Source organism: Caballeronia glathei, from assembly GCF_000698595.1.
In the GTDB taxonomy this organism is placed as follows: Bacteria; Pseudomonadota; Gammaproteobacteria; order Burkholderiales; family Burkholderiaceae; genus Caballeronia; species Caballeronia glathei.
In genome coordinates, this window is sequence record NZ_JFHC01000027.1 from 57304 (window position 1) to 98524 (window position 41221).

The window sequence follows — 41221 nt, forward strand, 5'->3', positions numbered from 1 at the left end:
CGGCGCGACGCGCACCGGCTGCCGCAGCCTCATCCACGGATACCGCCAATGGCTTCGATCGAATACCTGACCCGCGCTGAAGACAAGCCCGTGCGTCACCGGCGCGTGAGTGCATGGCTGCAGGCCACGCCGCTCACGCTGACCTTCGCGCTGTTCTTTATCGTGCCGCTCGTGATCACGCTCGTCGTGAGCTTCTGGGACTTCAACGAATACCAGATCATTCCCGCGTTCACGCTGAAGAACTACGCAGCGATCTTCGACGGCTGCTCGTCGATGACGGACATGTGCGTCACCTTCAAGACGTACCTGTCGACCATCAGGTTCTGCGCGATCGTCTGGGCAGTGACGCTCGTGCTCGGATTCGCGATCGCCTATTTCCTCGCGTTCCATGTGCGCTCGACGGCGATGCAGACCGTACTGTTCCTTGTCTGCACGATCCCGTTCTGGACCTCGAACGTGATTCGCATGATCTCGTGGATCCCGCTGCTCGGCCGCAACGGGCTGGTGAATCAGGCGCTCATCGGCGCGCACCTGATCGACCAGCCGCTCGAATGGCTCCTGTACTCGAACTTCTCCGTGACGCTCGCCTTCGTGCATCTATACACGTTCTTCATGATCGTGCCCATCTTCAACGCGATGATGCGCATCGACCGGTCGCTGCTCGAAGCGGCGCGCGATGCGGGCGCAAGCGGCTGGCAGGTGGTACGCGAAGTGGTCGTGCCGCTTTCGAAAACGGGCATCGTGATCGGCTCGATCTTCGTGATCACGATCGTGATGGGCGATTTCCTCACGGTCGGCGTGATGGGCGGTCAGCAGATCGCGTCTGTCGGAAAGATCATCCAGGTGCAGACGGGCTACCTGCAGTTTCCGGCCGCGGCGGCCAACGCTGTCGTCCTGCTCGCCGTCGTGCTGATGATCGTCTGGGGCCTGACCCGCGTGGTCGACATCAGGAAGGAGCTTTGACATGGCGGCGCGTTCACTCAAGGTGCGCGAGCACCGGCCAGCGAGTTTCTACTGGCTCGCGTTGCTGTTCGGCCTGTTCGTGCTGTTCCTGTACGGCCCGGTCATCACCATCTTCATCCTGTCGTTCCAGGGCCCCGAAGGCGGCCTGACGTTCCCGATGCGAGGCGTTTCGCTGCACTGGTTCGCCGCGCTTCGCGACGGCGCAGGCGACATCGACATCTGGTCCGCGTTCTGGCGGTCCGTGCGTCTCGCGCTGGCGGTCACGGTGCTGACGGTGCTGTTCTCCGTGGCCGCGGGCCTTGCGTTCAGGCGGCGCTTTCGCGGCGACACGGCGGTGTTCTACGTGTCGGTGGCGAGCCTCATCATGCCTTCGATCATCGTGTCGCTCGGCATCGGGCTCACGTTTCGGCTGCTCGACAGCGGTGTCAAATATCTGGCCGCTGCGTGGGGCTTCGAATCGTTCGCCGACAGCTATACCACCTCGATGGGACTGTTCACCTCGGCACTCGGCGCCCATCTGACGTGGACCTTGCCGTTCGGTCTTCTCGTGATGTTCGCGGTGTTCAACCGCTTCAACCCGGCCTACGAAGAGGCATCGCGCGATCTGGGCGCGACGCCGTGGCAGAGCTTCAGCCATGTCGTGCTGCCGATCATCGGCCCCTCCGTGATCGGGGTCGCGATGTTCGGCTTTACGCTGTCGTGGGATGAAATCGCGCGGACCTCGCAGGCCATCGGGGATCATAACACGTTGCCGCTGGAATTGCAGGGCCTGACCACGTCGGTCACGACGCCCGTGATCTACGCGCTCGGCACGATGACGACGCTGCTGTCGCTCACGGTGATGGTGGGCTGCCTGCTCGCGGTGCGCTGGCTCACGCGCAGGCGGCTCGCCGCCGGATTGCAGTGAGCGTGGAGAACCTTTCAGGACAGGGAGTTCAGCACGTCCGGATGCCAGTTACGCAACTGGTCGATGCGCCCTTCGCGGACCTTGTTGGCCCAGTCCGGATCGACCAGCATGCCGCGGCCTACGGCGACGAGATCGAAGTCGCCGCGCTCCACCAGTCCGAGCAGGTGATCGAGAGAAGCCGCGTTGCTGCCTTCGCCCATGAGGGTGTCGATATGCTCGCCCGTCATGCCGATAGACCCGACCGTGGGTTTGAGTCTCCTGCATCTGAATCCACCTTCGGGTTGGAGGGCACCAGCAGGCGCAGCGGGGCCGCGCCGCATTGGGGCGAGCGGTTGCCAGTTGCGCCGGCGGGCGCCGATCGAGCGAAGACCTAGGCCGCGAGCTTCTGCTTGTGAAGCGCGACCATGTCGGCTTCGTCCTTCAGTGCCTTCTGCACGGAAGGACGTGCTTCGATACGCGCGATATACGCCGCGAGGTTCTTCAGATGATCGAGGTTGACGCCCGAGCGCTCGTGCCACATCGTGGCCCAGACGTACGCATCGGCGACCGTGAACTGCTCGCCCGTGAGATACGCGCGGCCGTCGGCAAGACGTGCGTCGAGCACGCCATAGGCGCTCAGCAGTTTGCCGGTATTGAACGCCACGCCTTCCTCGGTCATCAGCTTGCGCATCAGGGGAATGTGCTTCTGCGCAATCTCCGTCGCGATGAAGGTGAGGAGCTGGTCCATCCGGACACGTTCCATCGTGCCGTGCCGGGGAATGAGACCCGACTCGGGATGCTGGTCGGCGAGGTACGACGTGATGGTGATGGTTTCCGTCAAACGGTCCTTCTGCTCGTTGTCGAGTTCGAGGGCCGGCACATAGAGAAGCGGGTTGACATCGGCAAAAGGCCCGCCTTCCGTCGTGGACTTGCCGAATACGTCGAAGTGAACCAGTCGGGGAGACAGGCCCAGCTCGTTCGCGATTGCCTGAACGGCGAGGGAGCAGGTTGCCTGCGCAATATAGAGCTTCATTTGATCAACCTTCCATTGAAGAGTGTGAGCATGGAACCGGAGCCGGTTGGGTGCCTGCGTGGTGCACCGTTGGAATGAAGTATGGCGAGACTCGTACATGCGATAAACAGCCGTTCGGGAGTCACTCTGTCGTTGCCTGCGCGACAATCGAGGAAGTGCAGCGCGCGACGTACCGGACGACTGTCGCTTCGGGAGCGACGCTCTGAACACCGGGGCGCCGTTTATCCGGAAGGAGACGCGCTGCAAAATGGCGCGCGTGCTTCACGCGTTGGCCGGATATCCGGCTTTTCACTCCGGGGCGACCTCGCCAGAGGCGCCAGTGTCCGCCGCCTGGAAAGTCCCGCCCGGGACCGGTAAAGTCGCGGCTGTACAGGGGCAGCATCATGCCGGTCGGGCACCTGATACAGTTTGCTGGCTTACAAACTCCTTAGAAGAACGAGCCGAGAAATGAATGAGCGCGCAGATGCCCCTATCAACGAAATTGCGGTCTTCGTCGCGGTCGCGCAAAGCGGGAGCTTTACGCGTGCCGCGGAAGAGATCGGCAGCAGCAAGTCCAATGTGGGCAAGGCGGTACAGCGGCTCGAAGCAAGACTTGGCACACGTCTCTTTCAGCGCACGACGCGCGCAGTCCGCCTGACCGAGGATGGCGAGACCTACCTGCTTGCCGCCCAGGGAGCGCTGGACGCCCTGCGGGAAGCGGAGCAGCAACTGGCATCGCGCCGCTCCGAGCCTGTCGGCAGGGTGAAAATCGACCTTCCCGCCGGGTTTGGCCGATTGCTTCTCCCAAGCTTCATCGCGCTGCGCGAGAAGCATCCGAAAATCACGCTGGAGGTGGCACTCACCGATCGCATGTCGGACCCGGTCGGCGAGGGCTGGGATGTCGTCGTGCGAATCGGCGCGCTTCCCGAAGACAGTGAACTGACCGTGCGCAAGCTCTGCGACCTGCGGCTCGGACTTTACGCTTCGCCCGCCTATCTGGAGCGCAGGGGCGCGGTGAAGGAAATCGCCGATCTCGCGGCTCACGACGCCATCGTCTTTCGCGGGCCGGCCGGGCGGCTGCGAGCCTGGACGCTGCGTGACGGCAATTCGTTTCGCGACTTCTCGCCCCAGCCGATTCTCGTCCTTGCCGACGGTCAGGCGATCGTCGAGGCGGCGGTCGAAGGCTTCGGCATCACGCAGATTCTCGATCGCGTCGCGTTGCCCTACGTGCAGGCGGGCCGGCTCGTGCATGTGCTGCCGGATGCGGACGTAGACGGGCCGCCCGTGCACGCCATCATTTCGCTCGGGCAGAAGATGGCCGCGAAGACGCGCGCGGTCGTGAACCATCTCGCTGAAACGTTGCGCGACCCGGGCGCGTAGCGCAAGCCGCCGCCGTCGCAGGGCTCGCCACAAGGAAGCGCGAAGCAACTGACACACGCTGACGCGAAGGGAACAAGCCTGTCCGTGGGGCCTGATTCAGCGCCCGCGCTTCGATCACACGGGCGGCACCGCGTATGTCGGCGCGAGCGAACAGCCGGCAAGAACCAGCAGTGCGCTCAACAGCACGGAGGCGGCGTGACCTTTCTTCATCGAAAGGATTCCCTCCATGCTGATCTCCTCAATCCTGCAACGCGGGTTCAGGAGCCTTCGTACCCGAAGCGGCGGGCGCAACGCGGGAATTGTCATGGCCCGCGTTTGCACCGGGCCCGGAGTCGTCGTCCGGGCCGTGGATGTGCGCATGCCTCCCGTGCCTGTCCCTCAACTGCTTGCCGCCCGCCAGCTTGCGCAGGATCACGTAGAACACCGGCGTGAGAAGCAGACCGAAGAAGGTCACGCCCAGCATCCCGAAGAAGACCGCGATGCCCATTGCACGGCGCATTTCCGAACCGGCCCCGGTCGACACCACGAGGGGAATCACGCCCATGATGAAGGCGATCGAGGTCATCAGAATCGGGCGCAGACGCAGACGGGAGGCTTCGATCGCAGCCTGAACAATCGAGCGCCCCTGGATTTCCAGCTCACGCGCGAACTCCACGATCAGGATCGCGTTCTTCGCCGACAGCCCGACCAGTACCATCAGGCCGATCTGCGTGAAGATGTTGTTGTCGCCCCGCGTGAGCCATACCCCGAAGAGCGCGGAGAGGATGCTCATCGGAACGATCAGCAGAATCGCGAGCGGCAGCGTGAGACTTTCGTACATCGCGGCGAGCACGAGGAACACGAGCAGCACGCTGATCGGGAAGACCCACAGGGCAGCGTTGCCGGCCAGAATCTGCTGGTACGTCAGGTCCGTCCATTCGAACTTGATGCCGCGCGGCAGGGTCTCGGCCGCGATACGCTCGACCGCGGCCATCGCCTGACCCGACGAGTAACCCGGTGCCGGACCGCCGTTGATGTCGGCAGCAAGGAAGCCGTTATAGCGAACGACCATTTCCGGACCGTAGGTCGGCGTGACCTTCACCAGCGATGACAAGGGCACCATCTCGCCAGCGGCGTTGCGCGTTTTCAGTGCCAGGATGCTTTCCCCCGACGCGCGGAACGGCGCATCCGCCTGGGCGCGAACCTGATACACGCGGCCGAACTTGTTGAAGTCGTTCACGTAGAGCGAACCCAGGTAGATCTGCATCGTGTCGAATACGTCGGTTACGGAGACACCGAGTTGCTTGGCCTTCTCGCGGTCCAGTTCGACATTCAGTTGCGGAACGTTGATCTGGTAGCTCGAGAACGACGGCCCCAGCTCGGGTGCCTTGGCCGCCGCCGCGAGGAAAGCCTGCGTGGCCTTGTTCAATGCCTCGTAGCCCAGCGCGCCACGGTCCTCGATCTGCAGCTTGAAGCCGCCGATCGTGCCCAGGCCGGAGACCGGCGGGGGCGGGAACGTTGCGATCGCTGCGTCCTTGATGCCGCCATATTCCCTGTTCAGGTTGCCGACGATCGTCGCGGCAGATGCGTCCGTGCCGCGTTCTTTCGACGGGCTCATGACGGAGAACACGAGACCCGCGCTGGAAGAGTTCATGAGACCCGTCACGGCGAGACCCGGAAACTCGGTCGTATGAATCACGCCTGGCTGCTTGCGCGCGATGTCGCCCATCTCGTCGACCACTTTCTGCGTGCGATCGAGCGACGCGCCGCTCGGCAGCTGCAGGATGCTGACGAGGTAGTCCTTGTCCTGCGCGGGAACGAAGCCGCCCGGGACCAGCTTGCCGAGCAGCACGGTGCCGCCGAGCAGAACGCCGTACACCGCCATCATCGCCAGCTTGCGGTTGATGATGCCGCCCACGCCCTTGCCGTAAGCTTCCGAGCCCCGGCTGAAGACCTTGTTGAACACGTTGAAGAACGGACCGAGGATGCGGTCCATGACGCGGGTCAGCCAGTCCCTGGGCGCGTGATGGCTCTTGAGGAGCAGCGCGGAGAGCGCCGGCGACAGGGTCAGCGAGTTGAACGCGGAGATGACCGTCGAGATCGCAATGGTCATCGCGAACTGCTTGTAGAACTGGCCGGTCAACCCGGACATGAACGCGAGCGGCACGAACACGGCGACGAGCGTCAGCGCAATGGCGATGATCGGTCCGCTCACTTCGCGCATGGCCTCATACGACGCTTCGAGAGGTGAGAGGCCCGCCGCGATGTTGCGCTCGACGTTCTCGACCACCACGATCGCATCGTCGACCACGATTCCGATGGCGAGTACCATGCCGAAGAGCGACAGGGCGTTGATGGTGAAGCCGAACGCCAGCATCAGCGAGAACGTCCCGACAATCGATACCGGAACGGCCAGCAGCGGAATCAGCGAGGCACGCCACGTCTGAAGGAACACCACGACGACGATGACCACGAGCACGATCGCTTCGAAAAGCGTGTGCACCACGGCGTCGATGCTTTCGCGAACGAACTGCGTCGGGTCATAGACGATTTCAGCCTTCACGCCTTCGGGCATGTCCTTTCGCAACTCGGCCGTGATGCGGCGGATGTCGTCGGAGATTTGCAGCGAGTTGGCGTTCGGCTGCTGGAAGATGATGATCTGCACCGCCTTCTTGCCGTCGATCCCAGCACGCAGCGCGTATTCCGCCGCACCCATTTCGACGCGCGCAACATCGCCCAGGTGCGTGACCGCGCCCTCCGGTGACGTCTTGAGGATGATGTTGCGGAATTCCTCTTCGGTCTTGAGCCGGCCTCGCGCATTCACGCTCAGTTGCAACGGCACGTTGGTGGCCATCGGCGAGCCTCCGACGATGCCGGCCGCCACCTGAACGTTCTGCTCGCGGATCGCCTTGACGACGTCGGTCGCCGTCATGTTCCGGCTGGCAACCTTCGTCGGGTCGAGCCAGACGCGCATTGCGTAGTCGCCCGCTCCCCACAGAACGACTTCGCCCACCCCCGGAACCTGCGCGAACCGGTCCTTGACGTTGATGAGCGCGTAGTTGCGCAGGTACGTGAGGTCATAGCGGCCGTTCGGCGAGACGAGATTCACGCCCATCGTGAGCGTCGGGGACGACTTGACGGTGGTGACGCCGAGCCGCTGCACGTCTTCGGGCAGACGCGGCATGGCCTGCGACACGCGGTTCTGCACGAGTTGCTGCGCCTTGTCCGGATCGGTGCCGAGCTTGAATGTCACGGTCGTCGTCATGTTGCCGTCGCTGTTGGCCTGCGACTGCATGTACAGCATGTTTTCGACGCCGTTGATCTGCTCCTCGACAGCGAGGCGACTGTTTCGGCAATCACCTTGGGGTTCGCGCCGGGATATTGGGCACGTACCACCACCGACGGAGGCACGACCTCCGGATATTCGGCGGTCGGCAGCTTGGTCAGCGCGATGATGCCCGCGAGCAGAATCACCACCGACAGCACGGCCGCGAAGATGGGCCGGTCGATGAAGAACTTTGAGATGTTCATGATGAGCTTCTCGCTTGATTACGCGGTGGACTTCGCCGCGCCGGTCATGTTGACCATGTGCGGGCGCGCGGTGTCGTTCGGACGCGCGCGCATCATGGCGGTCGTGACGATGCGCGTACCGGGCGCAAGGCCCGCGTCGATGACGCGCACATACGGGTTCGTCTGGTCCGTGCCAACTGGCGCGTCGTCAATGAGGATCGCGGGATGCGGCGCATCCGCCGCTCGAGCCGCAGCAACGGGTCCCGAGCCGCGTTCGCGGGTGAAGCCGATGCCTGCAACGGTGCCGACCATGGCGGTCGCACCGAGCGCCATGGATATCCGTTTGCGAGTGGTGTTCACGGATAGTCATCCTTATAGATGAAGAGTCATTTGCAAGGAACGTTGTGATTTCTGCACTGGTTCATGGTCGTCTTGCTGCACACCCGCGAAAGGTGTGCAGCGTTGGCGGAAGTATGGGCGCCGCGTTATCGCTCATAAAGTAGCGAACAGTGGTTTCTTTGTATCCGTCGGGGCGACAATGCGCGCGTGTCAACGGGCGTCATCGCGACCGTGCGGCAGGCAGGGCACCTGGACAGGACATTCGGGAGACGGATTAGCGCCGGGCATGCAGGATCAGCTTGCTGCGGAGATGAGTGCTCTCGCAGGAGTCTCGCCTTCAACGCGGACAGCGTCTTGTTCCGCGCTCGCTACGGGCGCGGCTGGTGACGCGATGCGAGCGTTGCGTATTAAGGGTGACGCGGCGGGCTTGCGCAGCTCACGCGAGACAAGTCACGCCGCCGCCAGATCGCCGTCAACGCGATGCACGTGGCGCGCGACGTGCGCCGCCATCGGTCATTCAGACGTGGCGGCGCCTTCGCAAGGAGCGGGCGGGGACAGGCGTCCTCGTTCGTCCACAAGGACGTCGACCAGCACGTCGACCAGCGCGTCGATGTACGGGTCATGCAGCCCGCACTCGTTCAGTGCGGCGTGCAGCCTGAACAGATACTCCGCGTTGGTGCCGAACTTGCCGGAAGCCGAGCCGATGAGCGGCGCCACCGTTGCAACAGATGAGTCGGCCTCGAACTGTTCGCGGCTCGCGTCGGCTACGAAGGCGAGCGCGTGCGTTTGCGTGCCGTCATCGAGCGTGACAGGCGCCCAGGTCGGCCGGTAGGAGCCGAGAACCATTTCCCGGATCCACACGAGCCGCAGTTCTTCGTCCAGGCTCGCCTCCGGCAGCTTCAGTGCCACACCATGCGTATGGCCGCCGGGCCGCAGAGCGAGCATGCGGCCCGGCGACGCCGGACTGCCGCGCCCGGCGACCATGCGAAGACAGAAACTGCGGTGCCAGTCGTGCAGTGTCGCGATGTGGCGCGCGTCGAAGTGCACCATCGGATTCCATATCAGCGAGCCGTAGGCGAAGATCCAGACGTCGGCGGCATCGTCCGGGCGTGCCCTCATGGTCTCGTCGAGGGAACGCTCGATTCGCTCGCGGGTCCACAGGTTCGGCAACGATTCGAAGTGTTCGAGATACGCGCCTGAGTCAATTGCCTGCCTTGTCAACATCGCTCATGCCCTGTCGAATTGAGTTTTGCCGGTGACTTTCATGGAGCACTGCAATGGCACCGCGGCCACATGTCCCGATGAGCGACAGTATGGCGGCGGTGCCGGTGCGGATAAATACGCCTGCCGGAGACGCTTTGGACACTCAGCGGCGACAACCCGCATCAGCAGCAGCCTCTCCATGCGCTGTTGCGGTAGAACGGTCCCAGGTCTTCGGCCAGCGCCTGCAGCGTGCCGTGCCAGGCGCCCACTTCCGGCCGGGCCGCTATGCGCTCCCGCATCTGCGTGATCAGTTCGGCCCGTAGCGCGTGTTCGTCCACGCCGCACACGCGGCCCCCGGCAACAACCGTCCTGCCACCGATGATGACCCCGTCGACATGCATGCCGCTGCCACGCGCAAGCAGCAGATCGAGCGGATCGACGGGAAGCAGGCTGTCGTCGTCGAGCTTGTCCCAGTTCAGCAGCACCACGTCTGCCGGCGCGCCCGCTGCCAGACGACCTCCGAGGGGAGCATCCCCGGTTGCGCCGTTCACGCTGCGGCGGCCGTTCCGTGCCGCGAAGGTCCAGAGATCCGCGCGGTCCATTGTCACGTCGAAGCCCCAGCCGCGATGCAACTGGTAAGCGAGGCGCATCTCGCGCAGCGGATCGTTGTCTTCATCGACGCCGGTGCAATCGAGCCCCAGCGCGATACGGCACCCTTGCCGGAGCATTTCGGGCACGGGCGCGATGCCGGACTTCAGGTACAGGTTGGAACTCGTGTTCACGGCGATCGTTACCCCTCGCTCGGCGAGCAGCGAGAGCTCATCGGGCCGGGCCCAGACGCAATGCGCGAGCGTCAGCCTCGGCGTGAGCATGCCGAGATCGTCGAGAAACCTGACGATGCCTTCGGGATGAGCATGGTCGGCCCATTCGCGCTGGTACCGTGTCTCGAGCAGATGCATATGAACGGGCCGGCTGTGGTCGGCAGACGCCTGCGCGATCGCTTCGAGCAGCGGCGTGGAGCACCATTGCACGCCGGCGGGGCCGTATTGCACGGTGACGTGGTCGGCGTAGCCTTCCTCATCGACCATGCGGGCAACCTCGTCGACGAGCGCGAGCTGCTGCGATGCGGCCACAGGCTTGACGCTGAGGCGCGCCGCAACCGCATCGCGGATGCCGGGACGCACCGCGGCAAGCGCCGTCGCGTCATCGCAATAGCCGATGCCGTGCCTGTCGCGCATCGCGATCGCGAAGCCGATGCGATTGCCGACGTCCCGCGCGGCCCGGGCCACGGAGCGGGCCTCATCGACGTACGGCATGCCTCCCTGCACGCGCGTGTAATGAACCATCAGGTTCGCAACGCCGTGGCGTACGGAGCGCGCGAAGGCCGTCGCTGCATTCAGGTAGGGATCGGCGCCGGGGATGAGCCCCATGAACGGTAGCCAGCTTTCCAGCGGTTGTTCGAACGCACCGACGGTTGCGCTCCGGAAGTACCGGCCGTGACCGTGCGCGTTGGTCAACGCGGGCAGTGCAAGCTGCCGAGGCCCGGGCGCCGGTCCCGGCGCGGGCACGACGCCCTGAATGAGGCCTCCTTCAATGACGAGGCGCATATCGGCCTGCGCTTTTGCGGTACCGGGGTCGGCCAGAAGCCATGCGCAGTCAACGGTGGTGCTCATGAGTATCGTCTTCGATGAGTGAGTCAAGCGGTGCCGGTTGCCTGCGGACAGTCGCAGGGAGCGCGTTTTTTGGCGCTACGGCAGATTTTAGTCAGTTATCGAATAGTAGCGCCCGTGTGCGTGCCGGAGGCGGGCGAAAAAATTCCCGGATCGAGTGAGGTAGAGCGTGGGCGGCCTTTCCGGGACTTATGCACCGAAAAAGTGGATGAGTCTGTGGATAACGTGGGCAAACGATTTGCAAGTTGCTGCCCGGATTGCGTTTTCGCGGCGTGCGCCACGCAAGAGCAGGGCATGACGACATCTGCTGCTTCCCGATGTCGAGCCGGGACGTGGAGCCGGGCGCCATGCCATGTCGCCCCCGACGGTTCCCTCGGGTTTGAAAGCAGTGCGAGACGGCCGATACGCAATGACGCGCAACGTGGTATCACTACGCGCTGAACTGTTTCGAACGACGGTAGCGTCGCACCGGGACATTTTCCAACGAGGCAGACGGTGTCGCCACCGCGCGCCATGCCGCAGCCTTAACCCTCAAATGGAGAGAACAATTGATCGTTGAAATGCGCATCTATCACTGCGCCCCCACACGCCTGCCCGCGCTGCTCGATCGGTTTTCGAACACGACACTCGGCTTCTTCGAGAAATACGGCATCGAACAGATCGGCTTCTGGACGACGCTCGTCGGGCCGAGCAATCACGCGCTTACCTACATGCTGAAGTGGGAGAGCCTCGCGGAACGCGAACAGAAGTGGAATGCGTTCCAGGCGGACGCCGACTGGATCGCCAAGCGCGCTGCGAGCGAAGCGGAGCGGCCGATCGTCGAGCGAATCGAGAGCCACTTCCTGACGCCTGTCGCGTTTTCCGCCTTGCGTTAATGGCGTTCGCCCGCTCGCCGTCTGCGGCCGACGGGCGCTGACGGCACGCCCCGAAAAGGTGCGTGCCGGGTCGAAGGCGCCTGCTGTATATAAAACCAGTGCGGCGCTGGAGACGGCAGCCAGCCTGAAAGAAGCGGCTCAACTTTCGCGCAAGCCTGCCGTCAATCAGTTATGAAACACGAAAACGAACTGCCCGCGGGTGCGTATGAACTGGCGATCGTCGACGCCGACATCCGGCACGTCCGCGCGGCCATGCTGCAATCGCTTGGCGTTCGATTCGACCATCCGACGCTGACCGTCGAGTATTGGCGTCGACGGCTCAACCAGTTGATGCGTGCGCACCATCTTTCGAGGGCGCAGCTTCGTCAGGTCGATGCGCTGATCGCGATTCTGGATCGCATGGTTCGCGAGGGTTGCGCGTCGAAGCCGGAGCCTCTCTTGACGCAATTCGACCGGTCGATATCGCACATCGAGGAAGCGCCGGGTTCGAGCCACTAGCATAGCGAGCATCGGTCCGACCGGAAGCAATGCACACGCGAAACCTGATCTGTTCGTGCATCTGTTCGACGCTTTCCGGTGCAACCGCATAGACCGTCGGCGCCCGCAGCCGCGTATGCCCTCCACACGCGCGATCGGCGGACTGACCCTTGGTTGCTGCGAGCCTCAACGTCCGGGCAATCCTGTCGAGTCCTCTTGACGGCGCGTGTTGCTAGATACGGTCGAAATCCAATCGAATCGTAAGCAGGCTGAAAACGTCTGCATCTTGCCGGATCGCGTGTAGCAACGATCAGGCTTGCCGCGTAATTTGGATTTCGTTATATTCTGTCGTATATTGCGGGTAGCGACCGGGATCGGCAAGGCACATACGCGACGTTGCGTCGGCCACAGCCGGGCAATCAACGAAACATCGCGCTGGGAGCGAACTGGATGCGGAATCGAGCAACGGCGCCCGATGAACGGGAGGGCGCCATTCGAGGGCAGTGGGACTATCCCGCGACCATCATGGCGCTCAGGACGCCCCCGGACCACGAGCGGGCCGAGCTGATCAGCGCGGTGGTTGATGCATACGGCCGGCTGCAGGACAGCGTGTGCCGCTTCTTGTCGATGCTGGCGGATTCGCTGGGAGAAGCGCCGTCGAGTGAGGCGCTGGCAACCCGCGCGTTCGGCGATCTGTTGACCTGTCTGGACCATCACGCACGGGCGGCTGGCTTCGGCCGCATGTCCGAGCTGGCGGATGCCATCGAGCAGGCGCGGTCTGCCGCGCAACAGCGCGACCTCGTTTTTTCGAGCGCATCCAGCAACGATGCGGCCGCGCTTCGCGCCGCCGCATCGTCGATCGAGCGACTGGATGCGACCTTCGTCGGACTGTGCGTGGATCACGTTCTCGACGCGCATTCCCGTACCGCGCTCGCCAGTTCCCACCTGGACTAGAGGCGTTGCCTGTCTGACGCCCGGAATGAAATCGCCATGGAAACTCCGCCGTTTCGCCTTGCTCGCGCGCTAAACGCGAATCCCGCCGATGCCTGCTGCCAGCCCGCGTCGACGCCGCTTCGGGCGTTGCGTCGTCGTGTCCGTCTGGCCGAACTGGACTCGCACCTCCATTGCTCCGTCATCGGGACATGCCTGAGCACGAGCGAGTTGCGCAAGCTCGTGCCGAAATTCTCCGACATCGACCGCCACCATGCCAGTGATCTCGACATCCATCACGCGGCCGTCGAGCTTGCCATGGCGGACGGTGCCGGCAGCAAGGCGCTGAACAAGGCGCTGGACGAACGATACGCCGGCGCGGTACGCCGCTTCGCTCAGGCACGCGATCCGAGGCCGTGCTGGCGATGTGGGACGAGGCGCGCAAGAACGGTGACATCTCGCCGGCTTACTGGGCCCTGATGACTCATCCGCAATCCACGATCGAAGTGCGGCAGGCGGCCTTCGGTGAGTTGCACATGCTGTCGCATCTTGTCGGCGCGGCGAATCGCGCGGACATCCGGCGCCTCGTGGCGCTCGAAAAGGAGAATGCGGCGCTAAGAGACAAGGTCGAGCGGCAGCAGTCCCGCCTGAACGAGATGGCCGCGCAGCGCGATACCGCGCAACGCCAGCTGGCCGAGCACATCGTGCAGGTTTCATCGCACGCAAAGAGCGCGGATCTGGAAGCCGATGTGCTGCAGCTGAGAGAAAAAGTCGACGACTGCGAGCGCAGGCTGGCACTTCACACGAGCCGCCGCGAAGCGGCCGAGCAGCGGGCGCTCGCCGAGCAGGAAAGCGCTCGGGCGTTGCGCGAGTGCCTCGACGATGCGCTTGCATTGCACAAGATCATGCAGGCCGAATTCCACGCGCTGGAACGGGCGATGGAGGCGAACGCGGACCGGTCCGAGTCCCGGCGGAGCAGCCTCGCGTGGCTCGACGGGAGGCGAATCGTCTACGTCGGGGGGCGGCCGGGGTCGAATGCCGCGCTCAAGGAACTGGTGGGTTCGGCAGGCGGGGAGCTCGTCGTGCACGACGGCGGGGTAGAGGATCGCAAGGGCTTGCTCTCCGCCGCACTGCCGCGGGCCGACCTCGTGGTGTTCCCGGTCGATTGCGTCGACCATGACTCGATGAACATGCTCAAGCGAGTGTGCGACCGCCATCAGGTGCGCTACTACCCGCTGAGAACGGCGAGCGTCGCGAGTTTCGTCGAGCTGATGGCGCGCATTGCGCCGGATCAGCAGGCACGCGTAAGCGCGCCGCCGGCCTCGGCCTTCTGCCTGCGGCACGGTTGAGCCGGGGGCGGGGGCGGGCGCGTCGCCCCTATCGGATGAGCTTCGTCAACGCGGCGATCTGTGCGGCGCATGCCTGATGCGCTTGCGTTTCCACTTCCCGGTATAGCCGCACGATGTTTTCGCCGACGGGCGTGAGCACGCATCCGCCGCCGCTTTGTCCGCCTTGTTCGGAAATCGTCGCAGGCGACTTGAGCGAGCGATTCAGCTCGTCTATCAGCAGCCATGCCCGTCGATAAGACATCCCGAGACTTCGAGCGGCAGCCGAAATCGAGCCGTGCTCGTGCACGGCTTCGAGCAGCGCCACTTTGCCCGGCCCGAGCGCGACGGTGTCTCCCGTCCGGATGCGCATCCGGAAGCGCACCTCGGGCCGGGGCAAGGCCTGCTTTGCTTTGACTGGTGTGATCATGCCGCAAAGCATACACGAAGGGCATGACCCAAGTTGCGCGTGGAGTGTCTCAATGGCGCCACGTATCGCAAGTTCAGAGTTTACCAATGCTTTACGCATCGTTATATTCACGAAAATATAGCGATGCGACGTGCCATGCATCGCCCGAAGAACGAGTACTCGAACGGGAACGAAGCATCGCACCCGCAAGCGTCAAGCACGGCTGCGCGGCATGTCCTCATCGAAGCCGACGGAATCATCAACGAAGCCAGACACCGGTGCGGTCGTGACCGGTTGTCGAACGGCGCATAACGAAGGGAAGACCAATGAAGAAGATAGTGGCGGCGGCTGCCTTGGGCAGCATCGGCGCGATGGCGCATGCGCAAGGCAGCGTGACGCTGTATGGCATTATCGACGCCGGCGTCACTTACGTGACGAACGCCGCGACCGCGACGGGGCATGACGATCTGTTCAAATACGGCGACGGCGTGGCGCAGGGCAGCCGCTGGGGTCTGCGCGGCAGCGAGGATCTCGGCGGCGGAATGAAGGCGATCTTCATTCTGGAGAGCGGCTTCAGCTCCGGCGACGGCACGTTGCAGCAGGGCGGCGCGGAGTTCGGTCGACAGGCGTATGCGGGTGTGACGAAAGACGGCATCGGATCGGTAACGCTTGGCCGCCAGTACTCGTTCTCGACCGACTTTCTCGGCGCCAACTACACGATGGGTAGCCAGACGCCGGCAGGCAACTACGCGTATCACATCAACGACGTGGACCAGCTGACGTCGAGCCGCATCAACAACGCGATCAAGTTCAGCAGCGCCAATTTCTCGGGCTTCACGTTCGGCGCCATGTACGGCTTCTCGAATCAGGCCGGAGCGTTCGCCGGTTCCCCGACCACCACGACCGCGGGCACGACGACGCAAGGCTCGTCGAGCGCGTACAGCTTCGGGCTGAACTACGCGGCGGGGCCGTTCGGCATCGGCGCGGCGTACACCAACATCCGCTTTCCGAACGGCGCGACGCCGGCGTTCAGCGTGAGCATTGCCAACGTCAACACGGGTGGCTTGCGCGATCTCGAAACGTACGGCGTCGGCACACGCTATGCGATCGGCTCGGGCCTGGTCTGGGCGAACTGGACGCATACGAAGTTCGAGCCGGTCACCGCTGGTACGTCGACGCTGAACAACTACGAAATCGGCGGCAAGTATGCGTTCACGGCGGCGTTGAGCGCGGGCCTCGGCTATACGTTCTCCAAGCTCGACGACAACTTCGAAGGCAAGTGGCATCAGGTCAACGGCATGGTGGACTATGCGCTGTCCAAGCGCACCGATGTCTACGTGCTCGCCATCTATCAGAAGGCGTCGGGCAGCAATACGGTTGCCGGCCGCGACGTTCCGGTGCAGGCGGAGATCGGTTCGAGTTCGAGCTTCATCGGCAACTCGGGTGCGGGCGCGAACAATCAGTTCGCTGCTCGCGTGGGGCTGCGTCACAAGTTCTGAACGGCGGGTTCGACCCGCATACGGTGTCTCCTCGGCAACCGCGTTGTGATATCCGATTGCCCTTCGAGCGCAACAGGCTCCGCCTGTTAGCGCTCTTTTTTCATGCGGGCGGGCGCGAAGTCAGGCGCCGTCTGCGGGATAGCAAAGCGAGAAGTCCTCGCAGCCGGGGCAGCCCGGTGCGAACGTCGGCTCGCGTCCGTTGGCGAGCGCCACTTCCTGCGCGAGAAACTTCTTCCAGCGCAGATTCATTACGTTGCGCGCGATCAGGCCGGGATAGTGGCGCTGCAGTATGCACGTCACGTCGTCGCGACCGTTCAGTCCCAGGTCCCGCCAGAGATGATCGGGCCTGAGGCATGCGGTGGCAATGATCGTCGCGAGACACTGCGCATCGCCAACGTGCGTCGCCGCCGTGACGTCGTAATCCAGCAGCAACGCGCGCAATTCGCTCACGAAGCCCCAGTGCGGCGACCACGCCATCGCGGTCGGCACGTCGGCAAGCCGCTCGGCACGAGGAAAGTGCCGGGCCATCAACGCGTCGAGGGCGTCGCGGCTCAGGCCGAGCAGCAGGAGTTCGCCAAGGGGAAGCCTTGCGCCGATCAGGCGCGCGAACGCGATCGTATCGGCTGCGGCGGGGTCGAGCGCGCATGCGAGCAGCACGCGCGCGGCGCGTTCGTTCCCGGCGGCCGGCCCTGCATCGCTCATTGCCTCGATGCTCCGAGCACGAACGCTTCGACGCGCGCAAGGCGCTTCACATGCCGCGGCGCACGCACGGTATCCGCGCCCGACACGAGCACCGGCAGGCCGTCTTCGACCGTGAGCGGCCGGTCCGCGCACGCATAGGCGACCAGCACGCTTTCGCCGATTGGGGAATTGAAAAGTTCGTGCCACGAGAACGTGACCGCATAGCCGTCGTGTCCGTGCGCGAGGAACACCGTGCGCTTGAAGTCAGCGCTTCCCGGGCGGCGCACGCCCGCGGCGTCGAGCAGCATGCGCAACTGCACGCCGCGATAGCGGTCGACGGTGCGGATGAACCGGCCGCTGGTAAAACAGGACAGATCGAACGGTTCGAGCATGACGCTTTCATATTCGCGCAACGCGGCGAGATCGAATGAAAGCGGTCGTTCGACCCTTCCTCCAATCGAGAGGACAGGTCCGGCGGGACGAAGCGGTGGTGAATCGTTCATGTGCAGGCTCGCTGGGAATGCCAGATTGAGGCTGAAACGGAGGTCGTAATATCTTGGAGGATATTACGAACCACGGATCGTTGCATGTTTCAACGGCGCATGCCGGTCATGCCACGCGGCGTATGCAATGAACGATGTTGCGAAACTGAAAGGGGAAAAGAGGTGAAACGCCCTGACTCGCCTGAGCGGGACAGGGCGTCGCGAACCTGGCCGGCCGTACGGATGGCGGATCGTGCGCGTCCGTTGATCCGGCCGCATGTTGCCCGGAAATTCCGTTTAGTCGACAGCGATGATCACGCTCGACGCCTTGAACACGGCACTGGCCGGGCTGCCCTTGGCGAGGCCGAGGCGCGTCGCGCTGTCGTTCGTGATGATGGCCGCGATCTGCAGGGACCCGGCCGAGATCGTCACTTCGGTGTTGACAGCGCCCGTCTTGACGTCCGCGACGGTCCCGGAAAGCACGTTGCGCGTCGAAATTTTGGACGGATCGCTGTCGAGCATGACGATCACCGAAGACGCCTTGATGAGCGCCGACGCCTTCGCGCCAACCGCGAGGCCCAGCGTCTTCGTGCTTTCCTGCGTAACGACGGCGACGATCGTCGTACCGTCGACGCGCAGCGTGATTTCGTCGTTCACCGCGCCGGATTTGATCTCGGTGACTTCGCCCGAAAAATGGTTGCGTGCACTTGTTTTCATCACATGTTCTCCTTGGTGAGCGGTCGGGTTGCCTACTGTAGCGCATTCTTCGCCACGGACACCCGGAGCAGCGGACGCAAGCCGCGCCGCGGCTCCCGATCAGGTTTGCGCACCGACTGTAATCTATTTCTGCGGCCGATTGCACAGAATAGATTCCCGCCCTCGAGTGTTATCCGCTGTGCGAGGCCACGGCTTGCCCGTCCGGGTAGCACGTGCTTCGCGCGCGAGAAGCGTTCAATCCCTGCTACGCGCGCGCCAGTTCCTGTCCGGAGAGTTCATGAACCTTACCCAACACGCCGCGCCGCACCGCGCGGCGACTGTCGTCGATCTCGATCCGGTCGCGTCGGCATCCGCGCTGATTTCCTCGCTGAGGTCGCGCAGCGCGGAGACGGACGCGCTCGCGAAACTGCCCGACGAAACGATTACCGACATCGAAGGCGCCCGCCTGTTCGACCTGGTCGTCCCCAAAATATACGGCGGGCTGCAAGCTTCGCTCGACACATGGATGGACACCGTGGTGCAGCTCGGCAAGGGGGACGGCTCGACGGCATGGACGGTCGGGCTGCGCGCGGCGAGCACGTGGATGTTCTTGACGGCGTTTCCGAAGCACGTCGTCGACGACGTGTTCGCCATCAGCCGCAAGCTTTCGGTCGCGAGCGTGCTCGTCCCGCGCAGGGTGAAGACGCGGCGGGTGGATGGCGGCGTGGTGATCGAGGACGGACTGTGGGGCTTCAACAGCGGCGTGCTGCACGCGCAATGGGATCTGCTCGGCATTCCCATCCTGTCCGAAGACGGGCAGATCGTCGATCGCGGCGTCGCGCTCGTTCCGACCTCGCAGGTCACTCCGATGAACGACTGGAACACCATCGGCTTGCGCGGCAGCGGCAGCATCAGCGTGACGGCGAAAGACGTGTTCGTGCCGAGCGAACGTATTGCGCCGCTCTCAAAGATCCTGCGCGAAGACTACGCCTGCACTCATCTGCGCGATGCACCGCTCTACCGCATACCGCTCATTCCGCTGCTTGCAACCAATCTCGTGTTACCTGCGCTCGGCATGGCGAAGGCGGCGCTCGCGCTCTTCGTCGAAGGGATAGGGAAGCGGGGCATCGCGTACACGACCTACGACAGACAGGACGAAGCTGCGGTGACGCATCTCCAACTGGGTGAAGCGTCAGCGAAGATCGACGCGGCTGAAAGCGTGATCAGGCGCTCGGTCACCGCGCTCGAAGCGAGCGGCGCGCGCGAGGCTGAGCGGATGACGCTCGATGAACGTACGCGCATCTGGCGCGATGCGGGATTCGCGAGCCAGCTGATCTGGGAAGCGGTGAACATGCTCGCGGGCGCCTCGGGCGGGTCGCTCGCGAACGTTGGCAATCCGATGACGCGGCTGTGGCTCGACGTTCGCGTGGCGGGCCTGCATGGGGCCATCTGCACCAGTACCACGATGGAGTTGTTCGGCCGGTTGCTGGCCGGCAAGAAGCCGAATTCGCCGTTGCTGGTATGAGTGCGTGCGACGCGGGCCGAGGGTCGCGCGCGAAAGCGCCATGACTCGAGGCCTGCGTCGCGGACACGCTCTTCAATCGCAGGACATGCCTACGCCGATCGCGATAGGGAAAACCTGTCGGAACGCGCGGGCTTTCGGCGTCGGCTTGATCGGCTGAGAAAGGCGCCGGAGCATATAGCGGGAGCAAGCCGCCGCGCGCAGGTTCAACGTGAAGCCTGCGCACCGGGGACAGCGCTGCTCTCTCGACGACAATCACGATCAAGGCCGAACGCGCCGCCGCCTGTCTTCCGACTTGTTTTTGAGCCCATTGCGTTCAGAACATTTACGCGCAGCGAAACGCCGCGCTTGCTTCCACTCGCGCGCCTGTCTCCAGTTCGAGCCCGGCGGCACTCGCCGGCGACACGCCAGGTGAACGCCTAGCACCTTCGTATAGCGCGCTAAGACTCGCGACTATTCCTCTTGCAGTTGAGTTGAGCCACGGCCATACAGATGAACAATCCGCACGACGGCCTGACCATCCACAGGTATCGGATGACGCAACACTGGTGCGCCGGGGCAAGCCGTTTGTAGGCATTGGTTCCAGGCGGGCGGGGCGCTAGATTACAGCACGGCCCGCGCATCGATCTGGCGCTTCAGGCCTCGGTTTGCTCAATGTCTTTCTCACCACTGTCATCGAAAAAGGAATCTCCTGTGAAAATCTTGTCTCACGTCACTTCGGTCCTGGCACTGTCCGCCTGTTTCCTCGCATCGACGGGCGCAATGGCGCAGGACGCCAAAGCGCACCACACGCCGGTCAGGAATATTGTTCTGGTCCATGGCGCGTGGGTTGACGGCTCGGGCTGGAAGCCGGTCTACGACATCCTCACGAAGGACGGCTACCACGTCAGTCTGGTTCAGGAACCGCTGACCTCGCTCGAAGACGACGTTGCCGCTGCCAAGCGCGTACTCGACCTGCAAAACGGCCCGACGATTCTGGTCGGCCACAGCTATGGCGGCTCGATCATCACCGAGGCCGGTGTGCATCCGAACGTCGTCGGACTGGTCTACGTCGCGGCGCATGCGCCGAATGTCGGCGAGGACGAGGCGGCGCTCGGCAAGGGCAAGCCCAGCTATACGTCGAAACAGGCAGGCGCGATCGAGAAGACCAGCGACGGCTACACGTATCTGAACCCCGCAGACTTCCCGAAGGACTTCGCCGCGGATCTGCCGGCGAAGCAAGCCACGTTCGAAGCACATTCGCAGATGCTGACGGCCGCGAACGTCTTCGGGACGCCGATGACGGCCGCTGCGTGGACCACGAAGCCGAGCTGGGGCATCGTGGCCGGCAACGACAAGATCATCAATCCGGATCTGGAGCGCTGGTACTACGCGCGCGCGCATAGCCATACTACGGTCATTGCGGGCGCGAGCCACTCCGTGTACGAATCGCGGCCGAAGGAAGTCGCCGCTGTTATCGAGGACGCCGCGCGCCACGCGATGCAGTGAGTTCCGGCGCGGCCGCACGCACGAGAAAGCGTACGGCCGCGCTGTCGCGCAGAGCGCGGCGCACCGGACCCCATCCCGCCTGAAGCAGACAAGGCGCGCGGTGGCTCACGCTTCGTGCTGCGCGAAAGTCCCTCTCAAGGCCGCCACGTCCCGCCCCGGGGGCGCCCCGAACATGCGCGCGTATTCGCGGCTGAATTGCGACGAGCTCTCATAGCCGACCCGGAACGCGGCGGTCTCGACTTTCGCAGAATCCTCCACCATCAATCGCCGCGCCTCGAGCAGACGCAGTTGCTTCTGGTACTGAAGCGGCGTCATCGACGTCAGTGTCTTGAACTCCCGATGAAACGCCGACGGGCTCATCTGCGCGATGAGTGCGAGGTCTTCGATCCGCAGCAACTCGGTGAAGCGGTCGCGCAGCGCGTGAATCGCGCTGATGACGCGCTGGGCATGGCCGCTCGCCAGCGCGATCCTGGCGACGTCCGCGCCGCCAGGGCCGGTCAGCAGCCAGTAGCAGATTTCCCGCATGATCGACGGATAAAGGATGGGGATGGCCTTCGGCGTGTCGAGCAGGAGAAGCGCGCGGCGCACACAGTCGGCCAACGGGCCGTCGAGGTTCGTGACGAACACGCCCGCGCCGGCGTCCGCGTCCGATTGCGGCGGCGCGTGCAGCGCCTCCATTACCTCGCGCATGACGGCGAGTTCGAATTCGATGACGACGCCGAGAAACGGCTTGCTCGGGCTTGCCTCGACGATCCGGCCGAGCGCGGGCATTTCCACGTTGACGACGAGCGCCTGGCCCGCGCGGTATTCGAGGCGGCGCTCGCCGCAGATCATCCACTTCGTGCCCTGAACGGCGGCGCATAGCGCTGGCTTGTAGATCATGTGAGAGGGCGCTCTCTCACCATTCGCGCGAAGGATGGTGAGCCCTTCGATGGCCGTTGTGAACGGACCGTCGCCCGCCCGTGCATCGGTATAGCGCTGAATCATTTCGACCAGAACATCTGACATATGAAGCTTTCCTTTGCGTAGTCAGATATGACCTGTCCCGAGCAGGATCAGGCAGGAAACAGGCGAGATCCGGCATTCAATGTGTCGCCGGGAAGGCTTATCGTGCATCCCACGAGATCAAACCCGGGAACACACCATGCCAACTGAAAACACTGCCATTGCCACCACCACCAGCATCGCGATCGTCACCGGCGGCAGCCGCGGGATCGGCCGCAACACCGTATTGAGCTTCGCCCGGCGCGGCATCGACTCGATCTTCACCTATCGATCGAATCGCGCCGAGGCCGACAAGGTTGTCGCCGCGGTCAACGCGATGGGACGCAAGGCCCGCGCGCTGCAACTGGACACCGGCGATATCGGCTCGTTCGATGCCTTCGTGCAGGGCGTGCGGCGCGCACTCGACGAATTCGGCGCGGCGCGCTTCGACGCTCTCGTCAATAACGCCGGCGTGTCGATGCACAAGGCCTTCGCCGACACGACCGAGGAAGATCTGGACAACGTCTATCGGATTCATTTTAAGGGCGTATTCTTCCTGACGCAGAAACTGCTGCCGCTCATGAACGATGGCGGCCGCATCGTGAACATCTCGACGGGCCTCACGCGCATGACGTTTCCGGAAACCTCTGCCTATGCGTCGATGAAGGGAGCGGTCGAGGTATTGACGCGCTGCCTGGCAAAGGAACTGGGCGCGCGCAGGATTGCCGTGAATACCGTGGCGCCCGGGCCGATCGCCACCGATTTCAGCGGCGGCATGGTCCGCGACAAGCCCGAGGTGAACAGGCGGGTCGCGGACATGACGGCGCTCGGACGCGCGGGCGAACCGGATGACGTCGGTCCGCTGATCGCGGCGCTGTGCTCAGAGGAGCATCGCTGGGTGAACGCGCAGCGTATCGAGGCATCGGGCGGCATGGCGATCTGATTCCCTTGCGGCCGCACGCGCATGCAGGAGACTGCCCGGGCGTTCACTTGACGTCGCTCGTGACTCCCGGCTCCGCAGGCTCGGGCGGCACTTCCTGCGCGATCCACGCCTGCATCAGCGTGAAGGTCACCGCGAGTATCACCGGGCCGATGAACAGCCCGACGATGCCGAACGCGACCAGCCCGCCGAGCACGCCCGTGAGGATGAGCAGGATCGGAAGGTCGACGCCTCGCTTGATCAGGAGCGGGCGCAACACCTTGTCGAGTCCGATGATGAGCAGTGTCCAGACCGCCAGTTCGATTGCGGCTACTTCGTCGCCGCGACGAAAGAGCCATACGGCCGCGCCGAAGAGCGGAATCGCCGAGCCGATCTGGGCGAGGCAGAGGATCAGGATCAGCGCGGTCAGGAAGGCCGCACCGGGAACGCCGGTTACGTAGAGGCCGAGGCCGCCAAGCGCCGCCTGAACGGCCGACGTCACGACGATTCCCAGTGCGACCGCGCGGATCGACAGCCCGGTGAGCCGCACCGCTGCCGCGCCGCGATCGCCGGCGAGGCGGGCGGCGAAGCGCGCCACCATGGAGAGCGCGAGTTCGCCGCGCGAATAGAGAATGCCGGCAATGACCACCGTGAGCAACAGATGGATGAGCAGTGCGCCCGCCGCGCCTGCGCGCGCCAGCAGCCACTGGGTGCCGATCATCGCATAGGGCTGCACCCGTGCGAGGATGCCGCCGGGTCCCGCGTCGGACAGCCGCTGCCATTCGCGTGCGAGACGGCCGCCGGCGAGCGGCACGTCATGAAGCCAGCGGGGCGGCGGAGGCAGCGTGTAGTCGGGCAGGCGCTGCGCCAGGGCGATGACGTCGCCGCCGCGTTCGGCGATCGTCGCTACGGCCGCACTGAGCGGCAGCACGATCACGACGAGCATTCCCATCACCATTGCCGCGACGGCGATCGAGCGGCGGCCTCCCACGCGCCGCTCGATGCCGATCATCAGCGGCCACGTGGCGACGACAATCATCGTCGCCCAGAGGAGCGCGGGCAGGAACGGGCGGACGATATACAGACTGCCGAAGATCAGCAGTGACAGGATCACGATGATCAGCAGGATCCGGGCGATATCCACTGGCGGTCGTGACGTCACCTGATTCTCCCCGTACGCAACAAGATCGCACCGGCGCGCCGCATCGCCGGCGCCGGCAATTTTCTATACAGTAGGCAATCGCTGCGCCATTGCAAGTTGCATCCGGTGTACGGACGTTGCAGGCCCGTCATAGCTGCGACTCGATTGGCAGAAGGCCGAGAAACCAGATGCCGGTCCGGGTCAAGGCGGACACGCCGGGCTCGTCATCGAGTTCCGTCACCGTGCCGTCCTCGGCCGTCTCGACCCACACGATGCGGCTCCTGCCGGCCGCATCGGTGCGCAGATCGACTCGCCATGCAACGCGATCCAGATTGTTCATGATGCCGTCCGCCACCTGTGCGGCCACCGCATCGCTGCTGCAATACACGCCGATCTCCGTATTCAGTTCGACCGAACGCGCGTCCAGATTCATCGAGCCGATGAAGATGCTCGTGCGATCGAACACATAGGTTTTGGCATGCAGCGACGCCTTCGATGAGCCGAACATCGACCTTTTCCGATCCGCGCGCTGGTCGGCGACGACCGGCCTCAACTCGTACAGATGCGCCCCGGCATCGAGGAGATCCTTGCGATAGCGCTGATAGCCCGCGTGCACGGCGCTCACATCGGTTGCCGCAAGCGAGTTCGTCAGGACCGTCACGCGCACGCCGCGCGCGGTCCACCCGCGTATCCACTCGACGCCCTCTTTCCCCGGCACGAAGTACGGCGACACGATCAGCAGCTCCCTCGTCGGCTCGATACTCAGCGCCCTGAATTGCGACATGAGGTGGCCGCGTGCGTCGCCGGGTGCGCGCGTGATCTTCGAGGGATCGTCGTAGAGCAGCGTGGCCTGTCCCCACTCGAAGTCGGCATCGCGCGACTGAATGGCACCGATGATGCGCTCGCGCGCCTGCACGACGAAGGGGTCGTTCCGCTTCGACTCGACGTAGGTATCCAGTTCGGCGCGCACCGCGGCCAGTTCGTCGGCAGTCGCGGCGCGCCCTGCCAGCCGCTCGATCGGATATGACGCCTCGGAATTCCAGAATTCGTCGAACGCCGTGGAAGCCTCCCGGACGACCGGCCCGTGCACGAGCACATCGAGATCCCCGAAGGCGACCACGCTCGACGCGCCGAAGTACTCGTCGCCGATATTGCGCCCGCCGAGGATCGCCGCCTGGTTGTCGGCGATCAGCGCCTTGTTGTGCATGCGCCGGTTGACGCGGGAGAACTCCAGTGCGCTTCCTATCGTCTTGAACTTGCGGCTCGCGACCGGGTTGAACAGCCGTATCTCGAGGTTCGGGTGGGCGTTGAGCGCGAGCAGCAACTGGTCGTCGGCGTTCGTGCCGAGGTCGTCCAGCAGTATGCGCACGCGCACGCCCCGGTCGGCTGCCCTGAGCATTGACGCGGCAAGCTCGCGGCCGGTCAGGTCGTCATGCCAGATGTAATACTGGAGATCGAGCGTGCGGTCCGCGGCCTCCGTCAGCACGATGCGCGCGACGAGCGCGTCGAGGCCGTTCGGTAGCAGGTGAAACGCGTTCTCGCCGGGATGCTCCCGCTCCCTGGGGCCGAACGCGGTGCCGAGACGCGTTGCCTGCGTGTCGTTGAGCGCGTAGGTCGCGGTGCGGCCGGTCTGCGGCGGCAGGCTGGCGCAGGCGTTCAGCAGGAGAATGAGGATGGGTGCGACAAGTTTTCGGAGCTTGAACACCTTTTTATTCTCCGCGAGTGCCGTTACCGAGAGAATATCGCATTCGGGTGCGCGTTCCGAAGCGCGCCGGACGCTGCCGTCACAGCCTGCCGCGCATGGTCGCGGTCGTCGGCCGTATGCTCGCGCCGCCGGTATGCGTGACGTGAGCGTGTCGCGCGAACGGCCTGTGCACGCAGGAAGCGTCCGCGATCGCAGGACGAGCCAAGAATGCAATCGTCTGCTGATTAGCTGGGAAGCAATGCGCTCGGGACGCGCAGAGGCGGAAAGCTCAATGACGCGTGCGGCGTTGTGCGTCCGGTGCTCGCCGCTCGCTCGCGACGAGGCGCAGCCCGCAGCCCGGCGCATGGCCCGCCGCTGAGGAAAAGGGCTGCACGCCCGCATGAAAACGGCACCTTTCAATTTCCGTACGCCAGCCTATTCTTGAAAGGTTGCTCCGGCTCGGGAGATGCGCATGAAATCGTACGACGGATTCTTTAGCGGATTGCGTGTCGTCGCCCGCGGCGCCGCGGCGTGGCGCCGCTCGCGCGCGGCGCGCGCAGCGGATGGCGATCGACCGGAGGGCGGGGTGCACGATGCCGCTCAACTGGAGCGCCTTGCCATGTGCGCATGCAGCGGGTACTTCCACGGCGGCGATGTGGCCGCGCCGTTCGTGTTCGTGTCGGAGAAGTGGCTGAGGGATTAGGCACGTCCCGGTGCGTCCATGCGCACCCTTGCCAAGGCCGTTTTCACCGGAGCGGTCCGGTCAGGCGCGCATTCCACGACAGTCCATGCAGCGCCGGATCCCGTTTCCTCAACGCGCTGGTCGTCGGCCGGCGCATCGCAGTCCGCGATCATGGAGACGCCATGTCCAGTCCGTTCAAAAGCCGGATCCTGATGCCCTTGCTGTGCGGCGTGTTCTTCGCGCAACCCGCGCTGGCCGCACAGGACGTCGTCGTCACGCCGCTCATGACGCAGTCTCTGCCGGATTACCCCGGCAAGGAGGCGCTGATGATGACGGTGGAATATGCCCCGGGTGGCGCGGACCCCGTTCATCGGCACGATGCTCACGGATTCATCTACGTGCTCGAAGGCTCCGTCGTGATGCAGGTGAAAGGCGGCAAGGAGGTCACGCTGAAGCCCGGCCAGACCTTCTACGAAGGGCCGGACGATGTTCACGTCGTAGGCCGCAACGCCAGCAAGACGAAGCCGGCGAAATTCCTCGTTCTGCTCCTGAAGGAGAAGGGGGCGCCCGCACTGATCCCCGTGAAATAGCGCTGGCGAAGGAATACCGGCGGCATGCGCCGCTGGTAGCGCATGTCGATCACACCGGCCGGGCAACATGGGCGCCCGGGATCGGAATGCCATGCGCAATTCTCTCGTTCGGCTTTGTGGATCTGCACGAGCGGTGTTCATTGATCCCCCGTGACAAGGGCGCTCGAACCGATTCGATCCTTGCGTTCGACTATGCGTCCCAATGCGGAACGGTCAAAGGCGTCCTTTGCCTTGATATAGGAAACGCACTCTTCCATAATGCGCGCATGGCACACCTCAAATCTCCCTCCTCTGAAGCCACCAGAACGCGTGGCCGTCCGCGCCAGTTCGACATCGAAGTGGCACTCGGCAAGGCCGCGCGCGTGTTTCGCGAGCGGGGCTATCACGCGAGTTCCATCGCCGACCTCACGCAGGCGATGGAACTTGCCTCGGGCAGCGTCTACAAGGCGTTCAGGGACAAGCGGTCGGTGTTCGTCGCCGCGTTCGATCACGAGGCGCGCGTGCGAGCGGAGCGGTTTCGAAGAATCATGGCCGCCACCACGTCGGGCCGCGATCGCATACGCGTTGCGCTGATTTTTAGCGCCGAGGCGTCGTATGGCGCGGAGGGCCGGCGAGGCTGTCTCATCGTCGGCACGGTGGCCGGGCTGTCCACCTTCGACGCCGACATCGCGAAACGCGCGACGGCCGCGCTTCACAGAAGCGAGACGCTGATGGCCGACCTGATCCGGCAAGGCCAGGCTGACGGCTCGATTCACGCCGGGATCGAGAGCGAGGTCACTGCCCGCCTGATGCTGTGCGTGCTTCAAGGCATGCGCGTCATCGGAAAGACGGGGCGCACCCGCGCCGAAATGCTGGCGGTAGCCAATGCGGCAATGAAATTCCTCGACTGAATTTTTTTGCCTATTTAGGAAATGCGCATTCTCTTTATGGAGTGGAACCCGTGAACACTTTCGCCGGCCCCGCCGGTCCGTCCGCCGGAGCGAATACCGTCTCGCCATGGCTCGTCCTGCTGCTGGCGACAGCCTGCGGCTTCATTGCCGCAAACATGTATTACGCGCAACCCCTCGCCGGGCCGATCAGTGCGGCACTCGGCTTCTCGCAGGGAACCACCGGGCTGATCGTGACCATGACGCAGGTGGGATGCGGCATGGGCATGCTGCTGGTGGTGCCGCTCGGCGACCTGTTCGAAAACCGGCGGCTCGCGCTGATCCTGCTTGGCATCATTGCGGTTGCGTCGCTGGGTGCCGCGCTCGCCTTCAACCCGCTGTCGTTTCTCATCGCGGCATGGTTCATCGGTCTCGGCACCGTCGCCGTGCATGTGCTCGTTCCCTATGCCGCGCACATGGCGCCGGAGGCGGTACGCGGGCGCGTGGTCGGCAACGTCATGAGCGGCCTGCTGCTCGGCATCATGCTTGCGCGTCCGGTGGCGAGCGCGATTACCGCGTTCTCGTCGTGGCATGCGGTGTTTTTCTTCTCGGCGGCCGCGGCAACCCTGATCGCCTTCGTGCTCGCGAGATCGATGCGGCCGCGCCAGCCGCAGTCGCGGCCTCGCTACGCCGACTTGCTGCGCTCGATGTGGCGGCTCGTCCGGACCACGCCGATCCTGCGCCGCAGGTCGCTCTATCACGCCGCATTGTCCGGTGCGTTCAGCCTGTTCTGGACCACGGTGCCGCTGTTGCTGGCAGGGCCCGCGTTCAGACTGTCGCAGGGCGGCATTGCGCTCTTCGGGTTGGCGGGCGTGGCCGGCGCGATCGCGGCACCTGTGACCGGCAGGATCGCGGATCGCGGCTGGAGCCGTCCAGCGAGTGTGTTCGCGATCGCGGCGGCGGCGGGTGCATTCCTGTTGACGCACATCGCACAGCAGGGCTCGCTGCTTTCACTCGGGCTGCTCGTGGCCTCGGCGATCGTGCTGGATTTCGGCGTGTCGGCGAACATGACGCTCGGCCAGCGCGCGATCTTTTCTCTCGGCGCAGAGTACCGGTCGCGTCTCAACGGAATCTACATGACGATGTTCTTCTCGGGCGGAGCCATCGGCTCGGCGCTGGGCGGCTGGTCCTATGCGCACGGCGGATGGAACATGGCATCGTGGTTCGGGTTCGCCCTGCCGGTGGCGGCGCTTCTCTATCTGCTCACCGATCTGTGACTTCTCCTCGCGTTGCCCGTGGCACTCTGCGTTCCGCAAAGGCCGTCTGATCGCGTGCAGTGTTCGTTTCGCGGGATATGCCCGCGAGGCGCAAATGCTTGCGCGTGGAATAGACAGCCTGGCTCCAGTGTTGTGAAGTAAAGGACAAGGTTTCGATAAGGGCGGCCGCGAAACCCGGGTGATCTGCAGGCGCACGCCGCGGGAAAGCCGGCAGGATGCGCGCCACGCTGTCGAGGCGCCTTGTCAGCGCCACGTGGATTACCCGGGAGATGATTTTGGCTTATCGCATCAAGGAGCGGCCCCCCGCACGCTCGATCACGGAGGAAGTGAGGGTTGGACTGGTCGACGTGAGGTTTGGACCAGTGCGCATGGAAGGACCGTTCAATCATCAGCCGATCAGCAGCGGGACACGGATGGAGGCCATACTGGGCCCGGACGCGAGCAACGTTTCCCGCCAGTACGTTCCCGGAACCAGGACCAATGGCAACAGTCTGCGCGAGTTCATGACGGCATTGGTGCAGGACAGTTACACGAAGGACTGGAAGGCCGGTCACCTGCTCAATGAAGAACTGGGAGGCGACGGTCAGAATGCCGCGAATTTGACGCCGCTGACAAGCAAGGCAAATTCGGCTCACAAGTCGTTCGAATCGCATATCAAGCGAATGCTGCTCCAATGTCACAGAATTGACCGTGAAGACAAGGCCTGTACGCACTGGTACGGAGTCGAGTACAAGGTACAGGTGTCGCATGACCGCTATAGCGCCCCTTTTGACGCAGACCTGATCGACAGCTACGTTGCCTTGTTCATCTCGATCGAATACAAATACATCAAGATCGAAAAGGCGAGGTTTCCTTTTTTGGTGAAGCAGGACGTTGCGGGCAACGATCCCAAAATCCAGACGCTCACGCGTGCCGATCCGCCGGTCTATTCGTCGACCAATGTGAAGAGCGTTCGCCGCAATGGTATCGGCACTGAATTCTTCGCCGAGATTCACAACCAGGACTAGAGACGCGGCACGCGTGCGTCTTTCCGGTGCACGTCGGCGCGAGACGTCGGGTGAGCGGTCGTGTCGTTCAGGCTAACAATCGGTCCAGGCCGGTTCTGAAGCGTTGCCAGCGCGGTCGCGCCCGAACTGCTCGACCACGGCGATCGCCCGCTCGCACTCGCCGGCGTCGAGCGAATGGATCGAGCCCTTGGCCGGATCGATGCCGAGTTGCTGCGCGAGCCATCGGTAGCCCCGGCTGCGCGCTTCGAAGACGTTGCAGCCGTCGCGGCGAACCTTGGCCTGCACGAGCGGTTCGAGCGCCGCGTGCAATTTCGCCTTCAGGTCGCGCAGGTTCGCGTCCGCCAGCCGCCCGAGCGGGACGTGGCGGGTGCTGCGCGGAAAAATGCCGATCCACGCCTGACACGGCGAGCAGAGCCAGAGCGGACCGTGGTCGTCGCGGTAGGGGTATGCCTCGTCACCGGCACGCACGAGAGCCGCTGGCGCGCCGCAGTAGTCACAACGAGGCTGCGGAAGAGGTTTGACGGGACGGCCGACTCGCATGGTGTAAGACCGGGTAGGGAAGTCCAATATAGCAAATTCGACGTCGGACGCTGACGCGTGGTTCCGGCATGCACGCCATGCGATTTCGGGGGACGGTCCTCCTTCGAATCGCGATCGTCACCCGAAGGTGCTGGCTCGTTTCAGCGCCTGAGTTCGGAGATGATCTTCTCGGCCAGAAAATCGCATGGTGGCCGCTTCGATGTCGCGCTTCGTGCAAGCACCACTTCCAGCGCGGCGATTTCGGGCAGGCCCTGCGCCGCGCCGAGCAGCAGGAAGTGGGAAGGCACCGCGCACCGGGCGATGGGCGTGATGGCGAGCCCGGCTTCCGCCATCGTGAGCAGGCCGAGCAGGCTGGGGCTTTCATACGAGGTCCGGTAGCTGATCTTCGCGCGCTCCAGGCTGCGAATGGCATTCTCCCTCGCGACGCTGCCGGGCAGGAACACCGCGATCGGAAGCGGCCTTTCACGCCAGATTTCACGGTCGCTCGGCGCCGCCGCCCACACCATCGGTTCGAGCCGGATGAACTCGCCCGACAGTCCCTTGACCCGCGTCGCGCACACCAGATCGACCGAGCCGTCCTTCACCATGGGCGCGAGCGCGACGCTCGGCAATCCGACCACCTGGATCTCCACCTTCGGATAGGTGGCGGAAAACTTCTTGAGGATGGGCGGGAGCAGCGACGAAGCGTAGTCGTCGGGCACGCCGATGCTTACGCGTCCGGTCACGTCGGGACGCACCACCGCGGCCCATGCTTCCTCGCGCAGTGCGAGCATGCGACGGGCGAATGCGAGCAGGACTTCGCCGTCCTGCGTCGGGACGACGCTTCGCGGCTTGCGCACGAACAGCGGCTTGCCGAGCGCCGTTTCGAGCGTCTTGATCTGCATGCTCACCGCCGATTGCGACCGGTGCACGACTTCCGCCGCGCGGCTGATGTTTCCCGTGTCCGCCACGGCGACGATCATCGCCATGACATCGAGGTCGAGTGCTTTCATCGGTAGCTGTTTTGGTATCAGAAAAATCGATCGATATCATCAATATTACGCGATTTTCTTGAGCGTCGGCCTTGGGCATAGTGTCCGAAAGGAGCCGCCCATGAATGCACGAACCGACCCGTCAGTGCTTGCCGTGACCGAACTGTCCTTCGCGACCGTACGTTCGGGCATCAGTGTTCCGTATGTGGACCGCGGGGAAGGGGAGCCGCTCGTCTTCGTGCACGGCTCGCTTTGCGACTATCGCTACTGGAGCGGCCAGGCCACGCCTTTGTCGAAGGATTTCCGCTGCATTTCGGTGAGTCTCAGTCATTACTGGCCCGCGGGCGAAGCCTGCATCCAGGGCGAGTTCGGCTGGCAGACGCACGTGGCCGAAGTGGCCGAATTCATCGAGGCGATGGACCTCGCGCCGGTGCATCTGGTCGGGCATTCGCGCGGCGGCTGCGTGGCGTTTCATCTGGCGCGCGAATATCCGCGGCTCGTGAAGACGCTGACGCTCGCGGACCCGGGCGGCCCGCTGCAAATCGACGGCATGCGCGAGGCGGCGCTGCCGGCGGCGACGAACGCGCTGCGAGCGAAGGTTGCCGACCTGATCGAGCGCGGCGACATCGACGCCGGGCTGGAACTCTTCGTCGACTCGGTCAGCGTGCCCGGCTCATGGCGCCGCAGTCCCGCTGGCTTTCGCACGATGGCGATGGAGAACGCCGCCACGCTCCCGAAACAGTTCCGCGATCCGCTGCCGGCGTATTCGCGCGAAGCGGCGCGGGACGTGAAGTGCCGGACGCTGCTGATCGAGGGTCAAAAGAGCCCGCGCATGTTCCGCAACAATGTCGAGAAGCTGTCGGGCTGGATCGAGTTTGCAGAACGACACACCATCGACGGCGCGTCGCACGGAATGAATGTGTCGAACGCGGGGGCGTTCAACCGGCTCCTGCATTCGTTCGCCCGTTCTTGAACGGCATTTCGCGGGCCGGATATGGGGACCCATCGGGTGCGTCCGCCAGAGTGTAAACTGCTCACTTTTTTCACTCTGGTGGTATGGTGCAAGTCCCGCAGCGCACAGCCCTCAACGGCCCGACGCTCATTCGCTTGCTTGCGCGCCTGACGGACGCCGATCTTCCCGAATCCAGACAACCGCTCTCGGACCGGCTGAGCGAATGGCTCGGCTGGACCGACGCCATTGCGCTGTCCACGGCGCTGAGCGGCAATCCGCCTGCGGTGGCGCCTGGCGCGCGAGCCATCGGCCGCTCTGAAGAGAACGAGTGCGCCCGCGTGCGCGCCGCGCTGGCGAAGGCCATCGCCGGCGACAGGACGTTTGCCGCAGCGAGGCGGCGCGGGCCTGCGCACGCGTCGCCCGATGGTTTTCCCATGGACGCGGCGGCGGACTACGCGGTCTTTCGTCAGCGCTATCTTTCGCTGCAACAGACGATGGAGACGGACATCGGCAACCTGCGCGCCCGCCTGCGCGGCATGCTGGCCGCGAGGTCGCCCGGCATGACGCGGCTCGCGATGGTGGATGCCGTCATGGAACGCGCGCTGAGCGCGCGCGAGCGAAGTCTCCTGTCTTCCGTGCCCGTCATGCTCGGAGCGCGCTTCGAGCGTCTTCGCCAGTCGCAAGAGGAAACGCGAGCCGCCGCCCAGGCCTCGGGGGAAGCCGCAGCAGCCACGCCGGGCGCGTGGCTGGACGTGTTCCGCAAGGATATGCAGAGCGTCTTGCTCGCCGAACTGGATATTCGTTTTCAACCGGTCGAAGGGCTGCTCGCCGCCCTTCGCACCAGCTAACTGGCATGCCATGTCCAGATATTCACTGAACCTTGTTGTTTTTCTCGTCGGTCTGGCCGCCGTGTGCTGGATCGGCGCCGGATACGTCGTATCGAATCCGCTGGCGCTGGCCGTCACGATGCTGATCGGCGCCTGCTATCTCGCGGGCGCGCTCGAACTGCAGCGCTACAGCCAGGCCACGTCCGGACTGGCGCAGGCCGTCACGGGCCTCTCCAAGCCGCCATCGGGACTCGGGGCGTGGCTCGACCAGTTGCATCCCGGGCTGCGCAATTCGGTGCGCCTGCGCGTCGAAGGTGAGCGCGTGGCGTTGCCGGGTCCGGTGCTGACGCCGTATCTGGTCGGCTTGCTGGTGCTGCTGGGCATGCTGGGCACGCTGCTCGGCATGGTGGCGACGCTGCGAGGCACCGGCGCGGCACTCGAAAGCGCGACGGACCTGCAGGCCATCCGCGCGTCGCTCGCCGCGCCGGTCAAGGGGCTGGGCTTCGCGTTCGGCACCTCGATTGCGGGCGTGGCGACATCCGCCATGCTGGGGCTGCTCTCCGCGTTGTGCCGGCGCGAGCGGATCCAGGTGGCGCAGATGCTCGACGTCAAGATCGCGACGACGTTGCGTATCTACTCGCAGACCCATCATCGCGAGCAGACCTTCAGGCTCCTGCAGCGGCAGGTCGAAGTGATGCCCACGCTGGTCGACCGGCTGCAGGCGATGATGGCGGCCATGGAGCATCAGAGCCTCGTCCTGAACGAGCGGCAGATCGCCAGTCAGGAGGCGTTCCACGGCAAGGCCGCGGCCGCCTACACCCGTCTGGCGTCTTCCGTGGAGCGGTCGTTGAAGGAGAGCGTCGCCGAAAGCGCGCGCGCCGCGGGCGCCGCGCTGCAGCCCGTCGTGCAGACCACGATGGCGGATCTCGCACGCGAGACCGCTTCGTTGCACGACACCGTCACGCAAGCCGTCGAGCGGCAGCTGAACGGGCTGTCGACGGGTTTCGAGGCAACGACGAGCAGCGTGGCGGACATCTGGAAACAGGCACTGGCGGAGCATCAGCGATCGAGCGAGGCGCTTTCGAATAACCTGAGCACGTCGCTCGCGCGCTTCACCGAGACCTTCGAGCAACGCTCGGCCGGCCTGCTGGAAGGCGTCTCTACACGGCTGGAAGCGACAGCGGGCAGCATGTCGGAAGCGTGGAGCGTTGCGCTGTCGCGGCAGGAAAGCGTCAGCGCGAAAATGGCGGACGACAACCAGCAGGCGCTGGCGACGGCCGCGGCGACTTTCGAGCAGCACTCCGCGTCGCTCCTGCGCACCGTCGGGCAGTCTCATGCGGACTTGCAGGCGGAACTGGCGTCGCGGGACGAAGAGCGGCTCGCGGCCTGGACCGCGTCGCTCGGCGCGATGGCCGCTGCGCTGAGCCGCGAGTGGGAACAGGCGGGCACGCGCACCGCAAGCCGTCAGCAGGAGATCTGCGACACGCTGGCGCAAACCGCACGCGACATCACTGCCCAGACGCAGGCGCACGCGAGCGATACGATCGCGGAAATCTCCCGGCTCGTCGCGGCCGCGTCTGAAGCGCCGAGGGCTGCGGCCGAAGTCGTCGCCGAGCTGCGCCAGAAGCTCTCCGACAGCATGGTCCGCGACACCGCGATGCTGGAGGAGCGCAGCCGCCTGCTGGCAACGCTCGAAACCCTGCTCGATGCCGTGAACCATGCGTCCACCGGGCAGCGTGCCGCCGTCGATGCGCTGATTGCCACGTCGGCGGATCTGCTCGATCGTGTCGGCACGCGGTTCACCGACAAGGTCGAGGCCGAAACCGGCAAGCTCGGCGCCGTTGCCGCGCAGGTCACCGGCAGCGCCGTGGAGGTGGCGAGCCTGGGTGAAGCATTCGGGGTCGCCGTGCAGCTGTTCGGTGAGTCGAACAGCAAGCTCGTGGGCCAGTTGCAGCGCATCGAAGCCGCGCTCGACAAGTCGCTCGCGCGCAGCGACGAACAGCTTGCCTATTACGTGGCGCAGGCACGGGAAGTGATCGACCTGAGCATGATGTCGCAGAAGCAGATCGTCGAAGACCTGCAGCAGCTCGCCGGCGAGCGGGCGTCGGCCGGAGCCGAAGCGGCATGAGCGAGGAGATCGATGGCGGCGTCGAGCAGACGGCGCCCATATGGGCTGTCTTCGGCGACCTGATGTCGGTGCTGCTGGGTGCCTTCGTGCTGATCCTGGTGGGCGTCATCGGCGTGCAGCTGGAACTCTCGACGCGGCTCGATCAGGAGGTCAAGGAGCGGCAGGTGGAAACGCAGCGCCGCAAGACCCTCGAGCAGGCGCTGGCGGGGCCGCTGGCGGCGGGGCGGGTGACGCTCGTCAACGGGCGCATCGGCATCAGCGGCAGCGTGTTGTTCGCGCTGAATTCGGCGCAGTTGCAGCCTCAGGGCCGGGATCTCCTGAAGAGCCTGGCCGGGCCGCTGTCCGGCTATCTCAAGGCGCGCGACGAAATCCTGATGGTGAGCGGCTTTACCGACGACCGGCAGGTGCGCGACGGCAACCGTCGCTTTGCGGACAACTGGGAGCTGTCGGCCGAGCGCGCGCTGACGGTGACGCGCGCGTTGGTCGATGAGGGCGTTCCTGCCGCGTCGGTATTCGCGGCCGCGTTCGGCTCCGGGCAACCGGTGAGTTCGAACGCCGACGAGGAGGGGCGGGCCAGAAACCGCCGGGTGGAAATAGCACCTGTCCCGAGGCCGTCGACGGCAACGGTGAAGCCCCGTGAGTAGCGGCGAGACGCGCGCCCGCGCGATGCTCGACGCATGGCGCGAGCGCGGCGACGATCGCCTGGACCCCGTCCGCTTTCATTTCATCGAGGCACTGGAGCGGCGTGCGGCGGCTCATGACGGCGAGGCGCGCCGGATTCTGGACGAGAGGCTGTCCGGCCTGATCGAGGCCTACGCCCACGCTCTCTTGAGTGCCGCATCCGGCGCTGCCGACGGCAGCGGCGCGGGATCGGTACGCGAGCCTGCTCGCGGACCGCTGGCTGCACTGGTCGACTACATTGCGAGCCGTGCCCCGGCCGACGGCGAAGGCGCCGCTGCGGGCAGCGCCGCGCCCAATCCCCGCGCCGATGCAAAACTGGAGGCGCTCGATTACTTCAGGCAAACGTGGTCGAAGGTCAACGCCGAGCGGCAGCTGCGGCAGTCTCTGGCGCAAGTGCCCGGGAACGCGGGTCCGCTCAATTCGAGCAGTCTCGTGCATCGGTCGCTTTCGCTGATGCGTGAGCTGTCGCCGGGATATCTCCAGCAGTTCCTCTCGTACGTCGACGCCCTATCGCATCTGGAGCAGATGAGCGGCGCCGGCGCCATGACGGGCAAGGATGCCCCTCGCGCCGCAGGCGCCCGCAAGCGTGCTCGTGGCAAAGCGCGCTAGCGCGTTCCGCAGCCGCGTTCCCCCGATAGCCGTTCCGGTTTGCGTGGCCGCGATGCAGGCGATGCTCACGGCCATGCATTCAAATCGCAGCCTTCGCACACGGTCTTGTATGGCGTCTCGCGGCGAGCGCTCACGCTACCGTTTCAGCGATCGCGCGCGCCCGTGTCGACGGACCCGCGACCGGGCCAATCCGCACTTGCCTTTATCTCCCGGACGCGCGACATTCCCGGAGTCGCACGTCGCGGCACAAGCCAGTGAAACGAATTGGTTCGCGAACACAGACCGAATAACGATGCGAATTCCGCCACTGAAGTCGATCATTGCATTCGAAAGCGTCGCCCGGACGAAGAGCGTCAATCGAGCCGCTGATGAATTGGGGTTAACGCCATCGGCGGTCAGCCATCAGATCGCCAACCTCGAATCCATCGTTGGCAGACCCTTGTTCACCCGGCTGGGGCGAGGCCTGGTATTGACGCCGACGGGTCAGCAATATCTGGCCGATGTCACCGGCTCCCTTGCCGACCTGAGCCGCGCGACGGAGCGCGCATCGAGCCCGTCGGGCGTCGAAATTCTGCGCATTCATTCCAGTCCGAGCTTCGGACTGATGTGGCTTCTGCCGCGGCTCGCTTCGTTCCATGAGGCAAACGGCGACATCCAGTTGAATCTCGCATGTTCATACGAAGACGTGTCGTTTACGTCGGGCTACTACGACATCGACATCCGCCACGGCTACGCGCATTGGACCGACGTCCAGATCAAGACGCTTCGCAACGAGTTCATCGCGCCGATGGCGTCGCAGGACTACCTCGAACGATATCCGGTGCAAAAGCCGGAGGACCTGCTCGAGCGGCGCCTGATCTTCTCTGAAACGCCGCTCGTGCAATGGCAGCAGTGGTTCGGCAAGTTCGGTGTCGCCGTGTCGCGCAAGGCGTTCGACTTCTCGTTCGATCGTTCGTACATGTCGCTCGAAGCGGCGGCACTGGGGCATGGCATCGCGCTCGAAAGCATGATGCTCGCATCGGTTCATCTCAGGCGCGGCTCGCTGGTGCCGGTTTTTGATCGTAGGTTTGCGGTGGAGGTCGGCGCGCACCACATGGTTTACCCTTCCCAGAACGCCGATCTGCCGAGGGTCGCGAAGTTCCTCGCGTGGGTCGAGCGCGAGATCGGCAGCGGCACTGCGGCGCGCTAGCGCACCCGTCCCGGACCGGTACTCCGCCCCACACATCCGACACCTGAATTTTTTTCAACGATAGTTGAGCTGATCTGCGTTGATCGTATTGCCGCGAGCGCTGAAACTGCGCTTACCGACACACACACATCAATGGAGACAACATGTTGCTCGACAGTAAAGTCGTACTCGTTACCGGTGCAGCCTCCCCGCGCGGCATCGGCAAGGCGACCGCCAAAGTGCTCGCCGCCCAGGGCGCGCGAGTGGTCATTCTGGACCTGCGCAAGGAAGACGCCGAAAGCGCGGCGCTCGATCTCGCCGGCGATCACCTCGGGCTTGCGTGCAACGTGACCGACAAGGCCGCCTGCATCTCCGCTGCGAAGGCGGTGCTGGAGAAATACGGCCGCATCGACGGCCTGATCAACAACGCGGGGATCACCCAGCCGCTGAAGACGATGGACATCGGTGCGGAGAACTTCGACGCCGTCGTCGACGTGAACCTGCGCGGCACGCTCTACATGTCGCAGGCCGTGATCCCGCAGATGAGGGCGCAACAAAGCGGCAGCATCGTGTGCATGTCGTCGGTGTCCGCGCAGCGCGGCGGCGGCATCTTCGGCGGCCCGCATTACAGCGCCGCCAAGGCGGGCGTGCTCGGCCTTGCCCGCGCGATGGCGCGTGAGCTCGGGGCGGACAACATCCGCGTCAACTCGATCACGCCGGGCCTGATCCAGACCGATATCACCGGCGACAAGCTCACGCCCGACATGCGCGCCGACATCATCAAGGGCATTCCGCTCGGCCGCCTGGGTGACGCCGCCGATGTCGCGAACGCCTGTCTGTTCCTCTCGAGCGATCTGTCGGCGTATCTCACCGGCATCACGCTCGACGTCAACGGCGGAATGCTGATCCACTGAACACACTGCGCGCCGCAACTTGCGGTCGATGAATCAACGCACCCGGGATGACCCGGGGCGACATGGCAGGAGACACGCATGAAAACGAAGTCCGTAGCGCCGCCAGTCAGCGGCGATGTCATGGCGCTCGCCGATACGGCGAGCTTCGAATCCAAAACCTATGCGAAGGTCGGACGGCGGCTGATTCCGTTCCTGATGCTGTGCTATCTCGGCGCGTATCTCGATCGCGTCAACGTGGGCTTTGCAAAACTGCAGATGCTCAACGACCTTCGGTTCAGCGAGACCATCTACGGCATCGGCGCGGGCATTTTCTTTCTCGGCTACTTCCTCTTCGAGGTGCCGAGCAATGTGATCCTGCACAAGGTGGGCGCGCGCAACTGGCTCGCACGCATCATGCTCACCTGGGCCGTGATCTCCGCGAGCTTCGCCTTTGTCCAGACGCCCACGACCTTCTATGTCCTCAGGTTCCTGCTGGGCGTGGCCGAAGCGGGGTTCGCGCCGGGCGTGATCCTCTACCTGACCTACTGGTTTCCCGCGGCGCGGCGCGCCAAGGCGCTCTCGCTCTTCTTCATGGCGATTCCGCTTGCGGGCATGGTCGGCGGACCGCTGTCGGGCTACATCATGCATGCGTTCCAGGGCGTGCACGATCTCGCGGGATGGAAGTGGCTCTTCATCCTCGAAGCGTTGCCGTCCCTGGTCCTTGGCGTCGCCATCCTGTTCTACCTCGACAACGGCATCGCTTCGGCCAAGTGGCTCAACGACGCGGAGAAGGCCCTCCTCTCGCGCAACGTCGCCAGCGACAACGCACACAAGATCGCCCATGTCTCGATCAGGTCGTTCATCGGCGACCGGCGTCTCTGGCTGATGGCTTCGATCTACTTCTGCGTGGTGCTCGGCCAGTATGGCCTCACGTTCTGGCTGCCGACGATCATCCGCAAGGCCGGCGTTGCCGATCCGCTGTGGGTGGGCGTGTACACGGCCATTCCGTACCTCTGCGCGATCATTGCGCTGCCGCTGGTGGGCGCAAGCGCCGACCGACATCGCGAACGGCGCCTGCATCTGGCGATCCCGATGCTCGTCGCGGCCGCTGGCTTCGCAACGCTGCCGATGCTGGGCGGAGTGGGTGCTTCACTGGTGTGCGTGAGCGTGGCCGCTGCGGGCATCCTCGCTTCTTCTTCGCAGTTCTGGTCGTTGCCGACCGCGCTCCTCGGCGGCATGTCCGCCGCAGCGGGAATTGCCGCGGTGAACTGCTTCGCCAATCTCGCGGGCTTCTTCTCGCCGGCGATCGTCGGCTGGCTGAACGACCTGACGGGCAAATCGACAGCCGGGCTGATCTTCATCTCCGTCGCCATCGTGATCGGCGCCTCGCTCGTGTTCTTCGTGCCGGCAAAGACGGTCAACCGCTGACACGGTTCGCTTCAAAAGACTTACTTTCAAATCAAGGAAACATCATGAACAGTCCTTCATCGGATGCGGTGACGCTCGCCGAGCGCGCCTATCGGATTCGCAGAAACGCCCTGCTGATGGGCGAAGTGCAGGGCCAGGGCTACATCGGCCAGGCGCTCGATATCGCGGATGTCCTCGCTGTCGCCTACTTCGGCGCGATGCGCTACCAGCCGGACAATCCAGAATGGGAAGGCCGCGACCGCTTTCTCCTGTCCAACGGCCACTATGCGATCGCGCTCTACGCGGCACTGCTTGAGGCGGGCATCCTGCCGGCGGACGAACTTGGAACATACGGCAGCGACGACAGCCGGTTGCCGATGTCCGGCATGGCGAGCTACACGCCCGGCATGGAGATGTCCGGCGGCTCGCTCGGCCACGGTCTCACGATCGCAGTGGGCCGCTGCCTCGGACTCAGGCGCAAGGGCTCCGATGCGTTCGTCTACACGCTCTTTTCGGACGGCGAACTCGACGAAGGCGCGATCTGGGAAGGCATCATGTCGGCGGCTCAC

General features: G+C 64.5%; 37 protein-coding genes and 3 pseudogenes. 25 read left to right on the forward strand and 15 right to left on the reverse strand.

All coding sequences use genetic code 11. The features are described 5' to 3' along the window. Positions 1-48 precede the first annotated feature (48 nt). Both BG61_RS18100 and BG61_RS18105 read left to right on the forward strand, forming a co-directional pair. Entirely contained in the window at positions 49-963 is a 915-nt protein-coding gene (locus BG61_RS18100; RefSeq protein ID WP_035934736.1) for an ABC transporter permease, read from the forward strand. Between the two features lies 1 nt (position 964). Then, complete coding sequence (locus BG61_RS18105) at positions 965-1870, forward strand: ABC transporter permease (RefSeq protein ID WP_035934734.1); 906 nt, start codon at positions 965-967, stop codon at positions 1868-1870. Positions 1871-1884: 14 nt separating this feature from the next. Here the strand turns inward: BG61_RS18105 and BG61_RS39325 are convergent, their stop codons facing one another. Further along, positions 1885-2097, reverse strand: a complete 213-nt coding sequence (locus tag BG61_RS39325) for a hypothetical protein (protein ID WP_051672619.1) — start codon at positions 2095-2097, stop codon at positions 1885-1887. A 143-nt stretch (positions 2098-2240) separates the two neighbouring features. After that, the gene (locus BG61_RS18115) at positions 2241-2882 is read right to left on the reverse strand and encodes a glutathione S-transferase family protein (RefSeq protein WP_035934732.1); all 642 of its coding nucleotides are present in this window, start codon (positions 2880-2882) and stop codon (positions 2241-2243) included. 447 nt (positions 2883-3329) lie between these two features. Here BG61_RS18115 and BG61_RS18120 point away from each other — a divergent pair, with 447 nt between their 5' ends. Beyond that, entirely contained in the window at positions 3330-4241 is a 912-nt protein-coding gene (locus tag BG61_RS18120) for a LysR family transcriptional regulator (protein ID WP_051672620.1), read from the forward strand. Between the two features lie 238 nt (positions 4242-4479). Here the strand turns inward: BG61_RS18120 and BG61_RS18125 are convergent. The 4 genes and pseudogenes from BG61_RS18125 to BG61_RS18140 form a co-directional block, all read right to left on the reverse strand. Then, positions 4480-7751: pseudogene (locus tag BG61_RS18125) on the reverse strand (efflux RND transporter permease subunit). A gap of 18 nt (positions 7752-7769) precedes the next feature. Next, on the reverse strand, positions 7770-8090 hold the full coding sequence (locus BG61_RS18130; protein WP_129572189.1) for a hypothetical protein: 321 nt from the start codon (positions 8088-8090) through the stop codon (positions 7770-7772). Between the two features lie 492 nt (positions 8091-8582). Then, a complete protein-coding gene (locus BG61_RS18135) occupies positions 8583-9293 on the reverse strand; it encodes a gamma-glutamylcyclotransferase (protein ID WP_051672621.1) in 711 nt (236 codons plus the stop codon). A gap of 161 nt (positions 9294-9454) precedes the next feature. Then, complete coding sequence (locus BG61_RS18140) at positions 9455-10945, reverse strand: amidohydrolase family protein (protein WP_035934727.1); 1491 nt, start codon at positions 10943-10945, stop codon at positions 9455-9457. A 545-nt stretch (positions 10946-11490) separates the two neighbouring features. On the opposite strand from BG61_RS18140, the gene BG61_RS18145 reads away from it, so the two are divergent. From BG61_RS18145 to BG61_RS18160, 4 genes and pseudogenes are all read left to right on the forward strand, one after another. Further along, positions 11491-11817 (forward strand): NIPSNAP family protein, encoded by a 327-nt coding sequence (locus BG61_RS18145; protein WP_035934725.1) that lies wholly within the window; start codon positions 11491-11493, stop codon positions 11815-11817. A gap of 171 nt (positions 11818-11988) precedes the next feature. Further along, positions 11989-12315 carry a hypothetical protein gene (locus BG61_RS18150; RefSeq protein ID WP_051672622.1) on the forward strand — a complete coding sequence of 109 codons (327 nt, stop codon included), beginning with the start codon at positions 11989-11991 and terminating at the stop codon, positions 12313-12315. Positions 12316-12819: 504 nt separating this feature from the next. Continuing rightward, a complete protein-coding gene (locus BG61_RS18155; RefSeq protein ID WP_051672623.1) occupies positions 12820-13248 on the forward strand; it encodes a hypothetical protein in 429 nt (142 codons plus the stop codon). 36 nt (positions 13249-13284) lie between these two features. After that, positions 13285-14573: pseudogene (locus tag BG61_RS18160) on the forward strand (DUF2325 domain-containing protein). Between the two features lie 28 nt (positions 14574-14601). On the opposite strand, the gene BG61_RS18165 reads toward BG61_RS18160, so the two are convergent. Continuing rightward, positions 14602-14991, reverse strand: coding sequence for a winged helix-turn-helix domain-containing protein (locus tag BG61_RS18165; protein ID WP_129572190.1), 390 nt, complete (start codon positions 14989-14991; stop codon positions 14602-14604). A gap of 293 nt (positions 14992-15284) precedes the next feature. On the opposite strand from BG61_RS18165, the gene BG61_RS18170 reads away from it, so the two are divergent. Next, positions 15285-16457 carry a porin gene (locus BG61_RS18170; protein WP_035934720.1) on the forward strand — a complete coding sequence of 391 codons (1173 nt, stop codon included), beginning with the start codon at positions 15285-15287 and terminating at the stop codon, positions 16455-16457. Positions 16458-16577: 120 nt separating this feature from the next. Here BG61_RS18170 and BG61_RS18175 read toward each other — a convergent pair whose 3' ends face one another. The 3 genes from BG61_RS18175 to BG61_RS18185 all read right to left on the reverse strand — a co-directional run bounded on the left by BG61_RS18175 (position 16578) and on the right by BG61_RS18185 (position 18337). Continuing rightward, a complete protein-coding gene (locus BG61_RS18175) occupies positions 16578-17159 on the reverse strand; it encodes a nitrogen fixation protein NifQ (RefSeq protein WP_035934719.1) in 582 nt (193 codons plus the stop codon). Then, on the reverse strand, positions 17156-17641 hold the full coding sequence (locus tag BG61_RS18180) for a molybdopterin-dependent oxidoreductase (protein WP_035934717.1): 486 nt from the start codon (positions 17639-17641) through the stop codon (positions 17156-17158). Before BG61_RS18180 ends, BG61_RS18175 begins: the two co-directional genes overlap by 4 nt. A gap of 276 nt (positions 17642-17917) precedes the next feature. Then, the gene (locus BG61_RS18185) at positions 17918-18337 is read right to left on the reverse strand and encodes a TOBE domain-containing protein (protein WP_035934715.1); all 420 of its coding nucleotides are present in this window, start codon (positions 18335-18337) and stop codon (positions 17918-17920) included. A 277-nt stretch (positions 18338-18614) separates the two neighbouring features. Between BG61_RS18185 and BG61_RS18190 the strand changes: the two genes are divergently transcribed. Continuing rightward, the gene (locus tag BG61_RS18190) at positions 18615-19841 is read left to right on the forward strand and encodes an acyl-CoA dehydrogenase family protein (protein WP_035934714.1); all 1227 of its coding nucleotides are present in this window, start codon (positions 18615-18617) and stop codon (positions 19839-19841) included. A gap of 759 nt (positions 19842-20600) precedes the next feature. Further along, entirely contained in the window at positions 20601-21326 is a 726-nt protein-coding gene (locus BG61_RS18195; RefSeq protein ID WP_370818079.1) for an alpha/beta hydrolase, read from the forward strand. Between the two features lie 105 nt (positions 21327-21431). On the opposite strand, the gene BG61_RS18200 is transcribed toward BG61_RS18195, so the two are convergent. Further along, the gene (locus tag BG61_RS18200; RefSeq protein ID WP_035934712.1) at positions 21432-22334 is read right to left on the reverse strand and encodes an AraC family transcriptional regulator; all 903 of its coding nucleotides are present in this window, start codon (positions 22332-22334) and stop codon (positions 21432-21434) included. A gap of 136 nt (positions 22335-22470) precedes the next feature. Between BG61_RS18200 and BG61_RS18205 the strand changes: the two genes are divergently transcribed. Beyond that, positions 22471-23253 (forward strand): SDR family NAD(P)-dependent oxidoreductase, encoded by a 783-nt coding sequence (locus BG61_RS18205; protein ID WP_035934711.1) that lies wholly within the window; start codon positions 22471-22473, stop codon positions 23251-23253. 43 nt (positions 23254-23296) lie between these two features. Here BG61_RS18205 and ydiK read toward each other — a convergent pair whose 3' ends face one another. Continuing rightward, positions 23297-24391 carry an AI-2E family transporter YdiK gene (gene ydiK, locus BG61_RS18210; protein ID WP_051672624.1) on the reverse strand — a complete coding sequence of 365 codons (1095 nt, stop codon included), beginning with the start codon at positions 24389-24391 and terminating at the stop codon, positions 23297-23299. Positions 24392-24518: 127 nt separating this feature from the next. Next, positions 24519-26075, reverse strand: a complete 1557-nt coding sequence (locus tag BG61_RS18215) for a phospholipase D family protein (protein ID WP_035934709.1) — start codon at positions 26073-26075, stop codon at positions 24519-24521. A gap of 451 nt (positions 26076-26526) precedes the next feature. On the opposite strand from BG61_RS18215, the gene BG61_RS18220 reads away from it, so the two are divergent. The 5 genes from BG61_RS18220 (at position 26527) to BG61_RS18240 (ending at position 30476) form a co-directional block, all read left to right on the forward strand. Continuing rightward, complete coding sequence (locus BG61_RS18220; protein WP_129572188.1) at positions 26527-26757, forward strand: hypothetical protein; 231 nt, start codon at positions 26527-26529, stop codon at positions 26755-26757. A 191-nt stretch (positions 26758-26948) separates the two neighbouring features. After that, positions 26949-27326, forward strand: a complete 378-nt coding sequence (locus tag BG61_RS18225) for a cupin domain-containing protein (protein ID WP_051672626.1) — start codon at positions 26949-26951, stop codon at positions 27324-27326. Positions 27327-27592: 266 nt separating this feature from the next. After that, on the forward strand, positions 27593-28216 hold the full coding sequence (locus BG61_RS18230) for a TetR/AcrR family transcriptional regulator (protein ID WP_174479729.1): 624 nt from the start codon (positions 27593-27595) through the stop codon (positions 28214-28216). A gap of 50 nt (positions 28217-28266) precedes the next feature. Then, a complete protein-coding gene (locus BG61_RS18235) occupies positions 28267-29469 on the forward strand; it encodes an MFS transporter (RefSeq protein WP_035934818.1) in 1203 nt (400 codons plus the stop codon). Between the two features lie 215 nt (positions 29470-29684). Further along, positions 29685-30476: a hypothetical protein gene (locus BG61_RS18240; RefSeq protein ID WP_035941777.1), complete on the forward strand. Its 792-nt coding sequence runs from the start codon at positions 29685-29687 to the stop codon at positions 30474-30476. Positions 30477-30548: 72 nt separating this feature from the next. On the opposite strand, the gene BG61_RS18245 is transcribed toward BG61_RS18240, so the two are convergent. Both BG61_RS18245 and BG61_RS18250 read right to left on the reverse strand, forming a co-directional pair. Then, positions 30549-31016 carry a zinc-finger-containing protein gene (locus tag BG61_RS18245; protein ID WP_035934704.1) on the reverse strand — a complete coding sequence of 156 codons (468 nt, stop codon included), beginning with the start codon at positions 31014-31016 and terminating at the stop codon, positions 30549-30551. A 140-nt stretch (positions 31017-31156) separates the two neighbouring features. Further along, entirely contained in the window at positions 31157-32008 is an 852-nt protein-coding gene (locus tag BG61_RS18250) for a LysR substrate-binding domain-containing protein (protein WP_174479730.1), read from the reverse strand. A gap of 100 nt (positions 32009-32108) precedes the next feature. On the opposite strand from BG61_RS18250, the gene BG61_RS18255 reads away from it, so the two are divergent. From BG61_RS18255 to BG61_RS18295, 9 genes and pseudogenes are all read left to right on the forward strand, one after another. After that, positions 32109-32960 (forward strand): alpha/beta fold hydrolase, encoded by an 852-nt coding sequence (locus BG61_RS18255; RefSeq protein ID WP_035934703.1) that lies wholly within the window; start codon positions 32109-32111, stop codon positions 32958-32960. 83 nt (positions 32961-33043) lie between these two features. Further along, positions 33044-33787 (forward strand): DUF3348 domain-containing protein, encoded by a 744-nt coding sequence (locus BG61_RS18260; RefSeq protein WP_035934702.1) that lies wholly within the window; start codon positions 33044-33046, stop codon positions 33785-33787. 10 nt (positions 33788-33797) lie between these two features. Continuing rightward, positions 33798-35894, forward strand: a complete 2097-nt coding sequence (locus tag BG61_RS18265; protein WP_035934701.1) for a DUF802 domain-containing protein — start codon at positions 33798-33800, stop codon at positions 35892-35894. Next, a complete protein-coding gene (locus BG61_RS18270; protein WP_035934699.1) occupies positions 35891-36538 on the forward strand; it encodes an OmpA family protein in 648 nt (215 codons plus the stop codon). The genes BG61_RS18265 and BG61_RS18270 overlap by 4 nt, the downstream gene beginning before the upstream one ends. A gap of 22 nt (positions 36539-36560) precedes the next feature. Then, complete coding sequence (locus BG61_RS18275; RefSeq protein WP_232256305.1) at positions 36561-37184, forward strand: DUF2894 domain-containing protein; 624 nt, start codon at positions 36561-36563, stop codon at positions 37182-37184. Between the two features lie 292 nt (positions 37185-37476). Continuing rightward, positions 37477-38373, forward strand: a complete 897-nt coding sequence (locus BG61_RS18280; RefSeq protein ID WP_035934697.1) for a LysR substrate-binding domain-containing protein — start codon at positions 37477-37479, stop codon at positions 38371-38373. Positions 38374-38516: 143 nt separating this feature from the next. Beyond that, entirely contained in the window at positions 38517-39266 is a 750-nt protein-coding gene (locus BG61_RS18285; RefSeq protein ID WP_035934696.1) for an SDR family NAD(P)-dependent oxidoreductase, read from the forward strand. A 78-nt stretch (positions 39267-39344) separates the two neighbouring features. Next, on the forward strand, positions 39345-40673 hold the full coding sequence (locus BG61_RS18290) for an MFS transporter (RefSeq protein ID WP_035934694.1): 1329 nt from the start codon (positions 39345-39347) through the stop codon (positions 40671-40673). A gap of 44 nt (positions 40674-40717) precedes the next feature. Then, positions 40718-41221, forward strand: a pseudogene (locus BG61_RS18295) (transketolase); the annotation flags it as partial.

Excerpts from the sequence above, each read along its gene's own strand:
- BG61_RS18100 (WP_035934736.1), top strand. The coding sequence starts at position 49 with ATGGCTTCGATCGAATACCTGACCCGCGCTGAAGACAAGCCCGTGCGT.
- BG61_RS18105 (WP_035934734.1), top strand. The coding sequence starts at position 965 with ATGGCGGCGCGTTCACTCAAGGTGCGCGAGCACCGGCCAGCGAGTTTC.
- BG61_RS39325 (WP_051672619.1), bottom strand. The coding sequence starts at position 2,097 with ATGACGGGCGAGCATATCGACACCCTCATGGGCGAAGGCAGCAACGCG.
- BG61_RS18115 (WP_035934732.1), bottom strand. The coding sequence starts at position 2,882 with ATGAAGCTCTATATTGCGCAGGCAACCTGCTCCCTCGCCGTTCAGGCA.
- BG61_RS18120 (WP_051672620.1), top strand. The coding sequence starts at position 3,330 with ATGAATGAGCGCGCAGATGCCCCTATCAACGAAATTGCGGTCTTCGTC.
- BG61_RS18135 (WP_051672621.1), bottom strand. The coding sequence starts at position 9,293 with ATGTTGACAAGGCAGGCAATTGACTCAGGCGCGTATCTCGAACACTTC.
- BG61_RS18140 (WP_035934727.1), bottom strand. The coding sequence starts at position 10,945 with ATGAGCACCACCGTTGACTGCGCATGGCTTCTGGCCGACCCCGGTACC.
- BG61_RS18150 (WP_051672622.1), top strand. The coding sequence starts at position 11,989 with ATGAAACACGAAAACGAACTGCCCGCGGGTGCGTATGAACTGGCGATC.
- BG61_RS18155 (WP_051672623.1), top strand. The coding sequence starts at position 12,820 with ATGGCGCTCAGGACGCCCCCGGACCACGAGCGGGCCGAGCTGATCAGC.
- BG61_RS18165 (WP_129572190.1), bottom strand. The coding sequence starts at position 14,991 with ATGCTTTGCGGCATGATCACACCAGTCAAAGCAAAGCAGGCCTTGCCC.
- BG61_RS18170 (WP_035934720.1), top strand. The coding sequence starts at position 15,285 with ATGAAGAAGATAGTGGCGGCGGCTGCCTTGGGCAGCATCGGCGCGATG.
- BG61_RS18175 (WP_035934719.1), bottom strand. The coding sequence starts at position 17,159 with ATGAGCGATGCAGGGCCGGCCGCCGGGAACGAACGCGCCGCGCGCGTG.
- BG61_RS18180 (WP_035934717.1), bottom strand. The coding sequence starts at position 17,641 with ATGAACGATTCACCACCGCTTCGTCCCGCCGGACCTGTCCTCTCGATT.
- BG61_RS18185 (WP_035934715.1), bottom strand. The coding sequence starts at position 18,337 with ATGAAAACAAGTGCACGCAACCATTTTTCGGGCGAAGTCACCGAGATC.
- BG61_RS18190 (WP_035934714.1), top strand. The coding sequence starts at position 18,615 with ATGAACCTTACCCAACACGCCGCGCCGCACCGCGCGGCGACTGTCGTC.
- BG61_RS18195 (WP_370818079.1), top strand. The coding sequence starts at position 20,601 with ATGGCGCAGGACGCCAAAGCGCACCACACGCCGGTCAGGAATATTGTT.
- BG61_RS18200 (WP_035934712.1), bottom strand. The coding sequence starts at position 22,334 with ATGTCAGATGTTCTGGTCGAAATGATTCAGCGCTATACCGATGCACGG.
- BG61_RS18205 (WP_035934711.1), top strand. The coding sequence starts at position 22,471 with ATGCCAACTGAAAACACTGCCATTGCCACCACCACCAGCATCGCGATC.
- BG61_RS18220 (WP_129572188.1), top strand. The coding sequence starts at position 26,527 with ATGAAATCGTACGACGGATTCTTTAGCGGATTGCGTGTCGTCGCCCGC.
- BG61_RS18225 (WP_051672626.1), top strand. The coding sequence starts at position 26,949 with ATGCCCTTGCTGTGCGGCGTGTTCTTCGCGCAACCCGCGCTGGCCGCA.
- BG61_RS18230 (WP_174479729.1), top strand. The coding sequence starts at position 27,593 with ATGGCACACCTCAAATCTCCCTCCTCTGAAGCCACCAGAACGCGTGGC.
- BG61_RS18240 (WP_035941777.1), top strand. The coding sequence starts at position 29,685 with ATGCGCGCCACGCTGTCGAGGCGCCTTGTCAGCGCCACGTGGATTACC.
- BG61_RS18245 (WP_035934704.1), bottom strand. The coding sequence starts at position 31,016 with ATGCGAGTCGGCCGTCCCGTCAAACCTCTTCCGCAGCCTCGTTGTGAC.
- BG61_RS18250 (WP_174479730.1), bottom strand. The coding sequence starts at position 32,008 with ATGAAAGCACTCGACCTCGATGTCATGGCGATGATCGTCGCCGTGGCG.
- BG61_RS18255 (WP_035934703.1), top strand. The coding sequence starts at position 32,109 with ATGAATGCACGAACCGACCCGTCAGTGCTTGCCGTGACCGAACTGTCC.
- BG61_RS18260 (WP_035934702.1), top strand. The coding sequence starts at position 33,044 with ATGGTGCAAGTCCCGCAGCGCACAGCCCTCAACGGCCCGACGCTCATT.
- BG61_RS18265 (WP_035934701.1), top strand. The coding sequence starts at position 33,798 with ATGTCCAGATATTCACTGAACCTTGTTGTTTTTCTCGTCGGTCTGGCC.
- BG61_RS18270 (WP_035934699.1), top strand. The coding sequence starts at position 35,891 with ATGAGCGAGGAGATCGATGGCGGCGTCGAGCAGACGGCGCCCATATGG.
- BG61_RS18275 (WP_232256305.1), top strand. The coding sequence starts at position 36,561 with ATGCTCGACGCATGGCGCGAGCGCGGCGACGATCGCCTGGACCCCGTC.
- BG61_RS18280 (WP_035934697.1), top strand. The coding sequence starts at position 37,477 with ATGCGAATTCCGCCACTGAAGTCGATCATTGCATTCGAAAGCGTCGCC.
- BG61_RS18285 (WP_035934696.1), top strand. The coding sequence starts at position 38,517 with ATGTTGCTCGACAGTAAAGTCGTACTCGTTACCGGTGCAGCCTCCCCG.
- BG61_RS18290 (WP_035934694.1), top strand. The coding sequence starts at position 39,345 with ATGAAAACGAAGTCCGTAGCGCCGCCAGTCAGCGGCGATGTCATGGCG.